The sequence below is a fragment of the Pseudarthrobacter sp. S6 genome, assembly GCF_050156575.1.
Taxonomy (GTDB): Bacteria; Actinomycetota; Actinomycetes; order Actinomycetales; family Micrococcaceae; genus Arthrobacter.
The window spans coordinates 3302057-3357321 of the sequence record NZ_CP189581.1; the positions used below are offsets into that span (position 1 = coordinate 3302057).

The 55265-nt window shown below is 65.3% G+C and carries 56 protein-coding genes, 2 tRNA genes and 3 pseudogenes (2 of these 61 running past the window's edge); 30 read left to right on the top strand and 31 right to left on the bottom strand.

The genetic code is table 11. The annotated features are described in order from the left end of the window. Positions 1-523: the 5' portion of an FABP family protein gene (locus ACQCS0_RS15760; RefSeq protein WP_354153291.1), read on the bottom strand. The gene continues 92 nt to the left of window position 1, outside the view; only the first 523 of its 615 coding nucleotides appear in the window; it begins with the start codon at positions 521-523; its stop codon lies off the left edge, out of view. 170 nt (positions 524-693) lie between these two features. Beyond that, entirely contained in the window at positions 694-1428 is a 735-nt protein-coding gene (locus tag ACQCS0_RS15765) for a permease (RefSeq protein ID WP_426940233.1), read from the bottom strand. A 383-nt stretch (positions 1429-1811) separates the two neighbouring features. On the opposite strand from ACQCS0_RS15765, the gene ACQCS0_RS15770 reads away from it, so the two are divergent. The 8 genes from ACQCS0_RS15770 to asd all read left to right on the top strand — a co-directional run bounded on the left by ACQCS0_RS15770 (position 1812) and on the right by asd (position 10098). Continuing rightward, positions 1812-2510: a winged helix-turn-helix transcriptional regulator gene (locus ACQCS0_RS15770; RefSeq protein WP_282329503.1), complete on the top strand. Its 699-nt coding sequence runs from the start codon at positions 1812-1814 to the stop codon at positions 2508-2510. Positions 2511-2744: 234 nt separating this feature from the next. Next, positions 2745-3716, top strand: a complete 972-nt coding sequence (mshD, locus tag ACQCS0_RS15775; RefSeq protein ID WP_354153290.1) for a mycothiol synthase — start codon at positions 2745-2747, stop codon at positions 3714-3716. A gap of 145 nt (positions 3717-3861) precedes the next feature. Beyond that, the gene (locus ACQCS0_RS15780; protein ID WP_354153289.1) at positions 3862-6111 is read left to right on the top strand and encodes an RNA degradosome polyphosphate kinase; all 2250 of its coding nucleotides are present in this window, start codon (positions 3862-3864) and stop codon (positions 6109-6111) included. Between the two features lie 10 nt (positions 6112-6121). After that, complete coding sequence (locus tag ACQCS0_RS15785) at positions 6122-7090, top strand: NUDIX hydrolase (RefSeq protein WP_354153288.1); 969 nt, start codon at positions 6122-6124, stop codon at positions 7088-7090. 166 nt (positions 7091-7256) lie between these two features. Further along, the gene (locus ACQCS0_RS15790) at positions 7257-8060 is read left to right on the top strand and encodes a thymidylate synthase (RefSeq protein ID WP_354153287.1); all 804 of its coding nucleotides are present in this window, start codon (positions 7257-7259) and stop codon (positions 8058-8060) included. Then, positions 8057-8641 carry a dihydrofolate reductase gene (locus tag ACQCS0_RS15795; RefSeq protein ID WP_354153286.1) on the top strand — a complete coding sequence of 195 codons (585 nt, stop codon included), beginning with the start codon at positions 8057-8059 and terminating at the stop codon, positions 8639-8641. Before ACQCS0_RS15790 ends, ACQCS0_RS15795 begins: the two co-directional genes overlap by 4 nt. A 1-nt stretch (position 8642) precedes the next feature. Then, positions 8643-8861: an NF038396 family protein gene (locus ACQCS0_RS15800; protein ID WP_354153285.1), complete on the top strand. Its 219-nt coding sequence runs from the start codon at positions 8643-8645 to the stop codon at positions 8859-8861. Positions 8862-8955: 94 nt separating this feature from the next. Continuing rightward, positions 8956-10098: an aspartate-semialdehyde dehydrogenase gene (gene asd, locus ACQCS0_RS15805; protein ID WP_354153284.1), complete on the top strand. Its 1143-nt coding sequence runs from the start codon at positions 8956-8958 to the stop codon at positions 10096-10098. Between the two features lie 92 nt (positions 10099-10190). Here the strand turns inward: asd and ACQCS0_RS15810 are convergent, their stop codons facing one another. After that, positions 10191-11288: a winged helix DNA-binding domain-containing protein gene (locus tag ACQCS0_RS15810; RefSeq protein ID WP_354153283.1), complete on the bottom strand. Its 1098-nt coding sequence runs from the start codon at positions 11286-11288 to the stop codon at positions 10191-10193. Between the two features lie 140 nt (positions 11289-11428). Here ACQCS0_RS15810 and ACQCS0_RS15815 point away from each other — a divergent pair, with 140 nt between their 5' ends. After that, on the top strand, positions 11429-11608 hold the full coding sequence (locus ACQCS0_RS15815; protein WP_354153282.1) for a hypothetical protein: 180 nt from the start codon (positions 11429-11431) through the stop codon (positions 11606-11608). Positions 11609-11610: 2 nt separating this feature from the next. On the opposite strand, the gene ACQCS0_RS15820 is transcribed toward ACQCS0_RS15815, so the two are convergent. The 3 genes from ACQCS0_RS15820 to ACQCS0_RS15830 all read right to left on the bottom strand — a co-directional run bounded on the left by ACQCS0_RS15820 (position 11611) and on the right by ACQCS0_RS15830 (position 13743). After that, on the bottom strand, positions 11611-12678 hold the full coding sequence (locus ACQCS0_RS15820; protein ID WP_354153281.1) for a UDP-N-acetylmuramate dehydrogenase: 1068 nt from the start codon (positions 12676-12678) through the stop codon (positions 11611-11613). Positions 12679-12841: 163 nt separating this feature from the next. After that, entirely contained in the window at positions 12842-13279 is a 438-nt protein-coding gene (locus tag ACQCS0_RS15825) for a MaoC family dehydratase (RefSeq protein WP_354153280.1), read from the bottom strand. Positions 13280-13281: 2 nt separating this feature from the next. Continuing rightward, positions 13282-13743 carry an FAS1-like dehydratase domain-containing protein gene (locus tag ACQCS0_RS15830; RefSeq protein WP_354153279.1) on the bottom strand — a complete coding sequence of 154 codons (462 nt, stop codon included), beginning with the start codon at positions 13741-13743 and terminating at the stop codon, positions 13282-13284. A gap of 146 nt (positions 13744-13889) precedes the next feature. Between ACQCS0_RS15830 and ACQCS0_RS15835 the strand changes: the two genes are divergently transcribed. Further along, positions 13890-14267 (top strand): metalloregulator ArsR/SmtB family transcription factor, encoded by a 378-nt coding sequence (locus ACQCS0_RS15835; RefSeq protein WP_354153768.1) that lies wholly within the window; start codon positions 13890-13892, stop codon positions 14265-14267. Continuing rightward, entirely contained in the window at positions 14264-15925 is a 1662-nt protein-coding gene (locus ACQCS0_RS15840; protein ID WP_354153278.1) for a SulP family inorganic anion transporter, read from the top strand. The genes ACQCS0_RS15835 and ACQCS0_RS15840 overlap by 4 nt, the downstream gene beginning before the upstream one ends. On the opposite strand, the gene ACQCS0_RS15845 is transcribed toward ACQCS0_RS15840, so the two are convergent. The 6 genes and pseudogenes from ACQCS0_RS15845 to ACQCS0_RS15870 all read right to left on the bottom strand — a co-directional run bounded on the left by ACQCS0_RS15845 (position 15915) and on the right by ACQCS0_RS15870 (position 19392). Then, positions 15915-16139: a DUF3188 domain-containing protein gene (locus tag ACQCS0_RS15845; RefSeq protein WP_160673224.1), complete on the bottom strand. Its 225-nt coding sequence runs from the start codon at positions 16137-16139 to the stop codon at positions 15915-15917. The genes ACQCS0_RS15840 and ACQCS0_RS15845 overlap by 11 nt on opposite strands. Before the next feature lie 163 nt (positions 16140-16302). Then, positions 16303-17166 (bottom strand): HpcH/HpaI aldolase/citrate lyase family protein, encoded by an 864-nt coding sequence (locus tag ACQCS0_RS15850; RefSeq protein WP_254746946.1) that lies wholly within the window; start codon positions 17164-17166, stop codon positions 16303-16305. A 90-nt stretch (positions 17167-17256) separates the two neighbouring features. Further along, positions 17257-17679: a low molecular weight phosphatase family protein gene (locus tag ACQCS0_RS15855; protein ID WP_354153277.1), complete on the bottom strand. Its 423-nt coding sequence runs from the start codon at positions 17677-17679 to the stop codon at positions 17257-17259. Then, positions 17676-18067 (bottom strand): annotated as a pseudogene (locus ACQCS0_RS15860) (flavoprotein); the annotation flags it as partial. The gene ACQCS0_RS15855 and the pseudogene ACQCS0_RS15860, both read right to left, overlap by 4 nt. Before the next feature lie 145 nt (positions 18068-18212). After that, positions 18213-18635 carry an arsenate reductase ArsC gene (locus ACQCS0_RS15865; RefSeq protein WP_354153276.1) on the bottom strand — a complete coding sequence of 141 codons (423 nt, stop codon included), beginning with the start codon at positions 18633-18635 and terminating at the stop codon, positions 18213-18215. Positions 18636-18717: 82 nt separating this feature from the next. Further along, entirely contained in the window at positions 18718-19392 is a 675-nt protein-coding gene (locus ACQCS0_RS15870) for a helix-turn-helix domain-containing protein (protein ID WP_426939844.1), read from the bottom strand. A gap of 46 nt (positions 19393-19438) precedes the next feature. Here ACQCS0_RS15870 and ACQCS0_RS15875 point away from each other — a divergent pair, with 46 nt between their 5' ends. The 6 genes and pseudogenes from ACQCS0_RS15875 to ACQCS0_RS15900 all read left to right on the top strand — a co-directional run. Next, entirely contained in the window at positions 19439-20179 is a 741-nt protein-coding gene (locus ACQCS0_RS15875) for an MIP/aquaporin family protein (protein ID WP_354153274.1), read from the top strand. A 103-nt stretch (positions 20180-20282) separates the two neighbouring features. Continuing rightward, positions 20283-20633, top strand: coding sequence for a metalloregulator ArsR/SmtB family transcription factor (locus ACQCS0_RS15880; RefSeq protein WP_354153273.1), 351 nt, complete (start codon positions 20283-20285; stop codon positions 20631-20633). Further along, the gene (locus tag ACQCS0_RS15885) at positions 20630-21181 is read left to right on the top strand and encodes an N-acetyltransferase family protein (protein ID WP_354153272.1); all 552 of its coding nucleotides are present in this window, start codon (positions 20630-20632) and stop codon (positions 21179-21181) included. Before ACQCS0_RS15880 ends, ACQCS0_RS15885 begins: the two co-directional genes overlap by 4 nt. Positions 21182-21188: 7 nt before the next feature. After that, positions 21189-21527, top strand: a complete 339-nt coding sequence (locus ACQCS0_RS15890) for a YnfA family protein (protein ID WP_354153271.1) — start codon at positions 21189-21191, stop codon at positions 21525-21527. A 56-nt stretch (positions 21528-21583) separates the two neighbouring features. Beyond that, complete coding sequence (locus ACQCS0_RS15895; protein ID WP_354153270.1) at positions 21584-21910, top strand: winged helix-turn-helix domain-containing protein; 327 nt, start codon at positions 21584-21586, stop codon at positions 21908-21910. A gap of 62 nt (positions 21911-21972) precedes the next feature. Beyond that, a pseudogene (locus ACQCS0_RS15900) lies at positions 21973-22623 on the top strand (cation diffusion facilitator family transporter); the annotation flags it as partial. A 453-nt stretch (positions 22624-23076) separates the two neighbouring features. Here the strand turns inward: ACQCS0_RS15900 and ACQCS0_RS15905 are convergent. The 3 genes and pseudogenes from ACQCS0_RS15905 to ACQCS0_RS15915 all read right to left on the bottom strand — a co-directional run. Further along, positions 23077-24018, bottom strand: a complete 942-nt coding sequence (locus tag ACQCS0_RS15905) for an aldo/keto reductase (protein WP_354153269.1) — start codon at positions 24016-24018, stop codon at positions 23077-23079. Further along, positions 24018-25730 carry a glycoside hydrolase family 13 protein gene (locus ACQCS0_RS15910; RefSeq protein ID WP_354153268.1) on the bottom strand — a complete coding sequence of 571 codons (1713 nt, stop codon included), beginning with the start codon at positions 25728-25730 and terminating at the stop codon, positions 24018-24020. The genes ACQCS0_RS15905 and ACQCS0_RS15910 overlap by 1 nt, the downstream gene beginning before the upstream one ends. A 53-nt stretch (positions 25731-25783) precedes the next feature. Beyond that, a pseudogene (locus ACQCS0_RS15915) lies at positions 25784-26071 on the bottom strand (ABC transporter permease subunit); the annotation flags it as partial. A 20-nt stretch (positions 26072-26091) separates the two neighbouring features. Here ACQCS0_RS15915 and ACQCS0_RS15920 point away from each other — a divergent pair. Then, complete coding sequence (locus tag ACQCS0_RS15920) at positions 26092-26226, top strand: hypothetical protein (protein WP_354153793.1); 135 nt, start codon at positions 26092-26094, stop codon at positions 26224-26226. Between the two features lie 184 nt (positions 26227-26410). On the opposite strand, the gene ACQCS0_RS15925 is transcribed toward ACQCS0_RS15920, so the two are convergent. Further along, entirely contained in the window at positions 26411-27067 is a 657-nt protein-coding gene (locus tag ACQCS0_RS15925; protein ID WP_354153267.1) for an NAD(P)H-binding protein, read from the bottom strand. Between the two features lie 74 nt (positions 27068-27141). Beyond that, positions 27142-27699 (bottom strand): dihydrofolate reductase family protein, encoded by a 558-nt coding sequence (locus ACQCS0_RS15930; RefSeq protein WP_354153266.1) that lies wholly within the window; start codon positions 27697-27699, stop codon positions 27142-27144. 128 nt (positions 27700-27827) lie between these two features. On the opposite strand from ACQCS0_RS15930, the gene ACQCS0_RS15935 reads away from it, so the two are divergent. Next, positions 27828-29213 (top strand): protein kinase domain-containing protein, encoded by a 1386-nt coding sequence (locus ACQCS0_RS15935; RefSeq protein ID WP_426939845.1) that lies wholly within the window; start codon positions 27828-27830, stop codon positions 29211-29213. 71 nt (positions 29214-29284) lie between these two features. Here ACQCS0_RS15935 and ACQCS0_RS15940 read toward each other — a convergent pair. From ACQCS0_RS15940 to ACQCS0_RS15955, 4 genes are all read right to left on the bottom strand, one after another. Further along, positions 29285-29358, bottom strand: a tRNA-Met gene (locus ACQCS0_RS15940). 62 nt (positions 29359-29420) lie between these two features. Next, positions 29421-29492 (bottom strand) — tRNA-Thr (locus tag ACQCS0_RS15945). 235 nt (positions 29493-29727) lie between these two features. Next, positions 29728-31899: a DEAD/DEAH box helicase gene (locus ACQCS0_RS15950; RefSeq protein WP_354153265.1), complete on the bottom strand. Its 2172-nt coding sequence runs from the start codon at positions 31897-31899 to the stop codon at positions 29728-29730. Positions 31900-32304: 405 nt separating this feature from the next. Continuing rightward, the gene (locus ACQCS0_RS15955; RefSeq protein WP_354153264.1) at positions 32305-32961 is read right to left on the bottom strand and encodes an MOSC domain-containing protein; all 657 of its coding nucleotides are present in this window, start codon (positions 32959-32961) and stop codon (positions 32305-32307) included. Between the two features lie 148 nt (positions 32962-33109). Here ACQCS0_RS15955 and ACQCS0_RS15960 point away from each other — a divergent pair, with 148 nt between their 5' ends. From ACQCS0_RS15960 to ACQCS0_RS15975, 4 genes are read left to right on the top strand one after another with little or no spacing between them, the layout of a single operon-like run. After that, complete coding sequence (locus ACQCS0_RS15960) at positions 33110-33724, top strand: Tat pathway signal protein (RefSeq protein ID WP_426939846.1); 615 nt, start codon at positions 33110-33112, stop codon at positions 33722-33724. 2 nt (positions 33725-33726) lie between these two features. Continuing rightward, positions 33727-34938, top strand: coding sequence for a glutathionylspermidine synthase family protein (locus ACQCS0_RS15965; RefSeq protein ID WP_354153262.1), 1212 nt, complete (start codon positions 33727-33729; stop codon positions 34936-34938). Between the two features lie 31 nt (positions 34939-34969). Further along, positions 34970-36484, top strand: coding sequence for an APC family permease (locus tag ACQCS0_RS15970; RefSeq protein ID WP_354153261.1), 1515 nt, complete (start codon positions 34970-34972; stop codon positions 36482-36484). Between the two features lie 9 nt (positions 36485-36493). Then, on the top strand, positions 36494-37702 hold the full coding sequence (locus tag ACQCS0_RS15975; protein WP_354153260.1) for an acyl-CoA dehydrogenase family protein: 1209 nt from the start codon (positions 36494-36496) through the stop codon (positions 37700-37702). A gap of 19 nt (positions 37703-37721) precedes the next feature. Here the strand turns inward: ACQCS0_RS15975 and ACQCS0_RS15980 are convergent, their stop codons facing one another. Beyond that, positions 37722-38333: a TetR/AcrR family transcriptional regulator gene (locus ACQCS0_RS15980; RefSeq protein WP_426938725.1), complete on the bottom strand. Its 612-nt coding sequence runs from the start codon at positions 38331-38333 to the stop codon at positions 37722-37724. A gap of 163 nt (positions 38334-38496) precedes the next feature. Here ACQCS0_RS15980 and ACQCS0_RS15985 point away from each other — a divergent pair, with 163 nt between their 5' ends. Beyond that, positions 38497-41658 (top strand): glycoside hydrolase family 2 TIM barrel-domain containing protein, encoded by a 3162-nt coding sequence (locus ACQCS0_RS15985; protein WP_426939847.1) that lies wholly within the window; start codon positions 38497-38499, stop codon positions 41656-41658. A 44-nt stretch (positions 41659-41702) separates the two neighbouring features. Here the strand turns inward: ACQCS0_RS15985 and ACQCS0_RS15990 are convergent, their stop codons facing one another. The 5 genes from ACQCS0_RS15990 to ACQCS0_RS16010 all read right to left on the bottom strand — a co-directional run bounded on the left by ACQCS0_RS15990 (position 41703) and on the right by ACQCS0_RS16010 (position 46356). Next, a complete protein-coding gene (locus ACQCS0_RS15990; protein WP_426939848.1) occupies positions 41703-43025 on the bottom strand; it encodes an MFS transporter in 1323 nt (440 codons plus the stop codon). Beyond that, a complete protein-coding gene (locus ACQCS0_RS15995; protein WP_354153258.1) occupies positions 43022-43510 on the bottom strand; it encodes a helix-turn-helix domain-containing protein in 489 nt (162 codons plus the stop codon). Before ACQCS0_RS15995 ends, ACQCS0_RS15990 begins: the two co-directional genes overlap by 4 nt. A 75-nt stretch (positions 43511-43585) precedes the next feature. After that, a complete protein-coding gene (locus tag ACQCS0_RS16000; RefSeq protein ID WP_354153257.1) occupies positions 43586-44746 on the bottom strand; it encodes a cystathionine gamma-synthase in 1161 nt (386 codons plus the stop codon). Between the two features lie 70 nt (positions 44747-44816). After that, positions 44817-46202 carry a cystathionine beta-synthase gene (locus ACQCS0_RS16005; RefSeq protein ID WP_282329544.1) on the bottom strand — a complete coding sequence of 462 codons (1386 nt, stop codon included), beginning with the start codon at positions 46200-46202 and terminating at the stop codon, positions 44817-44819. A gap of 43 nt (positions 46203-46245) precedes the next feature. After that, positions 46246-46356, bottom strand: a complete 111-nt coding sequence (locus ACQCS0_RS16010) for a VOC family protein (protein ID WP_426939587.1) — start codon at positions 46354-46356, stop codon at positions 46246-46248. Between the two features lie 309 nt (positions 46357-46665). Here ACQCS0_RS16010 and ACQCS0_RS16015 point away from each other — a divergent pair, with 309 nt between their 5' ends. Next, positions 46666-47637, top strand: coding sequence for a 3-methyladenine DNA glycosylase (locus ACQCS0_RS16015; protein ID WP_354222796.1), 972 nt, complete (start codon positions 46666-46668; stop codon positions 47635-47637). A 75-nt stretch (positions 47638-47712) separates the two neighbouring features. Here ACQCS0_RS16015 and ACQCS0_RS16020 read toward each other — a convergent pair whose 3' ends face one another. Both ACQCS0_RS16020 and ACQCS0_RS16025 read right to left on the bottom strand, forming a co-directional pair. Next, on the bottom strand, positions 47713-48633 hold the full coding sequence (locus tag ACQCS0_RS16020) for a hypothetical protein (RefSeq protein ID WP_354153255.1): 921 nt from the start codon (positions 48631-48633) through the stop codon (positions 47713-47715). A 142-nt stretch (positions 48634-48775) separates the two neighbouring features. Continuing rightward, entirely contained in the window at positions 48776-50452 is a 1677-nt protein-coding gene (locus tag ACQCS0_RS16025; RefSeq protein ID WP_354153254.1) for an AMP-binding protein, read from the bottom strand. Positions 50453-50567: 115 nt separating this feature from the next. On the opposite strand from ACQCS0_RS16025, the gene ACQCS0_RS16030 reads away from it, so the two are divergent. Beyond that, entirely contained in the window at positions 50568-50846 is a 279-nt protein-coding gene (locus ACQCS0_RS16030; protein WP_354153253.1) for an antibiotic biosynthesis monooxygenase, read from the top strand. Positions 50847-50936: 90 nt separating this feature from the next. Here ACQCS0_RS16030 and ACQCS0_RS16035 read toward each other — a convergent pair whose 3' ends face one another. Beyond that, positions 50937-51383, bottom strand: coding sequence for a thioredoxin family protein (locus ACQCS0_RS16035; protein WP_354153252.1), 447 nt, complete (start codon positions 51381-51383; stop codon positions 50937-50939). A gap of 161 nt (positions 51384-51544) precedes the next feature. Between ACQCS0_RS16035 and ACQCS0_RS16040 the strand changes: the two genes are divergently transcribed. Then, on the top strand, positions 51545-52498 hold the full coding sequence (locus tag ACQCS0_RS16040) for an ABC transporter ATP-binding protein (protein ID WP_354153251.1): 954 nt from the start codon (positions 51545-51547) through the stop codon (positions 52496-52498). Then, positions 52495-53295 (top strand): ABC transporter permease subunit, encoded by an 801-nt coding sequence (locus ACQCS0_RS16045; RefSeq protein ID WP_354153250.1) that lies wholly within the window; start codon positions 52495-52497, stop codon positions 53293-53295. The genes ACQCS0_RS16040 and ACQCS0_RS16045 overlap by 4 nt, the downstream gene beginning before the upstream one ends. 48 nt (positions 53296-53343) lie before the next feature. Here the strand turns inward: ACQCS0_RS16045 and ACQCS0_RS16050 are convergent, their stop codons facing one another. Then, positions 53344-53913, bottom strand: coding sequence for an acyl-CoA thioesterase (locus ACQCS0_RS16050; protein WP_354153249.1), 570 nt, complete (start codon positions 53911-53913; stop codon positions 53344-53346). A 250-nt stretch (positions 53914-54163) separates the two neighbouring features. Between ACQCS0_RS16050 and ACQCS0_RS16055 the strand changes: the two genes are divergently transcribed. Then, the gene (locus tag ACQCS0_RS16055) at positions 54164-54412 is read left to right on the top strand and encodes a hypothetical protein (protein ID WP_354153248.1); all 249 of its coding nucleotides are present in this window, start codon (positions 54164-54166) and stop codon (positions 54410-54412) included. 389 nt (positions 54413-54801) lie between these two features. Then, positions 54802-55265, top strand: the start of a protein-coding gene (locus ACQCS0_RS16060; protein WP_354222794.1) for a LysM domain-containing protein. The gene runs 517 nt beyond the window's last position; only the first 464 of its 981 coding nucleotides appear in the window; the start codon lies at positions 54802-54804; its stop codon lies off the right edge, out of view.

The following is a 55265-nucleotide window of genomic DNA, read 5'->3' on the forward strand; positions in this document are numbered from 1 at the left end:
GCAAATTGCCGTCCACGAGGCCGAAGATCCGGGTGGCCGCGCTGTAGTCCTTGGAATGGCTGCCGCGCATCACCATGTCGGTGCTGAGCTGGATCTGCGGGCCTTTGATCTGCCCGTAGTAGAGCTCAGAGATCCCGCCGGGATGTGAGATGGACACCGAGATATCGAACCCGTCGTCTTTATTGCGCAGCGCTTCGACTTCATCGGCGCTCTTGAGTGCGGGAACAATATCGGCCGGAATCAGGCCCGGTCCGCCGTCGGCATCAAGCTGTTTGCGCTCCAGCGCCCAAAAGCCGGTCTCAACCGTCAGCGGCCGCAGGCGTGTGCCGTCGTCGTCAGTTAACCAGCTCTCCGCGCGGTACTGCAGATACGGCAGACCGTTATGCGTGAAGGACACATGCTGGAGGAAGTGCTCCGAGTCCTCGTCCCCGCTCCCGAGCCGGCCGCTGCCTTCCCACTCACCAATGAGCCAGGAAAGCGGAACAAGTTCCGGTGTCAGGTCTGTAGGAATTTCTAACGGCACGGCAATTACCTCAGGAAAATGCTAGTTCGTTGAACGGGTTTACTTCTGGCCTTTAAAGAGGCGGTAAACCACAAAGCCGGCGAACCAGGCCATAGACAGGCTGGCGATGCCGAGCAGGACGAGGAAGAAGATTTCAAATGCAAGTACGGACATGATGCCATCCTAACCGGTTAGTAGATGAGGAGTTTGTCTATGAAGTAAGCCAGGGAGCCCACGGCCGAAACCGGTGCAAGCCCCATGCTAACCGCAGCCAAAAGATTCAGCGGACCGCCGCGGAGTGTTACCAGGCGGCGGAAGCTGACCAGCACGGCGCCCACCACAACGCCGAAGATCGCCGCGGGCACAACTGTAATGTCGGAGAAGACCAGGCCTGCCAGCGGCCCGGCAAGTCCTGCCATCACGATGCCGAGAGGGGCCACGATGCTGTCCGGCCATCGGATCAGGCCGGCCAGCAGTGCCACGCCGGCGCTGATGGCAGCCACCAGGAGCATCTCCCGCACGCCGTTGAAGCGCGCGCCGGCAATCCAGCCTGCACCCAGGCATGAGAGGAGCACACCGGCGCAGCAGCCAAGGGTGGATTCAAGCCGTTGGGCCTGGCCGGTGCCTCGGATGAGCTGCACGATGAACACAGCCATCATGCCCAGCGCCATGGTTGCAGGCGTCCAGTCCAGGAAGCCCGGCGCGGGGACGAAACCGGCAGCGAGCGCAGACCCGACGCCGGCCAGCGCAATGACGGCTGCCAGGGTCTTCTTCGCGGGGATGCGGAGGAAGTGAGGCCAGCCGATGCCGACCGCCATGGCGATCACTACGGCGACGCCGACAAGTGCCTCGCGGGAGACGTACACGCCGGCGATGATGGCCACCAGACCCGCCACTCCGACAACACCGATGACCCACGAGCCCAGTGATTTTGCCGGGGCCTGCACCTCAGCGGTCACCGGGGACCCCGCCGGCCGGATCGCGGCGGCTTCGACTCTGCACTCAATTCGTGGCATCCCATTCTGGCTGTGGACCCGGCGGCTCTGCCTACCGCGTCAGGGCGTTCTGCCCCACGGCTCAATCCTGCCTTATATGACCCGGATATGTCGCAAAACGGAAGTTTGCCAAGCCGGAATCCGTGCCGTCGCGCGGGCTGGTGGGTATACTCAAGGTTCAGCTACGCTTCCTGCAACGGATGCCTGCCGGATTGATCCTTAAGTCGGCGAATTTCGCTGCAGTACAGATAGTACCGGCCGGTGAAAACCCGGTTCAGTCGCCCGAAGATGCGCGGACGCCCCTTGGAGGAACAATGTCGCACATCCTGCTATTGACGAACAGCACCGGTTCATCGGTAAATATCCTGCCTGCCCTGGAATTGCTGAATCACCGTGTGCACATCCTCGCCGCGGAACCCACAGCCCTGCTGGAGACAGATCCCTGCGACGTCGTGCTCCTGGACGCCCGCAAGGACCTGGTGGGCGCCCGCTCCCTCACCCAGTTGCTGAAAGCCACCGGCCTGAGCGCACCCTTGGTCCTGATCCTGACCGAAGGCGGCATGGCCGCTGTTTCCTCGGCCTGGGCAGTAGATGACATCGTGCTCGATTCAGCTGGTCCCGCCGAAGTGGAAGCCCGCATCAGGCTCTCCATAGCGCGGGCTGTGCCGGACAAGGATGACGCCCCCACGGAGATCCGCGCGGCTGGTGTGGTCATCGACGAAGCGAGCTACACGGCGCGCGTCAACGGAGCGCCCCTGAACCTGACGTTCAAGGAATTCGAGCTACTCAAATACCTCGCCCAGCACCCCGGCCGCGTCTTCACCCGCCAGCAGCTGCTCACCGAGGTGTGGGGCTATGACTACTATGGCGGCACGCGCACCGTGGATGTCCACGTCCGTCGGCTGCGTGCCAAGCTTGGAGCCGACCACGAAAACCTGATCAGCACGGTCCGGAACGTCGGATACCGCCTGACCCTGGTGCGGCAGCAGGAAGACGAACTGACAGAAGCCTGACACCGTTCAACAGCACCTTCAGGCAGGAACAGCCCCGGACGAGTGGTCCGGGGCTGTTCCTGTATTTGTGAAGCTTTGTTGTGGAGGACATACGGGTCGAACGTATCGAGGCCACCCCACTGGCGGATCCCCCTCGTTCCCGCCGTAACAAGCGGGTGAGATAACGACTATACGTGCCTGCCCCGGGGCCATCAAATCGGAGCGCCTTCCGGCCGGGGCGTATAGCCTAGCCTCATGAGTCCTGCGCACCCGGAAAAATGGCCCGTCCTTGTTGTCCACGGCGGCGTGGAGGAACAACTGTTGAAGGACTGCGTGACGCTTCTGGCAGCTGCAGAGGAGTCTGACGGCAACCCCTCACTGTCTGAACAAACGGTGGTGACGCTCCGCGCCGGGGACTCTGCGGAGCAGTCCCTCCTGACCCTTGCGCTCTACGCGCCGGACGAAGATTCCGATCCTTCCTCCGGTCAGGACCTGGCCGGGTTTGCGGTCGTCGTCGCGGAAGCGGACGGCGGCGGCGTGCTGGAAATTGCCGTCCATCCGAGCTACCGCAACCAGGGCGTGGCGGACCGCCTTGTAGGCGCACTGAAGTCAGGGCGCGGCCTGGACGGCCTGAAGGCTTGGTCCCATGGCAACCACGAGGCGGCAGCGGACCTCGCCGCCCGCTACGGCTACGGTCCGGTCCGCGAACTCTGGAAGATGAGGCTGACTACCGCCACTGCGGAACTGCCCGACGCCGACCTCCCGGACGGCGTCACGCTCCGCGCCTTTGTGCCGGGCAAGGACGAGGACGGTTGGCTGGCTGCGAACCGGGCCGCCTTTGCCCACCACCCCGAGCAGGGCTCTATGTCCCGCGCGGACCTGGATGCCCGGCTGGCCGAGGACTGGTTTGATCCCGCCGGCTTCCTGCTGGCGGTGGACGCCGAGGACCGGCTGTTGGGATTCCACTGGACCAAGGTGCATCCGCGCCACGGCGCCCATCCGGCGATCGGCGAGGTCTATGCGGTGGGCGTCACACCGGCCGCACAGGGTATGGGCCTGGGCAAAGCGCTCACAGTGGCCGGTATCAGGCATCTGCAGGGCCTGGGACTTCACGCCGTGATGCTCTATACGGATGCCGACAACACTGCGGCCGTTTCCCTCTACCGGGGCTTGGGCTTCACACGCTGGGACATGGACGTGATGTACGGCCCGCTGACCTCCGATTAAGAGCCCGGGTGAGTTAGCCCACTCGTGTGACTAAGGGCTTCGGACGGGCCGAAATCTAGGCTCGTGGACGCTGATTGATTGTAAGGTTGGTAGAGAACCGTGCCGGCCGAGGGCCAGCATCAAGCGCCAGGCAAGAGGAGAGACCATGAAACCGGAACCCGCCGGAACAGTCACGTCCGAAGGCGCCTCAGTGCCGGTGCGCGCGCGCTTCGGCTCGTCTGAAGTCCCTGCCTCGCGTGCAACGCAGGACCGGATCGACATCCCCGAATTTGCGCCAAACCCTGTGCCCGAAGGGGACATCCGGCCGGACCGGTTCCTGGACCGCGAGCTCAGCTGGCTGGCATTCAACTCCCGCGTCCTGGAGCTCGCCGAAGATCCCGCGCTCCACCTCCTGGAACGTGTGGCTTTCCTGTCCATCTTCGCGTCCAACCTTGACGAGTTCTTTATGGTCCGCGTGGCAGGCCTGAAGCGGCGGATCGCCACCAACCTCGCGGTGCCCTCCCCTGCCGGACTTAGCCCGGTAGAGGTCCTGGAGAAGATCGGCGACGAAGCCCACCGCCTCCAGCAGCGCCATGCGCAGGTCTACGCCGAACAGATCCGCCCCGCCTTGGCCTACGAGCACATCCACCTGATGCACTGGGACGAACTGGACGACGCCGCCAAGCAGCAGCTCAGCGCGATGTTCGCCGAAAAGGTCTTCCCCATCCTGACGCCTCTGGCTGTGGACCCGGCGCACCCGTTCCCCTACATTTCGGGGCTGTCCCTGAACCTGGCCGTGGTGGTTCGCAACCCTGTGAGCGACAAGGAGCTCTTCGCCCGCCTCAAGGTTCCGGACCAGCTTCCCCGCCTGATCTCCATCGACGGTCCGCGGGCCGGAGCTGTCGCGGGACGCGTGGCGCGTTTCATCGCGCTTGAGGAAGTCATCGCCGTCCACCTGGACAAGCTCTTCGCCGGCATGGAAGTCCTGGAACACCACATCTTCCGCGTCACCCGCAATGAAGACCTTGAGGTGGAAGAGGACGACGCCGAGAACCTCCTGCAGGCGCTGGAAAAGGAACTTCTGCGCCGCCGGTTCGGCCCTCCGGTACGTCTTGAGGTCACCCACGACATCAACCCGAACATCCGGGCCCTGCTCATCCGTGAGCTTGGCGTGGAAGAGTCCGAGGTGTACTCGCTGCCGGCTCCTTTGGACCTCCGCGGGTTGTCCGTCATTGCCGGAATTGACCGTGCTGACCTTCATTACCCCAAGCACCTGCCGCACACGTCCCGGTTCCTGAACGAGTCCGAGACGTCCAAGGCCGCCAACGTTTTCTCGGCCATGCGCCGCCGCGACATCCTGCTCCACCACCCGTACGATTCCTTCTCCACCTCGGTGCAGGCGTTCCTGGAACAGGCGGCCGCGGACCCGAAGGTCCAGGCCATCAAGCAGACCCTGTACCGGACCTCGGGCGACTCCCCCATCGTTGACGCCCTGATCGACGCCGCCGAGGCCGGCAAACAGGTGCTGGCCCTCGTGGAGATCAAGGCCAGGTTCGATGAGCAGGCCAACATCTCCTGGGCCCGCAAGCTGGAACAGGCAGGCGTCCACGTGGTCTACGGCATCGTGGGCCTGAAAACCCACTGCAAGCTGTCGCTAGTGGTTCGCCAGGAAGTGGACGGGCTGCGCCGCTACTGCCACATCGGCACCGGCAACTACCACCCCCGCACGGCCCGCTACTACGAGGACCTTGGCCTGCTGACCGCCAATGACCAGGTGGGCGAGGACCTTTCCAAGCTGTTCAACCAGCTCTCCGGCTATGCGCCGAAGTCCACGTTCAAGCGGCTCCTGGTCGCTCCCCGCTCCGTCCGCTCGGGACTGATTGACCGCATCGAGACCGAGATCCGCAACGCCCGCGCCGGGCTGGCCGCCAGGGTGCAGATCAAGGTCAACTCCATGGTGGACGAAGCCATCATCGACTCCCTGTACCGCGCCTCCCAGGCCGGTGTGATGGTGGACGTCATTGTGCGCGGCATCTGCTCGCTGCGTCCCGGCGTCCCGGGCCTCAGCGACAACATCACCGTGCGCTCGGTGCTGGGCCGCTTCCTGGAACACTCCCGGGTGTTCGCCTTCGCCAACGGCGGCGATCCCGTGGTGTACATCGGCTCGGCCGACATGATGCACCGAAACCTGGACCGCAGGGTCGAGGCCCTGGTCCAGCTGGCCAATCCTGACGACATCCGCTATGTCCTCGACCTGCTGCAGCGCTACATGGACCCGGAAACAGCCAGCTGGCACCTGGATAACGAGGGCTTGTGGAACCGGCACCACATTGCCGACGACGGCAGCCCCCTCGACGACATCCAGTCCTGGCTGCTGGCCTCGCGCACCCGCCAGCGCAGCCTGAGCCGGCGGTAGGGCTACGGCGTTGGCGAGCGACATCCTCGTAGCAGACCAGACTGACCATCCCGACGAGGCAGTTGCCGTCGTCGCGGCCGGGGCGCTGCCTTGGCGGATCAACTCGGACGGTCTTGAAGTCCTGCTGATCCACCGTCCGCGGTATGACGATTGGTCCTGGCCCAAGGGCAAGATCGACCCCGGCGAGACCATTCCCGAATGCGCCGCACGTGAGGTGCAGGAGGAAATCGGGCTTGCCGCGCCCCTGGGCATCCCGCTCCCACCCATCCATTACCACGTGCCGTCCGGACTGAAGGTGGTCCACTACTGGGCGGTCCAGGTTAACGGTGCCCGGCTCGTTCCAGACGGCAAGGAGGTGGACCGCGTGGTGTGGTGCGCCCCCGAAACGGCCGCCGGGCTGCTGACCAACCCGTCCGACGTCGTTCCCCTGGAGTATCTGCAGGCTGCCCATAGCCGCGGCGACCTGAACACATGGCCGCTGATTGTAGTGCGGCATGCGAAGGCCAAACCGCGCTCGTCCTGGTCCAAAGCAGAGGGTGAACGGCCGCTGGCCGCGACGGGGATCAGGCAGGCCCAGGCCGTGGGCCGGCTGTTGCAGGCCTGGAAGCCGCCGCGCGTGGTGACCAGCCCTTGGCAGCGCTGCGTGTCAACCGTGGCGCCATACCTGAGGGCGACCGGGGCCAAGGTCAAGCTGGTGGAGGCGCTGACAGAACATAAGCACAACCGGACGCCCAAAAAAACCGCTGCCGTCATCGAGTCGCTCCTGGAAAAGGCACAGCCCGTCGCCGTCTGCACGCATCGACCTGCACTGCCCACAGTCCTGGGCCAGCTGGGCAAGCACATGCCGGGCCGTCTACGCACGCTCCTGCCGGACTCGGACCCTTATCTGTCCCCTGGCGAGATGGTGGTATGCCACGTGGCCGTCGGCAACAAGCACCGCATCGTGGCCGTGGAGCAATTGAAGCCCTTCGACGACTAAGGTTTGAGCGCCCGGCCGCCAGCGAACCGGTTCGTTCCGTCGCTGCTGCTGTTGCTGGCCACCACAACCGTTGGCGCCCGGCTGTATCCCGGCATGGCGGATCCGGTCCCTGTCTGGGCGATGTCATCGGCGGCCGCGGGCGGAGCGCCCCGGGTAGACTTTAGCCGTGAGCATCCCGACGCCTTATGAAGACCTCCTGCGTGACGTCCTGGCCCATGGCACGCACAAATCCGACCGCACGGGCACCGGAACCACCAGTGTTTTCGGCCGTCAACTGCGCTTTGACCTTGGCCGGAGCTTCCCGCTGATCACCACCAAACGCGTGCATTTCAAGTCCGTGGCGGTAGAGCTGTTGTGGTTCCTGCGCGGCGAATCGAACGCAAAGTGGATGCAGGATCAGGGCGTGAGCATCTGGAACGAGTGGGCTGACGCGGAAGGCGAACTGGGTCCCGTGTACGGCGTCCAGTGGCGCAGCTGGCCCACCCCTGACGGCGGCCATATTGACCAGATCGCCGAGCTTGTGGAGAACCTCAAAACCAACCCGGATTCACGCCGGCACATCGTGTCCGCGTGGAACGTCTCCGAGCTCAAGGATATGGCGCTGCCTCCGTGCCACGCGTTCTTCCAGTTCTATGTGGCTGACGGCAAACTGTCCTGCCAGCTCTACCAGCGCTCGGCGGACATGTTCCTGGGCGTGCCCTTCAACATCGCCTCCTATGCCTTGCTCACCTGCATGATGGCGCAGCAGGTGGGGCTGGAGCCCGGCGAGTTTGTATGGACCGGTGGTGACGTCCACATCTACGAGAACCACATGGACCAGGTCCTGAAACAGCTGGGCCGGGAACCGTATGAATACCCGCTGCTGTTGATCAACCGGAAGCCGGCCTCGATCTTCGATTACACGATCGAGGACTTCGAGGTGGTGGGTTACCAGCACCACCCCACGATCAAGGCCCCGATCGCCGTATGAGTACCGGAAACGCAGCAGACCCCCAGTCCTTCGCCCAGGAGCTTGCCGGCTCCGTGACCGGCGTCGGCCTCGTGTGGGCGCAGACGTCCGGCGGCGTGATCGGCAAAAACGGCGACATGCCCTGGCACCTGCCCGAAGACCTGAAGCACTTCAACCGCCTCACCATGGGGCATCCGGTGATCATGGGCCGCAAGACGTGGCTGTCCTTCCCGGACAAGTACCGTCCCCTGCCGGGCCGGACCAACATTGTGATCACGCGGCAGAAAAACTGGGGCGAAACGCCCGAGGCGGAGGGCGCCGTCGTGGTCCCCTCCCTGGATGATGCCCTCATGGAGTCTCAGTTCGTCGACGGCGGCGGGACCGTGTGGATCCTGGGCGGCGGCGAAGTCTTCCGCCAGTCCACCGAACTCGCCAACGTCGCGGTGGTCACCACCATCGATGTGGAGGCCGACGGCGACACGTTCGCTCCCGAGCTCGACGAAACCTGGGAGGCGGCGGCGTCCGTTCCGCCGGATGGGTGGCTGACAGCAGCCAACGGAACACGCTACAGGTTTACCAAATGGATTAGGACGCAGGGCTGAGATGTTGAAAAAACCGGAAACACTGTTTGTCCTGGGCTACATGCTGCTGCCGCTGCTGGCGCTGCTGTCTGCGATCGTTGGCCTGACCATGATCCTGGGCGGCAACAAGATCGCCGGGGCCATCATCCTGGTGGTGGTGACGCAGGTCTTCGCCTTCGGCGCCTTCTACGCGTTGCGGCTCCGCAAAGCCGCGGTGCTGGCGGAAAATAACCGCGGCTGACATCAGTTTCCTGCCGCACGCTGCCGCACGCCGTCCCCACGGGGTATGACGTAACCGACTGCGCCTGACCCGTTCCGGCGTCTAAACTGTACGAATGACTACAGCAGCTACCCCCTCCGTCGGCCTGGTCGGATGGCGCGGCATGGTCGGCTCCGTCCTGATGCAGCGTATGCAGGACGAAGGCGACTTCGCCAACATCAACCCGGTGTTCTTCTCCACGTCAAACTCGGGAGCTGCCGCCCCGTCGATTGCCGGTGCTGCCGCCGGCGCGGCCGGCAAGCTTGGGGACGCGTTCGACGTCGAAACGCTGGCCAAGCTGCCCATCATTGTCACCGCCCAGGGCGGGGACTACACCAAGCGCGTGCACACCGAGCTGCGCAGCCGCGGCTGGGACGGCCTCTGGATCGACGCCGCCTCCACGCTGCGCATGAACGACGACTCGATCATCGTGCTGGACCCGATCAACCGCGACGTCATCGACAAGGGCCTGGTCAACGGCACCAAGGACTTCATCGGCGGCAACTGCACGGTTTCCTGCATGCTGATGGGCCTCGGCGGGCTGTTCAAGAACGGCCTCGTCGAATGGGGCACCTCCATGACCTACCAGGCGGCCTCCGGCGGCGGCGCCCGGCACATGCGCGAGCTGCTCAGCCAGTTCGGCACGCTCAACGCCGAGGTCAGCTCCGAACTGGACGACCCGGCGTCGGCCATTCTGGAAATTGACCGCAAGGTCCTGGCCCACCAGCGCACCGACATCGACGCCACCCAGTTCGGCGTGCCGCTGGCCGGTTCCCTCATCCCGTGGATCGATGCGGACCTGGGCAACGGACAGTCCAAGGAAGAGTGGAAGGCCGGGGCTGAAACCAACAAGATCCTGGGCACCTCGGACGAAAACCGGATCATCATGGACGGCCTGTGCATCCGGATCGGCGCCATGCGGTCGCACTCGCAGGCGCTGACGCTCAAGCTCCGCGAGGACCTGTCCGTAGCCGAGATCGAGAAGCTTCTCGCGGAAGACAACGAGTGGGCCAAGGTCATCCCGAACACCAAGGAAGACTCCATGGCAGGCCTGACCCCCGTGGCCGCGTCCGGCACACTGGACATCCCCGTGGGCCGCATCCGCAAGATGGAAATGGGCCCGGAATACATCAGCGCCTTCACCGTTGGTGACCAACTGCTCTGGGGCGCCGCCGAGCCGCTGCGCCGCATGCTCAACATCGCCACCGGGAACCTGTAGGTCCGCCTCACTCTAAGCAGCAACGCGGGGTCACTTAAGGCCCATTCCATACCGTCGGATGGGCCTTAAGTGACCCCGCGTTGCTATCAGTGTCAGGTGTTGAGGAACGCGCGGTATAGTTCGGCCGCCTTCTCGAGAGCCGCCTGAGCGGCGGGTCCCAGTAGTCGCGTCTCGTCAAAGAGTTCAGGCACGACGGCGGCGCTCCGGGTCCTGCCGGCGCGCGCCCACGTGCCGATCACTTCTCCCCCTGCCACGACTGTCTTCTTGAATACTCCGTTGCCGCCCGGGACGATCTTGTTGGCGTGCTCCGGCGCCAAGACGAGGCTGCGGTCCTGGTAGCCCAGCACAAACTCGTCGAAGCCCGCAAGCAGGAGGACAGACCGCTGTCCGGGCACACCGTCGTCGAGCATTGACGCAGTCTCCGATGACATCCAATAGCTCGCACCCCCGAATTCCAGCTCCGCCAGCTGCCCGCGGACGAGTTCAAACGCCGCCCGCGCGTCGGTCAGGGGAATCTGCGTCCACCATGCGAAGTCGCGGACGCTGGCAGGGCCGTGGCTGCGGAAGTAACGCAGCATGAACTCGGCAATCGCTTCCTGGTGTTCAAGGTCCCGAGACACCGGGATCCAGTCATCGAACGCCACCAGAAGCTGCTGGTTCCCGGCCAATGGTCCTTGGACCAACCATCCGTGCCGACACAACGTCCCCAGGATATGGATCCCGCGCTGACCGGTGGTGGGCTGCCCGGCTGCCTCAAACACGTCAAAGGCTTCGGTCCGGCTCACGGGACCGCCGGCCGCGATCCGCTCCAGGGCCACGTCGCGGCATTTCTCGATGTCCGCCCACGTGATGTCCAGTTCCCGGTGCCGGCTGGCAAGGATGCGGCTGAGACGCTCTGTGGTCAGGCCCAGCATCCAGCGCAGATCCTCGGGAGCTACAAAGTGCAGCGTGCCGCGCATCGGCCAGGACCGGACCACGCTGCCACTGTCCAGGGCTGCCCGGACGTCCGTCAACCCTGCACCCGGAACGCGGAGGCCGATGGCCCAGAGCGCGGCCTGCAGGTCCTGCGCCTGCGTGGCCGTCATCCAGCGGACCGCATCCTCAACAGAGCCACGTCCGGAGCCAATCAGTCCTTGAGAGGCAAGGCGCAACCTGCCCATCACCTTGGGGCTCACGCGGTTCACGGCCATGCCCTCATCGTAGGGCCTTGCCCGATAGGGTGTAACCATGACTTTGGGGAGTTTGTGGCACTTGTTCGCGCGCGGAACACAGCTATGGCTGCTGGCAGGGAGCATTTCGGTCCTGGCCGGCGTGGCCATCGATCGGTTTGGTGGCCTGCGTCCTCGCTGCCGCCAGCAACGCGGGGCTTCCGGGACTCGTGGTCTGGCTTTTTATGGGGCCATATTTGGCGCTGACCGGCTGGGCCGCCGCCCTGCTGGGCATGGCCACGAACGTCCGGCTGATGGGCGCCGTTGACGGGCTCCTGGCTCCGGTCACCCAGGCAGGCTGACGCTAGAGCGCCAGGCCAATGAGCAGCGGTTCCGGGTGAAGTTCAATGCCAAAGCGTTCGACGACGCCGGCGCGCACCTCGCGCGCGATGGCCAGCATGTCCGTGGCGCTGGCGGTGCCGCGGTTGGTGATGGCCAGCGTATGTTTCGTGGACAATGACGCCCGGCCGCCGGAGGCGCTGACCCCTTCCAGGCCATAGCCCTTGCCGAACCCTGCCTGGTCGATCAGCCACGCGGCGGACAGCTTCACCAGCCCGTCCGCCCCGGCGGGGTACTGCGGCGCGGACTCCGGCAGCGTTGCCGCCACGTCCACGGGGACTATCGGGTTGGTGAAGAACGAACCGGTGGAATAAGTGTCCCGGTCGGCCGGGTTGAGCACCATGCCCTTGGAGGCCCGCAACCGCAGGACTTCCCGGCGGACATCGTTGGAGTAAGCCCGTTTACCTGCCTCCACACCGAGTGAGCGGGCCAGTTCGGCGTAGCGGATGGGCGCGCTCATCCGGCCCAGCGGGAGCTGGAATTCCACGGTCAGCACCACGTAGCGGGGTGAGCCCTCGACAGTGGTCTGCTTCAGAATGGAATCGCGGTAGCCGAACTTCAACTCGGAGTTTGTGAAGGTCTGGACCGAGTTCCGGCTCCGGTCCCAGGTGCGTACCGCCGCGATGGTTTGGGAGACGTCCGATCCGTAGGCACCGACGTTCTGCACCGGCGTGGCGCCCGTGGCGCCCGGGATACCGGACAGCGCTTCAAGGCCGGACCAGGCATGCAGCACGGCGTGTTCCACCAGGGCATCCCAATTGTGGCCGGCCTGGACCACCACTGCCACGCCGCCGCAGGAATCCTCGGCGTTGACGGTGAACCCCTGCGAGGCGATCCTGATCACGGTGCCGGGGAAACCGTCGTCGGAAATCAGGAGGTTGGAGCCGCCGCCGATGATGAGTACCTGCTCCCCCGCAGCGTCCGCCGTGCGGACGGCGTCGATGATCACCGCCTCGGTTGTGGCCTCAATGTACTTGCCGGCGGGTCCTCCGACGGCGGCGGTGGTCAGCTCGGAGAGCAAAGTGGAAGTCACCAGACCACACTATAGGGAAAGCCACCCGAACGACCCTAGCGTCATGCACAGCAACAGCAAACCAACAGTGCCGGGGGCAGATCCGCTGCCGGCATAGGCCACCACCACGGCATTGCGCCAGGCAGTGACCTCGGCAGCGGCGGTTGTGTTGGCGGTCAAAGGATCATGAAAGCCTGACGACGGCCTGGGCCTTCATCAGCACTTTCTGGCCGGCAGCAACCACGGTGAGGTCAATGCGGGCGGTGCCCGCCTCGGCGTCGAGCTTTCCGATGGCGCCGCTGACCTCAATGGTGGCCCCGGCCTCCGAGGTTCCGGTGGTGTCCGTGACCAGGACCGGCTTGGTGAAGCGGGTCTGGAAGTCGACGACGGCGGCGGGGTCGCCGGCCCAGTCGGTCACCAGCTGCACGGCGGCACCCATGGTGAACATGCCGTGGGCAATAACGCCGGGCAGTTCCACGCCGGTGGCGAAGGCTTCGTTCCAGTGGATGGGGTTGAAGTCGCCGGAGGCGCCGGCGTACTTGACCAGGTCGGTGCGGGTGACCTCGACGGTGCGGCTGCCGATGTCCTGGCCGGCGCTGAGTTCGTGGATGCTGGGGCTCATGGTTACTGTCCCTCTCCACGGACGAGGATGGATGACGTGGTAGTGGCGACTGACTCGCGCGAATCGTCTGCTGCGAGGGCGAAAATCTCCTGGCGGGTGGTGATCATGGCGCCGCCGCCCATGGCACGGACACCGTCAACGTGCAGTTCGGCAACCAGGCGGTCTCCGGCAACGATGGGGCGGTGGTGGATGAAACGCTGGTCGGCGTGGACCACTCGGGAGAAGTCGATGCCGGCATCCGGATCCTCGATCAGCTGGGCATCGGCGCGCTGGGCGATGATGATGGCAAACGTGGGCGGTGCCACCAGGTCTTTGTGCCCCAGGGCCTTGGCGGCCTCGACGTCGAAGTGGGCTGGGTGCGCGGCCTTGACCGCGCGGGCGAACTCGCGGATCTTCTCGCGGCCGACGTCGTAAACCTCTGCGGCAGGGTAGCTGCGGCCCTGCAGGTCCGGATTGATAGTCATGGAATCAAGCCTAGCGGCACGCGTCCGGGCGCCCGCGCTGATGACATGGGGAAGGACAGGAATAACACTACGGTATGATGAATACATCAATTCATCAATTCATGGCCGTACCTCCGCTCGGCCGTGACGAGAAAGCACAGGCAGCGATGATTTCGGCAGCGCAATCCCCCTTATACGAGATCAAGGCAAACCTGTTCAAGGCCCTCGCCCACCCGGCGCGGATCCGAGTGCTCGAACTGCTGTCCGCGGCGCCGGACAACTCGGGCACCGTCAGCTACCTGCTGGCCGAGACGGGCCTCGAGGCATCCCACCTTTCCCAGCATCTCGCCACCCTGCGCCGGCACGGGGTGGTGACCTCGGTCCGTTCCGCAAACACCGTGACCTACCGGTTGGCCCACCCGAAGATCGCCGAATTGCTGGCCATCGCACGGACCTTCCTCCTCGACAGCCTGACCGATTCCAACGAACAGCTCAAACTCGCGCAGGGACTGCCCAGCGAGCATCTGAAGGGTTCAAATTCATGAGTGCTGCCCTGGCGCATCTCAGCCGGTTCCTGCCGTCCCGCCGCGACTATGACGGGCTGCGTTCGTCCTGGAAAACGGATCTGCTGGCCGGCATCACCGTGGGGATTGTGGCCTTGCCGCTGGCTTTGGCCTTCGGAGTGAGTTCAGGCGTCGGCGCCGAAGCCGGACTCATCACCGCCGTCGTGGCCGGCCTGGTCGCTGCGGTCATGGGCGGCTCGCACGTCCAGGTCTCCGGCCCCACCGGCGCGATGGTCGTGGTGCTGGCCCCGGTGGTCGCCACGCACGGCGTCGGCAGCATCGCATTGGTCTCCCTGATCGCAGGGCTGCTGGTGGCCATCCTGGGCATCAGCGGGCTGGGCCGGGCGGTGGCCTTCATCCCGTGGCCGGTAGTGGAGGGCTTCACGCTCGGCATCGCCGCGATCATCTTCCTCCAGCAGGTCCCCATGGCCACCGGCACCGCGGGGATACCGGGCCACAACACCCTGCTGGCCGCCGTCGAGAGCGCCTCCCAGGCCACCTTGCCCGCAGTTCTTCAGACGCTCGGCGTCGTGGTGGGTGTGGCTGCCGTGATGCTCCTGCTCCCGAAGCTGAACAAAGCCCTGCCCGCGAGCCTGGTCGCGGTGCTGCTGGCCACCGTGGCGGCCGAGCTGCTGCAGCTGGACATTCCACGGATCGGCGCCCTGCCGCACTCCCTGTCCGCACCATCGATGCCGTCCCTTGATCCGGCAGCGCTGGGCGGGCTGCTGATGCCCGCGGTGTCCATTGCGATACTTGCCGCTATCGAGTCCCTGCTGTCCGCACGGGTGGCGGCCGGCCTGGCTGGCCCTGGCGGGAGGCCCTCCGGGGCGTACAGTCCGGACCGGGAACTCATGGGGCAAGGGCTGGCCTCAGTTGCAGCGGGGTTCTTCGGCGGCATGCCGGCCACAGGCGCCATCGCCCGGACCGCGGTCAATGTACGCTCCGGAGCCAAGACCCGGCTCGCTGCGATTGTTCACGCGCTCGTGCTGCTGGCCATCATCTACCTGGCAGCCGGCCTGGTAGGAAAGATCCCGCTGGCGGTCCTGGCCGGAATCCTGATGGTCACGGCAACCCGCATGGTGTCACGGCACACGGTCACTGCCATCATGCGCTCCACCCGAGCCGACGCCTTCGTGTTCATCCTGACGGCGTTTATTACCGTGGCCTTCGACCTGATCGTGGCCATCGAGATCGGGCTTGTCGCCGCGGCCCTCTTTACGCTGCGGAAGTTCGCCACGCTCAGCAGCGTAAAGCGTGAAGAGATTCCGGGACCGCACGAGGAGGGGGACGAGCACATCGCGCTATTCAGGCTGGACGGGGCCATGTTCTTCGGCGCCGCGGAACGCGTCCTGCAGGAAATTAGCCAGGTCCGGGACATCCAGGTGGCAATAATCCGACTGTCACAGGTCCGGATGCTCGACGCCACCGGAGCCCACATGCTGGTGGAGGTCATCTCGGCGCTGGAGCTGCGCGGCGTGACAGTCCTGCTGAAAGGTGTTCAGCCCCAACACCTCGAGCTCGTGACCAACGTCGGCGTCATACGCTCACTGAGGCATCACAAGCACCTGTTCACGTCCCTGCCCGAGGCTGTGGAGCACGCCCGCAGCCACGTACTCCGGAACGCTGCCGCTAACGCTTGAGGTTCTTCCGGATGGTCTGGCCCCGCACCACAATCCCGACGATGTGCAGGACCAGGCCCAGGCCGATAACCGCAAGGGACGCCATGGCGAGGTCACGGTTGTTGGTGGTGTTGCCCACCAGGTTCAGGATGATCCCGACGCCGATGAGGCCCATGGCGCCGAATACCAGGACTTTGTACGAGGTGGGCGCTGACTCCCAGAATTCTTTGAGCACCGTGACAGTCTACCGAGCAGGTTCAGAACAGCGATTCCTGCACGGCCGGGCTGCCGCCGTCGTGCCCGACCGACTGCGCCGGGGCGCCATCCAAAAAGACCCCGTGAACCAGATAGCGGGTAACGGTCACGGGGTCTCCTGTGCTTTGGGTGTACGGGTGGGGCTACAGCGCCGGCTGCACGCCGAACGCTACCGCGAGCTTCATGATCTTCTCGGCGCGGCCCAGACGGGGCAGGTCCGAGCCGTCGCGGATGACGCGGCCGTTGGCTTCGAAGTCGGACATAAAGTCCGTGGCCCAGGCGACGTCCGACGGCGTGGGGCTGATGACCTCGTTGATGACGTTGGTCTGATCGATGGCCAGGCACAGCTTGCCGGTCATCCCCATCATCACGGTGATGCCGGTCTGCTCTCGCAGAATGGGGTGGTTGGTGCCGACGGTGGGGCCGTCGATGGGGCCCGGCAGGTTGCCGACGCGGCTGGCAACCACCAGTTTCGCGCGCGGGTAAGCCATGGCCTCCGGGGTGGCCGCCATGCCGGTGTCGCGGCGGAAGTCGCCGGAGCCGAAGGCGAGGCGGAAAGCACCCTGGGCCTTGGCGATGTTGTTGGCTTCCTCGATGCCGAGCGCCGATTCCACGAGCGGGATGACGGGCGTCTTGCCGTCCATCCGGTGGAAGCTTTCGGTCACCTGGTCAGCTGATTCGGTCTTGGCGAGCATCACGCCGAGCAGGCCGGGCGTACCGCGCAGCCCTGCCAGGTCATCGGCCCAGAACGGGCTGGTGGCATCGTTGATGCGGACCCAGGCCTGGCCGCCGCCGCTGAGCCAGTCAATCACGTGTCCGCGTGCCTCGTCCTTTTGCGACGGGTCCACGGCGTCCTCGATGTCCAGGATAATCGAGTCAGCGCGCGAAACAGCCGACTGGTCAAACAGGTCGGTTTTCATGGCGTTGACCAGAAGCCACGAACGGGCGATTTCTGCTGGGATATTGCGCTTGGGGCGTAAGGTCTCGGTGGCGGTGGGTGACGTCATGCTACTACCGTATCTGCCCGGGCACCGCCAGCGCTAAGCCATGGCGCCGGACGTGCCGAACAATACAGATGCGACCGGGATACGGCAGGCTCAGTTGCCCGTGAGTTCCGCATAGAGCTTTCGGACGCGGGTGTTGATATCGTCGCGGACAATCCGCATGCGTTCGGTGCCTTCGATGCCCCGGGTGGAAGGTTCGTCGGTTTCCCAGGTTTCGAAGCGGGTGCCTTCGCGGGCTTCGAGCTTGGCTTCGGTGCCCAGCACGATAACGACGTCGACGGCGTCAAGCACCTCGTCAGTGACGGCCTTGGGGTGCTCCCCCGTGATGTCGATGCCGAGCTCGTTTAGGGATTCCACGGCCTCACTGTTCAGGCAGCTGCCCGGCCTGGTGCCTGCCGAGTAAACGGTGACGTCGTTCCCGGCGAGATCGCGCATGAGGCCGGCCGCCAGTTGGGATTTGCCGCCGTTCTTGCTGCAAACGAACAGGATGCGGGGAGAGTTGGCGCCTTCGGTCATGAGTTGGTGTCTTCTTTCTGTTCTGCGGAGAGGCCGTGGACCAGCCCGGTAGGGAAACCTGTCGAGGCCGCGGGGACGTCGCAGCTGGTGCCGCCATCGGAGGAGCACACCCCGGTTTCGGGCAACTCCAGGTGAACAGTGCCCGCCGCGGCCTGGTCGCCGGCGAGAGCCGTGGCGACAGACCTGACCTGTTCGTAGCCCGTAGCCAGCAGAAACGTCGGGCACGGCCATAGGACTTCATGCCGACGATGTAGAAGTTTGCCTCCGGGTGGGCGAGCAGCCTGGCACCGTGCGGCTGGACCGTGCCGCAGGAGTGGAATTCGGGTTCGATCAGCGGCCCCAGCCGGGCGGGTGCTTCGACGGCGGGGTCAAGGTTCAGCCGGAGTTCGCCGCACCTCTGGAGCCGGAAGGATATCTCCGGCGTCGCGGCCAGCGGGGCAAGGTAGTGATCAATCAGCTCACCGCCACAAGGCAGTGCCGTCAGGCGGGGGGCCTCCCAACCGGTGGGTTCCAGCAAACGCTCTGCCGCGGCGTCAGCTGTTCGCCGGGATCAGTGACTCGATGAGTTCTTCTATGCGGGTCTTGATCTCGTCGCGGATGGGGCGGACGGATTCGACGCCCTGGCCGGCCGGATCCTCCAGGACCCAGTCTTCGTAGCGTTTGCCCGGGAAGTAAGGGCACTCGTCGCCGCAGCCCATGGTGATCACGACGTCGGACTCCTTGACGGCCTCTGTGGTGAGGACCTTGGGGATCTCGGCAGACATGTCGATGCCGAGCTCCGCCATGGCCTCGACGGCGGCCGGGTTGACCTTGCCGGCGGGCTGGGAACCGGCGGAGCGGACCTCGATCCCGCCGTTGGAGAGTGTGGCGAGGAAGGCGGCGGCCATCTGGGACCGGCCGGCGTTGTGGACGCAGACGAACAGAACGGAGGGCTTTTTGACGGTTTCGATGCTCACGTGGTTCTCCTTGGATCCAAACATTGATACTTGTCGATACAGTGAGTGTCGGATTAGATATTGACGCTTGTCAATATCTCGTTTAGGCGGCACGCAGTCGGGGCGCCAGGTCTCGGACGCGGTGTGAAATGTCGGTAAAGGCATTGTCAAAGGCCTCCCTGGTGTTCAGTCGCAGGGGATCCGAAATTGACCAATGGATACCGCGAAGACCGGAGAGCTCCTCATGGGCGTTATCGCACACGGTCACAATGAAGTCGTCGTCGCGCCCAACATCCTCCAGCCGGCGCGGGGAAACGTGGGCCAGGGCCACGCCGTGCCGGCGGGCGACATCGATGGCCCCCGGGGAAATACTGCCCGCCGGATGCGTTCCGGCCGAGATGCAGGGAATTCCGCTGACCTGCTTCCAGAGCGCGGCGGCCAGTTGCGACCGGGCACTGTTCCGCGTGCACAAGAAAAGCACGCGGCTGGCCCCGCGCCCGGCCCCCGGAGCGAGCCCTTCGAGCGCACCGGCGGCGAGCCGGAAGTAGCTGCGCCGCCTGTCTGCTTCTGAGCGGTGACGGGTCGCCAGGCCCGCCCCCTCCAACGCGCGCAGGTGGTGGGAGAGCAGATTCGATGGCATCCCGAGCTCGGCCTGCAGTTCCGTCGGGGAAAGATCACCCAGTGTCAGCAGGTCCACGATGCGCAGCCGTGCGGGATCCGCGAGGGCGGCATGCTTGGCGACCCGCGCCTGAAAGGCTTCAGCTGGCTCAGTATTCATTGGTTCAATTTTGACTGAGATAATATCGTGGGTCAAGCTAGTTGGCATGACTTCCAATCAGCCGCCACTGTGGCGCCGCGCCGTCGCCGAACTGCTGGGCACCGGCCTGCTCGTCACCATCGTTGTCGGTTCCGGGATCGCGGCGCAGCAGCTATCCCCCGGTGACGTGGGCCTACAGCTACTGCAGAACAGCACCGCCACATTCCTGGGATTGACTGTATTGATCCTCATCCTCGGCCCCGTCAGCGGCGCTCATTTCAACCCCGCGGTCTCGCTCGTCGACTGGGTCCTGGGGCGGCGCCGCGGTACCGGGTTGACACTGCCGGAGCTCGGCACCTACGCGATTGCACAAACCGTGGGTGCCGTCGGCGGCAGCGCGCTCGCGAACGCCATGTTTGAGGTGGGAACCTCCATCTCGATGAAGGACCGTGCCACCACCGGGCACCTGTTGGGTGAAGTCGTCGCCACCGCAGGACTCGTCCTGCTGATTTTCGCCCTGGCCGCGACCAACCGGGGAGCCCTTGCGGCTCCGGCGGTAGGTGCCTATATCGGCGCCGCCTACTGGTTCACGTCCTCGACGTCGTTCGCCAACCCGGCCGTGACGGTCGGCCGCATCTTCAGCGACACCTTCGCCGGCATCGCGCCGGGCTCCGTCCCCGGCTTCGTGGTGGCGCAGCTGCTCGGGGCAGCCGTAGGTCTGGGGCTGCTGCTCTTCCTGTTCCCCTCCGCCGCGAACTATGCGGACGACGTCGTCCTTCCGCGCTCGTCGGAAAAGGCCAGCTCCTAGTACGTCACCGGCCGGCCGGGCCGGGTGCCCCCGGCAGCCGAGCCGCGACGGAACCGCAATGCCCATATATTGATGACAGTCAATATTGAGGCATAATGGGTACATGAACTTGGCGCCCCTCCTCGACCAGGCCACGGATGACGACTGCCGCACTCCGGCAGGGCCGACAGCGCTGGGGGCCGAGGAAGCGCAGCAGAAAGCCCTGGTCTTCAAGGCACTGGCCGATCCGAACCGGCTGCGGCTGCTCTCCATCGTCAGGGCCGATGCTTCCGGCGAAACCTGCGTGTGCGACCTGACGGCACCGCTGGACCTGGGCCAGCCCACGGTCTCCCACCACCTGAAAATCCTGGTGGAGGCAGGGCTGCTGCACCGCGAAAAACGCGGCACCTGGGCCTACTACTCCCTCGTCCCCGGCGCCCTCGACGCCGCCGCCGGCATCCTGGCCAACTTATGACCTCCACGGTGACCCTGCGGAACATGGAGCCGCCCGACTGGCCGTCAGTCCGGCGGATTTACCAGGAAGGTATCGACACCGGCCAGGCAACCTTCGAAACGCAAGCCCCTGACTGGGACTCGTTCGACCGGTCCAGGCTGCCCGGCCACCGCCACGTCGCAGCATCCACCTACGGTCAAGTCCTGGGCTGGGCCGCGGCATCGCCCACTTCCTCCCGACCGGCCTACGCAGGAGTAGTGGAACACTCCATCTACGTGACCGCGGAAGCCTGCGGCTTTGGTCTCGGCAAAGCCCTCCTGAACGCTCTCATCAACTCCACGGAGAGCGCTGGAATCTGGACGATCCAGGCCACCGTGTTTCCCGAGAATGGACCCAGCCTCCGCCTCCACCAGACCGCAGGTTTGGCGCGTCCCGGGCAGTGTGTCATACGGATCGCCCCTAGTCCGTGCCGAGCCAACTCAGCCGCTTCAAGGTCCAGGTCACCCAAGCTGCGGGAAACTTTCAACACAGCCGCACCGGCAGGACGCTCGGCAATCGCCCTGCAATGATGAATCCGTGACTATCGCAAAAACAGTTCTGTTGTTCATCCTCGCCGCCGCGGCCGAAATTGGTGGGGCCTGGCTCGTTTGGCAGTCTGTCCGCGAGGGCAAGGACTGGTGGTGGGCGGGCCTGGGAGTGCTCGCCCTCGGGATCTACGGCTTCGCCGCGACCCTGCAGCCGGACGCCCACTTCGGCCGGATACTCGCCGCCTACGGAGGAGTGTTCGTGGCCGGATCACTGATCTGGGGCATGATCTTCGATGGGTTCCGGCCTGACCGGTGGGATGTCACCGGCTCCGTGATCTGCCTGCTCGGGGTGGTCGTAATCATGTTCGCACCACGCAACGCTGTCTGAAAATCCGCCTTGAATACATATATCCGTGAATACATTCCTGGCTGTACTATTGACTGATGGAAACCCTTGTACGTGCCCCGGTTCTGGCCCGGTTCGGCTACGCGGTCTCCGACCCTACCCGGGCGCGGATTCTGCTCGCCTTGGCGGATGTGCCCGGATACCCGTCCGACCTGGCCGATTCACTGGGCGTCTCGCGGCAGAGCATGTCCAATCATCTGACATGCCTGCGGGGCTGCGGCCTGGTGGTGGCCGTCCCGGACGGCCGGCGGACCCGGTATGAGCTTGCTGATGCACGGCTGGGCCACGCGATCATGGATCTGTTGGGCGTAGTGCTGTCCGTGGATCCTGCCTGCTGCGCACCCGACGGGACGTGCCTGGCGTGACCACGGGAATTCAAAGTGGGCCGACCGCTGACCGCCGTGTTGTCCTGAGCCGCCGCATCCGCATGTTCGCGGCCGCGACGATCACCTACAACGTCGTTGAGGCCGTGGTCGCATTGTGGGCGGGCAACTTGGCCGGTTCCTCGGCCCTCGTCGGATTCGGGCTTGATTCGTTGATCGAGGTCGCTTCCGCGGTCGCCCTGTCCTGGCAGTTTTCCGCGCGGGACCCGGAACGGCGCGAGCACATCACCCTGCGGCTCATCGCGATATCCTTCTTCGCCCTCGCACTGTTCGTCGCCGCGGACTCGGTCAGGACCCTGTCCGGAGGCGACCAGGCACAACATTCCAGCCCCGGTATTCTGATCGCTGCCCTGTCCCTGGCCATCATGCCCGTCCTGTCCTGGCTCCAACGCCGAGCGGGCCGAGAACTTGGCTCCCGAACCGCGGTCGCAGATTCAAAACAGACCCTGCTATGCACATATCTGTCCGCCGTTCTGCTGGTGGGCCTGGTTCTCAACAGCGCACTGGGATGGTGGTGGGCAGACGCCGGCGCGGCACTGATCATCGCCGGGATCGCCACTCGCGAAGGCCTCAACGCCTGGAAAGGGGACGTTTGCTGCGCCGTCCCTGAGCCGGGAACCGGACCGGCCGATTTGCTCGATCCGGCATCCCGGAAGTCGGATGTTGCGCAAAGCCATGCTTCCGGCTGCTGCGCCGTAGCCGAATCGAGTACCGGCAGTAAAGTGAGAATAGAACTCCTGCACATCGATGACTGCCCGAATGTGGCAAAAGCACTCGAGCAGGTGGAAGCCGCCCTGGTAGCCTTGGGTCGCCAGGACATCCGCGTCCATATGCGGCGCATCAAGACTTCGGCAGATACGGCCGGGACAGGCTTTGCCGGTTCTCCAACGATCACGGCAGACGGGGCTGACATCTTTCCCGCCGGGGCGCCGGCCGGCGATCTAGCCTGCAGGATCTACCTCACGCCAGACGGTCTTGCCGGCGTTCCGACCATCGATCAGGTGATGGAAGCCCTGACGAACCACGGCCTCTGACACTTACCATCAGCGTTCCGTCTTGCCGTGACCAACTCATAAGGCTTCCCCCGTGATCGAGCCTGACGAGCTAGTGTCAAAACTCTGGATCTCGACAGGCTCGATCACCGGGGCTCAGGGGAGGGTGCTGCCCCGTGCCGCAACCCATAGCCCGTACCAGTCGGCCCGGGTCATGGCCTCCGCAACGCGGGCGGCGTCCGCGCAGGCCGCGATTCTCGCCGTATTAACGGTGCCGATCACGGGCGCGATGCCAGCCGGATGCTTCATCAGCCATCCCAGAAGGACAGCCTCCCCCGTGGTGCCGTACTGACCGGCAAGCTCCGCAACCATCGCGGCCGCGGCAGTCTCGGCCGCCGTCGGGTTTTCCGGAGCTGCCCCGGTGTACAGGCCCTGCGCCAGCGCACCGTAAGCCTGCACGGTGACGCCGTTGCTGCTGCAGTATTCCAGAGTCCCGTGCGGGAAGCTGTAATCCACCGATTCCGGATGGTTCACCAGCACCTGGCTCTCCAGCCAGGCCCGCTTCAGCAGGCTCATCTCCAGCTGGTTGGCCACCACCGGCACCTCCAGCCGTTCCTGCAGCGCATCGATCTGCGCGCCGGACATGTTGGACACCCCCAACGCCCGCACCTTGCCGTCAGCCAGCAATTGCCCGACGGCGGCCGCCACCTCCGCCAGGTCCGTCAGGGGATCCGGGCGGTGCAGCAGGAGGACGTCCACGTAGTCCGTCTGCAGTCTCTTCAGGCTGCCGTCCACCCGTTCCAGGATGGATTCCCGGCTGAGGTCATAGTGCGTGGCCAGCCCGCGTTCGTTGAGGCGGATCCCGGACTTGGTCTGCAGCCGGATCCGGTCGCGCAGCCCGGGCGTTGCCGCCAGCACCTCGCCGAACACCGCTTCAGACTTGCCGCTGCGGTAGATGTCCGCGTGGTCGAACAGCGTAATGCCGGCATCCAGTGCGGCCTCGACGGCGGCAGCGGCTTGGTCCACATGTTCGGTTCCGTGCGGTTCGTCGGTCCAGCGGCCGCCCAGGCCCATGCAGCCGTAGATGAGTTCCTGCATCAGCGCAGCCAGGCGGTGCTGTTGGCGCCCAGTTTGCCGTCTTCCATCGCTGAGCTGCTCACCAGCAGCGCTCCTCCCGGCAGTTCGACGGCGGTGTCCCCGAAGTTGGTAACGGACTGCCAGCCGCCGGGGCGTCGGAAATGCAGGACATCCGGGGAACCGGTCTCCACCCATTCCAGCTCCTCCCCGGCTTGGAGATTCCGGCGCAGCTTCAGGCCCGTGCGGTACAGCTCCAGGGTGGAGTTTTCGGCCCCGTCCTGCGCCTCCACCGCGTACTTGCTGAACCAATCCGGCTGCGGCAGGTGCGCGCCGCCGTCGCCAAAGCCGAAGGAGGTCCCCTCAACCGTCCACGGCAGCGGCACGCGGCAGCCGTCACGGCCCACCTCAACACCCTTGTTCCGGAAGAAGGCGGGGTCCTGGCGTTCAGCGTCGGGAATCTCTGCCACTTCCTGCAGTCCCAGTTCCTCGCCCTGGTACAGGTAGGCGGAACCGGGAACCGCGAGCATCAGCAGGGTGGCGGCGCGGGCACGGCGCTCGCCGAGCTCCACGTCCAATTCCTCCTTGGGGCCGCCGGCCAGCAGCCAGTCCTTCCCGTCCTGGCCCTTGGCGTGCTTCCTGCGTGCGGACGTCTTGGGCAGGCCGTAGCGTGTGGCATGCCGGACGACGTCGTGGTTGGAGAAAACCCAGGTGGAGGAAGCGCCGGTCGCGGCGGCTTCGGCGAGGTTGCGGGTGATGATTTCGCGGAAATCCTCGGCGTTGAAGTCAGCCTGGAGCAGGTCGAAGTTGAAGGCCTGGCCGAGGCCCTCCGGGCTGGCGTAGCGGGCACGGCGGGTGGCATGCACCCAGGCTTCGGCGACGGCGGTGCGTGGCGGGTTGTATTCGTTGAAGACTTCGCGCCATTCGACGTAGATGTCGTGCACGTCGTCCCGGTCCCAGAACGGGTGCGAACCGTCGTCGAACCCGTCGGTACCGGTGTTGGCCTCGGTCAGCTCCAGCTTGGAGAGGAGCGGCTCGGTGAGGTCCTTGGTAAGGGCATGGGCAACGTCCACGCGGAATCCGTCCACGCCGCGGTCGGACCAGAAACGCAGGGTCTTCAGGAAGTCATCGCGGACCTCGCGGCTGGCCCAGTTCAGGTCCGGCTGCTCCTTGGCGAAGATGTGCATGTACCACTGCCCGGGGGTTCCGTCGGGCTCGATGATGCGTTCCCAGGCGGGTCCGCCGAAGACGGAGTCCCAGTCCGACGGCGGAAATTCGCCGTTGGGTCCTTTACCGTCACGGAAGATGTAGCGCTCGCGCGCGGCGGAACCCTTCGGCGAGGCGAGTGCCTCCTTGAACCAGTTGTGCCGGTTCGAGGAGTGGTTGGGGACAATGTCGGCGATCAGCTTGATGCCGGCGGCGTGCAGCGCTTTGGCCATCTCGTCGAAGTCCGCCAGCGTGCCCAGTTTGGGGTCCACGTCGCGGTAATCGTCAACATCGTATCCACCATCGGCGAGGGCTGACGGGTAGAACGGGCTGAGCCATACGGCGTCGATGCCCAGTTCCCGCAGGTAGGGGACCTTGGCCGTGATGCCCTTGATGTCACCCATGCCGTCCCCGTTTGAATCGGAGAAACTGCGGGGATAGATCTGGTAAACCGCGGCCTGGCGCCACCAGTTGGGATCGGCCAGACGGTCGGAATCGGACAGGGTTGCCAGCATGGCAGTGGTGGACAAAGGATGATCCTTTTCTCTTGTTTGGGTTGTTCTTGCTGGGTGAATAAGTCTGGCTATTTAACGGCCCCGCGCATGACTCCGGACAGTACCCAACGTTGGGCCAGGATGTAAACCACCAGTGTGGGCGCCATGGCCATCAGGTAGGACGCGAACGCGAGGCTGTAGTCCGTGTTGAATTCGCCCTGGAACAGCATTTGGACCACGGGGAGGGTCTGCAGCGACGGGTCGGCGATCATCATCTGCGGCAGCAGAAAGTCGTTCCACGAGCCCAGGAAAGCGAAGATGCCCACCGTGGCGTTCATGGGGGCCAGCAGCGGGAAGATGATCTTGCGGAACACCTGCCGCGGCGGACGGCGATGCCGTGGCGCTGAAGATTCCCCCGCGCGTGGCGGTCTCGCCGTTGGGGGACTCGATCGTGACCGTGGGAGCCGTCCGGTGCGCCCTCGACCACGTGGAGAAGAACACCCTGGACTTGGAGCTCGCGGTTCCGGCGTAAGTTATTCCGGCATGATCATGGTCCGCAGGTCCAGCCGCCGCAACACCCTGTCCGCCACTTCGGGGTCCATGTCAGTTTCATTGCGCGCCAGCACCACTTCCTGCCGCGAACGGCACCACGAGGGTTACCCCGCTGCGCGCCGCCATCGAGGCCACCAGCCTGGTGATAATGGCAGTCCCCTCGGCTACGGCTGCGGCTCAAGCGCCGCCGCGATAGGCAGGGTGCCGTCGCGGAATTCGATGGTCTTTCCCGCCGTTCCGGGCAGGTCCAGCACGGCGGCTGCCACACTTGCCGCATTGCTGCGGGAGGTTGCCCCGTTGCCTTCCCTGCTGGGATCCACCTCGATAAGCCCCGTCCCCGGCTGATCCGTCAGCGTCCCGGGGCCCAGGATGGTCCAGGCCAGTGTGGTGCCACGCAGGTAGTCATCCGCCGCTGCTTTGGCGTCTGCGTAGGCAAAGAAGCTGTTCTCTGCCGGGACTCCATGGTCCGGTCCCGCGCCGAGGTAGGACACCATGATGTACCGCCCGACGCCGGCTTCCGCCGCCGCGTCCATGGACCGGATGGCTGCGTCACGGTCCACCGCATAAGTGCGGTCCGGACTTCCTCCCCCGGCCCCGGCGGACCAGACCACGGCGTCATGGTCCCTGAGGGCGTCGGCGATTGCCGCCGTCGTCGAATTTTCAACATCCAGTACTGACGGCGTAGCTCCGGTTGCAGCGACGTCGACCGCATGGTCCGGGTTGCGGATGATCGATGTGACGCTGTGACCTTCGGTTGTAAGAAGCGCGGACAGGTGGAGGGCCACTTTGCCGTGGCCGCCGATGATAACGATGCGGGTCATGCCCCCATTCTGCCCCTCGCGGCGGCGGGCAGGCGCATTTGCCGGCGGTATGTGGACAGCAGTCCTGGCCGCCGTCAGGAGAGCGTGCGGTAACGGAGGTAGACCACGCCGTTTCCAATGGTGTGCTCTTCGAGGAGTTCAAGCCGCAGGCCCAGCCCGTCCGGCAGGAATCGCCGGCCTCCTCCCACTGCCACCGGGTTAAGGAACAAACGGCATTCCTCCACCAGTCCTGCCCGGAGCGCGGCGGCCGCCAAGGTGGGGCCGGCGATGCTGATGTTCCCGTCAGTGACGTTCTTCAGGTCCCGGACGGCCTCGGGAGCAAAAATCCGCTCAATCCCGGTTTTGGCCGTGGATGCGGCGGTGAGGGTGGTGGAATAGACAACTTTCTCTGCCCTCTGCCACATCCGCGCATAGTCCCGGATATAGGCCGGGAGATCGGGAGTATCCATGGTTTCCCACACCGACATGACCTGGTACATACGGCGGCCGTAGAGGTAGGTTTCTACGTCGCGTTCGACATCGTTGACGAAGGTATGCACCTCCTCGTCCGGCTCACTCCAGTTGAAGTTGCCGTCCCGGTCCGCCACATAGCCGTCCAGGGACGCGATGCCTGAGTAGAAAAGCTGGCCCATACGGCCCATTGTGCCGCCGCCCGCCCGCCGTTGGATAGATACCGCCGGGAACGCGGTATCAGACCCTGCGGATTGGCAGGCTAGTGGATGCTTTAGCGCCGGGCAACCCAAGAAAGTAAGGTTGCTGAGTGATCACTCCGGACAGCAGCCGCTCAGACATGTTCCTCGGCGGCCGTTACCGCGTCCTGGAGCGGATAGGCTCCGGCGCGATGGCCACCGTGTATCGGGCCGTGGATGAATTCCTTGGGCGTGACGTAGCTGTCAAAATCATCAGGAAACCAGCCCGCAGCACCAGCGGCGCAGGCGCGGACGACGATGAGGTGAAGATCCTGGCCCGCATGCATCATCACGGCCTGGTCACCCTTTTGGACGCCGGCGTAGACCGCTCCGTCCCTGGCCGGCCCAGGGTCTACCTGGTGATGGAACTGATCGATGGACCGGATCTGAAGCAGCGGCTTGGCAGCGGCCCTCTTGGCGCGCGCCACACCGCACAAATAGGGCGTGACCTCGCGGACGCTTTAGCCTATATCCATCGCAATGATGTCATCCACCGGGACGTCAAACCAGGCAATATCATGATCTTTGACTACCATAATGACGCCGCGAGAATGCGGGCGAAATTGACCGATTTCGGAATCGCGCGCATTTCAGAAACACCCAAAGATGCGGACGGTGCGTTTTTGGGGACCGCGGCCTACCTCAGCCCGGAACAGGCACGCGCTGAACCTGTTACTCCGGCCAGCGATGTTTATTCCCTCGGCCTGGTCCTGCTGGAGTGCCTGGCCGGAAAGGCAGCCTACCCCGGGGACCCACTGCAGAGCGCCGTCGCCCGGCTGTTCCAGGACCCTCCCATTCCTGCCGACATGGATCAGGACTGGAAGACACTGCTTGCCGCCATGACCGCGGCCGACCCGTTGGACCGACCCGCAGCCCGCGAAGTGTCCATGTCACTCGCTGAGCGGGTCTCAGCGGGCCGGGGCAAACGCAAGGTGGACCCCTCCATCATTCCCGACGACGAAGCCGACCGCATGGCCGCGGTGCACCGATACCGGGTCCTGGACACCCCGCCGGACGGCACCTTCGACAGAATCACCGCACTGGCAGCAAGGCTTTTCAACGTCCCGATAGCAATCGTAAGTATCGTCGATCATGATCGCATCTGGTTCAAGTCCCACCACGGGACCACGGTCGCGCAAGTCAACCGGGACCCGGGCCTTTGCGCGTCAGCCATCATGCAGGGCGAGGTCTGGGTCGTGGAGAACGCACCCGAAGACCCACGGACACTCTCCAATCCCCTAGTCGCCGGAGATTTCGGCCTCGGTTTCTACGCCGGCGCACCGCTGAGGACCCGCGAGGGCTATAACCTAGGAACCCTGTGCATCCTCGACATCGCCCCGCGGACGATGACGCCGGCAGAAACGGCCACTCTGCAGGATCTGGCAGCGTTGGTCATGAATGATCTGGAACTGCGCCTCGCAGGCCGAAAATCAGCTCAAACCGTGCTGTCGCGTTAACCCCGGGCAGTGCGAACTATTATAGTCGCCAAAAACCCCCGGAATCTCAAGGAATCCGGGGGTTTTCTATGTAGCGGTGGGGAGGCTCGATCTCCCGACCTCACGATTATGAGTCGTGCGCTCTAACCAACTGAGCTACACCGCCACGAATGAGAAAAACCTGCGCCAAGCCGGTCAAAAACCGCCTTGACACAGGCCCTCATCCAGAGCCCCCCACCGGAATCGATCCGGTGACCTCGTTCTTACCAAGAACGCGCTCTACCACTGAGCTAGGGGGGCAACGAGTAAATACTCTACCGGAAGATTTGGCCACCAACAAATCGGCTCCAGAACGGTGCGAAAGGGGCCAAAAATGCCGGAAATACGGGACTCCTGGGGCCTTCGGGCGGACCATGCACGGGCCCGGAGACGGATCCCTGAGGACATGTGACCAAGCGAACATAAGCGGCAAGGTTAAAGCAGAACGGGCCGGCAGACAGCCAGCCCGTTCTCAGTTCACTTTAGAAAGCAGTGGTTACCACTTGTTGCGGGGCTTGAAGCCGCCTTCGGTGCGCGGCTTGCGTGCCGCGTCTGTGCCCACGCTGCGCTCGTTGCGGTCGCTGAAGGAGCGGCCGCCACGGTCAGCGGAGCTACGCTCGCCGTCGGTCTTGCGGAATTCCTTCTTGAACCCGCCGTTGCCCTTGAAGTTGCCGCCACGGTCGCCACCGCCGGCGCCGCCGCCGGAGTAACCGCCGCGGTCGCCGCCGCCACGGTTGCCCTGGTAACCGCCGCGGTCGCCGCCACGGTTGCCCTGGTAGCCGCCACGTTCGCCGTCGCCGGAGGGCTTGCGGCCGTTGTCCAGCTCGAGGTGGATCAGCTCGCCGCCGATCCGGGTGCGGGACAGCGCCTTCAGCTGGTCGGCGCTAAGGTCTGCCGGGAGCTCCACGAGGGAGTGGTCGGCGCGAATGTCGATGCCGCCGATGTTGGCCGAGGAGATGCCGCCTTCGTTGGCAATGGCGCCCACGATGGAGCCCGGCATAACGCGCTGGCGGCGTCCGACGGCGATCCGGTAGGTGGCATTGCCTTCGGTGAGCGTACGGGTGGGGCCACGTGAGCCGAAGCCGTCCTTGGAGCGCTCGCGCTTCTGGAAATCGGGAGCTGCGGCCAGTTCCTTGACGAGCAGAGGCTGACCGCCCTGGGCCATCACGGCCAGCGCAGCAGCGATCTCCGAGGCCGGCACGTTGTGCTCTTCCTCGTAGGAGGAGATGAGGTCGCGGAACGCGGCAACGTCCTCGGACTCGAGGGTCTCCGTGATGCGCTCGGCGAACTTGCCCAGGCGCAGCGTGTTGACGGTCTCGGCCGTGGGCAGGTGCATCTGCTCTACCGGCTGGCGGGTTGCCTTCTCGATGGAACGCAGCAGGTACTTCTCCCGCGGCGTCATGAACAGGATGGCGTCGCCGGAACGGCCTGCACGGCCGGTGCGGCCGATGCGGTGGACGTAGGACTCGGTGTCGTGCGGGATGTCGTAGTTGACCACGTGGCTGATGCGCTCAACGTCAAGGCCACGGGCGGCGACGTCGGTGGCCACCAGGATATCGATGCGGCCTTCCTTCAGCGCCTCGACAGTGCGTTCGCGCTGCTGCTGCGGGATGTCGCCGTTGATGGCGGCAGCCTGGAAGCCGCGGGCCTTCAGCTTGTCAGCCAGGTCCTCGGTAGCCATCTTGGTGCGCACGAAGGCGATAACGCCGTCGAACTCTTCAACCTCGAGGATGCGCGTCAGGGCGTCAAGCTTGTGCGGGCCCATAACCTGCAGGTACCGCTGGCGGGTGTTGGCGCCGGTGGTGGTCTTGGACTTGACCGAGATCTCGGCCGGGTTGTTCAGGTACTGCTTGGACATCCGGCGGATCTGGCTCGGCATCGTGGCCGAGAACAGTGCAACCTGGCGGTCCGACGGAGTCTGCTGGAAGATCTGTTCCACGTCTTCAGCGAAGCCCATGCGCAGCATTTCGTCAGCCTCGTCCAGCACCAGGTACTGGAGCTCGGACAGGTCCAGGGAGCCCTTGGAGATGTGGTCGATCACACGGCCCGGAGTACCGACAACAACCTGGGCACCGCGGCGCAGGCCGGCGAGCTGGGGGCCGTAAGCGGAGCCGCCGTAGACGGGGAGGACGGTGAAGTCATCGATGTGCTTGGCGTATGAGGTGAAGGCCTCGGCGACCTGAAGCGCGAGCTCGCGGGTCGGAGCCAGGACCAGGGCCTGGGTCTTGCGGGACGGGCCGTTAAGGTCGTGGAGCTCGGCCAGACGGGACAGGGCCGGTACTGCGAATGCTGCAGTCTTACCGGTGCCGGTCTGGGCGAGGCCCACAACGTCGCGGCCTTCAAGCAGCAGAGGGATGGTTGCTGCCTGGATGGGGGAAGGCTTTTCGTAGCCGACATCCTGCAGCGCAGCGAGGACGCGGGCATCGATACCGAGATCGGCGAACTTGACGCCCTCTTCTTCGGCTTCCTCAGCCTTGGCGGGTGCTGCTTCGGTCTTAGCTTCTTCAGCCTTGGCTACGGGAGCTTCTTCAACCTTGGCGGGAGCGGCGGGGGCTTCGGCTTCAGTGACGGCGGGCTCTGCTGCGGGGGCAACGGCCTCGGTGAATTCGACGGCGACGGTTTCGACAGTTACTGCTTCAACGGTGGCGTCATTTTGATTTTCGGGCATAGGGAAATTTCCTCATCCATAGGGGGCCAGGCGGCACAACCCGAGGTGAGCGGAGCCGCAGTACGTGTGCCGTGGGTGCCGGGCATACATTGACCGGCCGGTCACTTAGAAGTCCGGCGCTTTCGCAATCCCGTGGCAGGACTTCCCGCTGCATCTCTTGGCTGCTATCTCAGCAGTCTGTACAGCGTTTTCTTTAGCCGGCTCTCCCTATGAAAATGCCCGCATCACAATAGCGGGCCCCAACACTTGCCAGTCCTGCCTCAAAAATTGGGCAGGAATAAGGGATTTCCGGAGTGGGGGATGTTTCAAGTGTAAGGTACAGATCCGCTTTGCGGCTAATTGAACGTACGACGACGGCGGTGAGCTTGCGCACATGGCTCCCCTGCCAGCCACTCAGCTGGGCCGTTACCCGCGTGAACGCCGCAGCAAGGCTTCGAATTTCTGGTCGAATTCGGGCTGCTGCAGGCGGATCTCGCGGTCGGCGTCGGCGTCCCGGAGGAGTTCCATGGACTCCAGGTCAGGCTCGCTGAACCATTTGCCCACCGTAATGCCGTGGTTGGGCACAAAGAAGCGGTGGATGTGGTCCCCGGCCTGGATGCTGCCGGTGCGGATCACCCTGAGGTAGGCGCCCACGCGCCCGGCCTCCGTGAAGCGTTTGACGAAGCGGGGTTCGTCAAAGCGCTGTTGGAAGGTGGCACAGGGCGTGCGCGGAGAAGTGACTTCCAGTTCCACGTCCAGTCCGATCTTCCAGCGCTCCCCGATGACGGCGCCGGTGGTGTCGATGCCGGCCACGCGAAGGTTTTCGCCGAAGATCCCGGGCGGGAGGTCCCGCTGGAGCTCGCCGGCCCAATAGTCCGCGTCGTCCTGGGAGTAGGCGTAGATGGCCTGGTCCTCCCCGCCGTGGTTGATCCGGTCCGCCTGGACATCGCCGTGCAGGCCCAGCCGATGGACACGGACCGGGCCCTCCACCGGGCGCTTGTCGATAGCCGTCACCCCCACGCTCCCCTCAGTGGCGAGAAGTTGGTGGACGCGGCAGATGGCCAGCACGGATGCGGTTTCCATGGCTCCAGTGTAGGTTCCCGGGCCCGCATTGGGACTGGGCGGCAGGGTGGGGACTTCTGCCCCCGGTTTCCGCTCGCAGCCAGCCAGGGCAGCGGCTAGGCTGAACTCAGGATTGAGCTTCCGGCGCACAGTTGCGCCCACATTCAGCATGGACTACCAGGGGGACGTCATGGACCCGGAAAAGGGCCAAGGCAACGGTCCGGACAGAGACCAGCCCAAAGACCAGGTCGCCGGTCAAGGCAAGGATCACGGCGTGCCGAAGCCGCCGCCCTGGCAGGTTCCCAAGCCGGAACTGCGCCCTGAACTCCTGAACGAACCTATTCCTACGGTTGATCCCTTCGCCCGTGACCGCGAGCGCCAGGCCCATGAAGCCGCCGCGCAAAAAAAGCGTTCCCAGCGGCGGACCGTCGTGGTGGGGTTGGGAGTCACGGCCCTCCTTGCCGGCACCATCACCGCTGTTGTGGCCAGCAACCAGGATGAGGCCGACTACGCCCAGGTCTGCTTCAACGACGAAACCGGCGAGCGCGTGGAAGATACTCAGTGCAACAGCTCCGCCGGCCGCAGTGGCGCACTCTATGCATGGTACTTCTACTCCCGCGGCGCCAGCGTTCCCGGGGTAGGCCAAAACCGGTCCTCGTACCCGAGTTACACCAGCACCATCCCCAGCGGCGCCAAGGCTTCCACCGGGTACAGCACTAAGGGCGGAACAGTCAGCAGGGGCGGCTTTGGCAGCAGCTCCAAGGGCGGAAGCACGGGGGGCTAGGCGTGAAGCGGTTGTTATCGGAGCCCAGGCCTGACTGGAAGCAGAAGATCGAAGAGCAGGGCCTGGTCTTCTCCACCACCACCATGCCCGACGGTAAGAAGATTGAATATTGGAACGAGGCTGCCTACTACGAATTCACCATGGACGAGGTGGAGACGCTGGAGGTCACAGCCGAGGACATGCACAGAATGTGCCTGGAGGCGGCCAGGTTCCTGGCCACCGGCGCCATGGGGAACATCGGCATCGGCCCGCAGGCACTGGAGCTCGCGGCTGAGTCTTTGCAGGCCGCTGACTTGGATGTCTACGGCCGCTTCGACTTTATCTATGACGGCCAGGGCGGACCGGCCAAGATGCTGGAGTACAACGCCGACACCCCCACGGGCCTGATCGAGGCCGCGGTGGCGCAATGGTTCTGGCTGCAGGACGTATTCCCCGACAAGGACCAGTGGAACGGCATTCACGAAGCCCTGATCCGGCAGTGGAAGAAAATGCAGTACCGCACCGGCATGAGCACGCTGCACATTGCCCATTCGGAGGCTGAGGAGTCCGGCGAGGACTGGATGACGGCCGGATACATGCGGGACGTGGCCAGCCAGGCGGGCTGGACCACCATCGGCATCAACATGTCCGATATCGGCTGGGATCCCAACCTGAACCGCTTTGTGGACCTGGACAACTTCATGATCAGCACCATGTTCAAGCTGTACCCGTGGGAGCTGATGATGAAAGAACCGTTCGGGCACCGGCTGCTGCAGCGAGCGCACAATCCCCGCTGGGTGGAGCCTGCATGGAAGATGCTGCTCTCCAACAAGGCCTTGCTGGCCGCGCTGTGGCATCTGTACCCGGACCACCCCAACCTGTTGCCCGCCTACCTGAACGAACCCGGACCCCTGAAAGAATGGGTGGCCAAGCCGCTGCACGGGCGCGAAGGCGACAACATCAAAATCCACGCTCCGGGCATCAGCTTGGAGCAGCCCGGCGGGTACGGCCGTGAGGGCTGGTGCTACCAGCAGTTCCACGCGCTGCCCGACTTCGCCGGCAACCACCCCGTCCTTGGCCTCTGGGTGGTGGACGGCGAGTCCGTGGGCTGCGGGATCCGCGAATCGAAGGGCCCCATCACCGATTATTTCTGCCGTTTTGTGCCCAACACCATTGACGCCCCGGCGCCGCTTTCAGCGCAGGCGCACTCCAGCAAAGCAGGTATCGCACTATGAGCCCCTTGACCTTCCCGAGCCCGGTGACCGTATGAGTGCGGAGACGACGACGGCGGGCGGCGGTTCCGGCGGTGCCGTCCCCGCCAAGGGGCTCCACGCGGGAATCCTGGACCTCGGCGACTCGGTCATGCTGGGCCTCGCGTCCACGGCGCCCGTGTATTCGCTGGCCGCCACGCTGGGCCTGATCGTCGCCGTGAACGGAACCTACACTCCCCTGATCCTGGTCCTCGGGTTCATCCCTGTCCTGTTCATCGCCTACGGGTTCCGTGAGCTGAACAGCGCCATGCCGGACTGCGGCACCACGTTCACCTGGTCCCGCCGGGCGTTCGGTCCTTGGGCGGGCTGGCTGGGCGGCTGGGGAGTTGGCCTGGCCGGCATCGTGGTCCTGGCCAACCTGGCGCAAGTGGCAGGCCAGTACCTGTGGCTGCTGATCGGCGACGGCTCACTGGCCGAAAACAAGGTGGTGGTCACGGCCACCGGTGTGCTGTTCATCGTCTTTATGACCCTGGTGAACTACCGGGGCATCCGGCTGGGCGAGCACGTCCAGCGGGTCCTGACCTACGTGCAGTACGTATCGCTCGGCATCTTCGCCCTGGCCATCATTATCCGGATCGCGGGCGGTGCGCCCGAGGGCCAGGCCTTCGACGTCGAGTGGTTCAACCCAGCCGGAGCCTTCGCCGATGCGGGCGCCGTGGTGCACGGGGCGCTCCTTGCCCTGTTCATCTATTGGGGCTGGGATACCTGCCTGGCGGTGAACGAGGAGACCGAAAACCCGTCAGTCACTCCCGGCCGCGGCGCCGTCATTTCAGCTTTTGTCCTGGTGGCCATCTACGTCTCGGTAGCCCTCCTGGTGATGATGTACGCCACCGTGGGTACCGAGGGCATTGGCCTGGGCAACGAAGCGAACCAGGCCGACGTCTTCCTGGCCATGAAGGACGTTGTTTTGGGTCCGTGGGGCTGGCTGATTGTGGTGGCAGTGCTGGCCTCGGTCCTGTCGTCCACGCAGACCACCATCCTGCCAACGGCCCGCGGCACCCTGTCGATGGGTGTGCACGGCGCGCTGCCGCCGAAGTTCGGCGAAGTCCACACCCGAAACCAGACCCCCGGATTCTCCACCCAGGTCATGGGCGCAGCAGCCGTGGTGTATTACGTGGCCATGAGCTTTCTCAGCGAAAACCTGCTTTCCGATTCCATCGGCGCCATCAGCCTGTTCATCGCGTTCTACTATGCACTGACCGGCTTCGCGTGCTTCTGGTATTTCCGCGGCACGCTGCGGGAATCGGCCCGCAACCTCTGGTTCCGGGGCATCTTTCCGCTGCTCGGTGCACTGATTCTCACCGCGGCCTTTTTCATTTCCGCCGTCCAGATGTGGGATCCGGCCTACGGTGACACCCAGATCTTCGGCGTCGGCGGGGCGTTTATCAGCGGCGTGGTCCTCCTGGCACTGGGTGTGGTCCTTGCCGTTGTCTGCCGGTTCCTGCCGTCAACGCGGGAGTATTTCACCGGGGAGCCCACGGCCGCTGCTGCCGCACCGACGTCGGCCTAAGATACTCAGATGAGCGACGCTGATGTCACTGCCGAAGTAACTGCCGCACCGGACCCGTCGGACATTCTGGCCCTTGACGCGCTGCTGAGCGCGGACGAGCGAGCACTCAGGCAGCGGATCCGCGACTTCACCGACCAGCGGATCAAACCAAACATCGCCCGCTGGTATGATGACGCCGTCTTTCCGCTGGAGCTGGCTCCCGAGCTCGGCGAGCTGGGCGTGCTGGGGATGCACCTGGAAGGCTATGGCTGCCCGGGCCGGTCCGCCGTCGAATACGGCCTGGCCGCGATGGAACTCGAGGCCGGCGATTCCGGGATCCGGACCTTCGTCTCGGTGCAGGGATCCCTGGCCATGACAGCCATCCACAAATGGGGTTCGGAGGACCAGAAGCAGGAGTGGCTCCCCCGGATGGCTGCCGGCGAAGTGATCGGCTGCTTCGCCTTGACCGAACCCACGGCGGGCTCGGATCCGTCCTCGATGACCACTTTTGCCCGCCGGGACGGTAACGGGGACAACGCCGGCTGGGTCCTGGACGGCGCCAAACGCTGGATCGGGCTGGCGTCCGTGGCCGGGGTGATGGTGGTGTGGGCCAAAACCGACGACGGCGTCCGCGGCTTCCTGGTGCCGGCCGGCACGCCGGGCGTAACCACCACCCCCATCGCGCAGAAACTCTCCATGCGCGCTTCCATCCAGTGCGATGTGGCGTTCGACGGCGTCCGGCTGGCACCCGAGGCCATGCTGTCGGGCGCGCTGGGCCTTCGCGGACCGTTCACGTGCCTGAACGAGGCCCGCTACGGGATCGTCTGGGGTTCCATGGGCGCCGCGCGTGATTCCTACGAGGCCGCCCTGGCGTATTCGCAGGACCGGCTGCAGTTCGGCAAGCCGCTGGCCGGGTACCAGCTGACGCAGGAAAAGCTGGTGAATATGCTGCTGGAGATCCAGAAAGGCACCATGCTGGCCTACTACCTGGGGCGCCTCAAAGACGAAAGGAAGCTGCGGCCCGAGCAGATCTCGCTGGGCAAGCTGAACAACGTGCGCGAGGCCATAAAGATCGCCCGGGAAGCCCGTTCCATCCTCGGCGGCAACGGCATCACGCTGGACTATTCGCCGCTGCGGCATGCTGCCAACCTGGAGTCAGTCCGCACGTACGAGGGAACCGACGAGGTCCACATGCTCGTCCTTGGTCAACACATCACCGGCCTCGGCGCGTTCCGGTAAACATGCCTGCCCCGCGTGGCTAATCGGGCAGGATGACCAGCTCAAGGTAGCCGCGCAGGCACTTTGCCATATCGACGCTGTTGGGCGACAGCAGCCACTGTGTCTGGATGCCGTCCCACAGGGCAATCAAGGATGCCGCGGCGACTTCCGGTTCCACACCGGGGCGCAGCCGCCCTTCCTCTGCGAGCTGCGTGAACCGACGGGCGTAGCTCCCCCGCAGCCGGTCAAATCGTTCGGTGAAAAATTCGCGCCCCGGATGGCCGTCCGTGACTGATTCCGCGCACAGCACGGTGTACAACTCAATGACGCCCGGGACTTCTTCGTTGAATCGGGCCTGGCGGATCACGGCGTCAACGAGCCCTTCCCCGGGATCGGGCGGCGTTGTGCCATCTCCGGTATTCGAGTCGCGCCAGTTGAGCACGGCAAGCAGCAGATCGCTTTTCGACGGGAAGTAGTGCAGGAGGCTCGTCTGGCTCATTCCGAGGTGGTCTGCAACATCCTGCAAGGAGCCCCCGCGGTACCCGTGGGCCGCAAAGACTGCGTGCGCGGCAACAAGTATGGCTTGCCGGCGTTCCGTCGACTTCGCATATGGTCCCCGCCGGGACGGCCGCCCCGCCTCGTTTGTGGTCATGGCATGCCAGTGTACAGGCGGAAAATATCCGATCGAAACAAAATTCGAGTGCTCGCTCGAATTTTGTGTTAGCCTGTCTCGTATCGACTCCCGATGTGCCGGCCATCACAGTCCCCGGCATGCGCTTCCGGCGCGGCGGGCTTACAGAAGGAACAGACCAGTAATGTCCCAGTCCACAGCGTCCGGCCGCACCGCCGATGTTTCCTACATAACTGACCGCGGACCGGGTTCGGGCCGTCGGACGGCCGCCCGCTCCTGGCTGCACACCACTGCGCCCACCCAGTCGCTCAACGGCAATTGGCGCTTCCGGCGCCTGCCTGGTGCACCCGGAACCCCCGGGGGCCGCGGCGTCCTGCCCGCCGGCGAGGCTCTCGACGGCATCGCCGAGGAGACATTCGATGACTCGTCGTGGGACGAGATCGCTGTCCCGGCCCACTGGGTGCTGGAAGGCGACGGCCGCTACGGGCGGCCCATTTACACCAACGTCCAGTTCCCCTTTCCAACCGATGCACCCAACGTCCCCGACGAGAATCCCACCGGCGACTACCGGCGCACCTTCGAACTGCCGGCGGCATGGACCGAAGCCGAGCGGATCTTGCTGCGGTTCGACGGCGTCGAATCGCGGTACAAGGCGTGGATTAACGGGATTCAGATCGGCGTCGGCGTCGGGAGCCGGCTGGCTCAGGAATTCGATGTAACCGATGCGGTACGCCCGGGATCCAACGTGCTCGCCGTGCGGGTGCACCAGTGGTCGGCGTCGAGCTATGTCGAAGACCAGGACCAGTGGTGGCTGCCTGGCATCTTCCGCGATGTGACGCTCCAGGCACGGCCGGCGGGCGGGATCGAGGACGTCTGGCTGCGCACCTCGTTCAGCGGCTCCGGTCATTCCGGCGCCGGCACCATTGACCCTGAAATCATGGCAAAGGGCGACGCCTTTCCGGTGACGCTGTCCGTTCCGGAGCTGGACGTCAACGTCACGTGGAACTCTGCTGCGGACGTTGCCCCGGTGGCGATCAACGCCGTCGAACCGTGGTCTGCCGAGATCCCGCGGCTGTACGACGCAACGGTGGGCAGCGCTGCCGAAACGCTCTCCCTACGCCTCGGTTTCCGCACGGTTGAAATTGTGGGGGACCGCTTTCTCGTGAACGGCCGGCGTGTGGTGTTCCACGGCATGAACCGGCATGAGACCCATCCAGACCGGGGCCGCGTCTTCGACGAAGAGTTTGCCCGCGCCGATCTGGCCCTTATGAAGCAGTTCAACGTCAATGCGATCCGCACCAGCCACTATCCCCCGCATCCCCGGTTGCTGGACCTGGCTGATGAAATGGGCTTCTGGGTGATTCTTGAGTGCGACCTCGAAACGCACGGATTCCATACTCAGCAGTGGGCCGGGAATCCCAGCGACGATCCCGCCTGGCGCGAAGCCTACGTGGACCGAATCGAGCGCACCATCGAGCGCGACAAGAACCACCCCTCCATCGTTATGTGGTCGCTCGGCAACGAGGCAGGCACAGGCGCCAACCTCGCCGCCATGGCCGCGTGGGCCCACGCCCGCGACACCGGACGCCCCGTGCACTATGAGGGTGATTACAGCGGCGCCTACACGGACGTCTATTCGCGGATGTACTCCTCTGTGCCCGAGACTGAAGCGATCGGACGGGACGGCTCGGGCTCGCTGCTGCTCGGCTGTTCCGCCGCCGAGTCGGCACGCCAGCGGACCAAACCCTTCATCCTGTGCGAGTACGTTCATGCGATGGGCAACGGCCCCGGCGCCATCGACCAATATGAGGACCTCGTTGACCGCTACCCACGGCTGCACGGTGGCTTCGTTTGGGAATGGCGTGACCACGGCATCCGCACACGCACGGCAGACGGAACGGAATTCTTCGCCTATGGCGGCGATTTCAACGAGGTCATCCACGATGGCAACTTCGTGATGGACGGAATGGTTCTCTCCGATTCGACACCGAGCCCGGGACTTTTCGAATACAAGCAGATCGTGGCGCCGATCCGATTGGGCTTCGGCACCGAGGTGGCCGTTGGAACAGCGTCCGACGGCGGTGCACGGCGGTTCTGCACGGTCGCCAACCTGCGGCACTCGGCGGACTCGTCCGACGTCGTGTTCCAGTGGCGGACGGAAGTGGATGGGGTCCGCAGCGACTCAGGCGAACTGCCAGTGGCCGGCACCTCCGGCCAGGCTCTTGCGGCAGGCGACTCAGTGACCCTGGAGTTGCCGGGGTTTGCTGTCACAGGGAGCGGCGAGCATTGGCTCACCGTTGAAGCCGTACTCCGCAAGGACACCGGCTGGGCTCCGGCCGGGCACGTGATTTCGGCCGCCCAGCTGGATCTCTCGGCGCCTGCGCCGTCCGTTCAGGTCCCGCGCCCCATGGCTTCCGCCGGCAGGACAGGCAGCCTGGCGGCCGGGTCTGCGGGTGCCGGTTCCGCTGGGGCCGGAACGGTAACCCTCGGACCCGCGGTCTTCGAGGAGGGCCGGCTTGTGTCGCTTGGCGGTTTGTCGGTGGCCGGTCCCCGCCTGGAGCTCTGGCGTGCACCGACGGACAACGACGGCGGAGCGGGCCACGGCAGTTACGATCTCGCCGACCCGTGGCTGAACAACGGAATTGGCGTGCCGGCCCCGCCGTCGGCCGAGGTGTGGCGGACAGCAGGCTTGGACCGCCTGACTGCCCGGGTGGAAAAGGTCGCGGCGAACGACGAATCAGTAGTGGTCCGGACGCGGTACGCACCCGCGGACAGCGCCGACTCCGTAACGGTCGAAGAGCACTGGCAGCTCGCGGATGGCGAGCTGTGGCTGCGCCTGGACATCGTTCCCAGTGCCGGCTGGAACATGATCTGGCCGCGCATCGGGGTCAGTTTCGATTTGCCCGACTCCGTGGACGGCGCCTCCTGGTTCGGCGCCGGACCGCGGGAATCGTATCCGGACAGCATGCACGCGGCACTGATCGGGCGGTATTCGGCAGCAATCGACGACCTCAGAGTCCCGTACGCGAAGCCGCAGGAAAGCGGGCACCGCAGTGCCGTGCGTTCACTCGAGCTGAACAACGCGGGCGCGCCCTGGCTGAAAATCGAGACAGTGCCGGATTCCCGCGGGCGCCGGCCCGGCTTCACCCTGGCCCGTCACACCGCACAGGAGGTCAGCGCCGCCGCCCATCCCCACGAGTTGCCCCGGAGTGAGCACAGCTACCTTTACCTGGACGCTGCCCAGCACGGTTTGGGTTCACGGGCCTGCGGCCCGGACGTCTGGCCGGACTTCGCGCTTCGTCCGGAGGCCCGCACGCTGACGCTGCGGATCGGGACAGCCGGGTAGCGGCCCGGCAGCCGCGCGATCAGCCGCGCGATCAGCCGGCCAGCTCAAACAGCCACGGCCACCGGCTCCTTCTGGCCGGCGTCCTTGCGGATGGTCGCGCTGATCACGGCGGCGATAGTGCACATGGCCGCCGCGCCGAACCAGGCGTAGGTGTACTGGCCGGTGGCGTCCCGGATGACGCCGGCGCCAAGGGCAGCGGCGGCCGCACCCAGCTGGTGGGCCGCGAACACCCAGCCGAACACCACGCTGCCGTCCGCGCCGAACGTTTTCCGGCAGATTGCCGCGGTGGGCGGCACGGTGGCCACCCAGTCCAGGCCGTAGATCACCACAAAAACGATCATGCTCGGCTGGATGCTGGCGCTCAGGAGCAGCGGCAGCCCCAGCAGGCCGATCCCCCGGAACTGGTAGTAGACGGCCAGCAGGATCTTGGGGTTGTAGCGGTCGGTCAGCCAGCCGGAAGCGATGGTGCCCACGATGTCAAAGATCCCGACGACGGCGAGCAGCCCGGCCGCGGTGGTTTCGGGCATGCCGTGGTCGTGGGCGGAGGGGATGAAGTGGGTGCCGATCAGCCCGTTCGTGGTGGCGCCGCAGATCGCAAAACCTGCCACCAGCGCCCAGAACGTCCGTACTTTGCTGGCCCGCTTGAGCACCTGGAGGGCGCGCACCGCGGCGTTGCTGCTCCGCCCGCTGTCCACGGCATCCGCTACGGCATCCGCTTCCGCAGCCATTCCCTCCTCAGGGGCCGTTTCACCGTAAGGCAAGGCGCCGACGTCGGCCGGTGAGTTCTTGAGGAACTTCAGCACCAGCGGAACCACAGCCAGCGCGCCGGCGGCGATCAGCAGCGATGCCTGCCGCCAGCCCGGATCCTGGGCCAGCATGGCGATGAACGGCAGGAAGACCAGCTGGCCCGCGGCGCTGCCGGCGGTCAGGATGCCGATCACCAGGCCCCGGCTCTTGGAGAACCAGGTGTTGGCGATGGTGGCCGCGAAGACGAGGGCCATGGAGCCTGTGCCCAACCCGATCAGCAGTCCCCAGGTCAGGAGGATCTGCCAGGACTGGTTGACCAGCACCGTGAGCGCGCTGCCGGCGCCGATCAGCACCAGGGCGTTGGCGGTGACGGCCCGGATCCCGAACTTTTCCATCAGGGCCGCGGCGAACGGGGCGGTCAGGCCAAACAGCACCAGGTTGATGCTGACGGCTGCGGACAGAACGGTAGTGGACCAGCCGAACTCCTGCTGCAGGGGCACCATCAGCACACCGGGGGCGGCACGGAATCCGGCGGCTCCCACAAGGGCCAGGAAGGCGACGGCCGCGACGGTCCAGGCGGGGTGCAGTCGCCGGCGGCGGGTTGTTTCGGTGGCGCTCATGCGGCGGTGGCCAGTTGCACCGGCGCGTCCGTCCGGGTGAGGCTGTGCCAGCTGGTGTTGGCGGCTGTCAGCCGCTCCCCGCAGCCGGTGCAGGTGTCCGCGGAGCCGGTCCGCTGGCCGCAGCCGGAATGGATCACAAACATGTGGGCCTGGTCCGAGGGTGCCGGGAGGTGCTTTTCCGCCCACATGACCACGGCGTTCAGGACGGGGAGGGCATCCTCACCCTTCGGGGTCAGGACGTATTCCTGGCGGGCGCGGCCGCCGTCGTCGTACGCCTTCTTCTCGAGCAGCCCCGACTCCACCAGACCCGCCAGGCGCCTGGTGAGCACCGAGTCCGCGACGGCGAGCCGGGACTTCATGGCGTCGAAACGCCCGTTGCCGAAAAAGACCTCGCGGAGCACAAGCATGCTCCAGGGGTCACCCAAAATGTCGAGACCTCGTGCCATGCTGCAGTTGCGCTGGGACCAGTCGGAGCGGAGTACCATAAAGGCACCCTAGCTAACTTTCTTGAAGAAAGCCAGGGTGCCCGTGGTTGGAAAGGTGCTACTTGAGGCGCGGTGCTACTTGAGGAACGTGAAGGCCCGCTCAAGGTCGGCGATGAGGTCCTCCACGTCCTCGATGCCGCAGGAGAGCCGGATCAGGTTAACCGGAACCGCGAGCTCAGTGCCCTTGACCGATGCGTGGGTCATCTCCGAGGGGTAGTTCATCAGTGATTCGATGCCGCCCAGGGATTCTGCCAGCGTGAACACCTGCGTGTTTTCCGCGACCGTGCGGGCCGCCGCCTCGCCGCCCTTGAACTGGACGGACACCATACCGCCGAACTTCTTCATCTGCTTCTTGGCCAGCTCATGGCCGGGGTGGGAGGGCAGGCCCGGATACAGGACGGCCTCCACCTCGGGGCGCTGCAGCAGCCATTCGGCCACGGCCTGGCCGTTGTCGCTGTGCCGGTCCATGCGCACGCCGAGCGTCTTCAGGCCACGGGTGGTGAGGAACGCGTCCATCGGGCCGGACACCGCACCCACAGCGAACTGCACAAAGCCGATCTTCTCCGCGAGCTCCGCGTCGTTGACCACAATGGCGCCGCCCACCACATCGGAGTGCCCGCCGATGTACTTGGTGGTGGAGTGGACCACGACGTCGGCACCCAGGGCGAGCGGGGTCTGAAGGTAGGGCGACGCGAAGGTATTGTCCACCACGAGGAGGGCACCGGCGTCGTGCGCTATCGCGGCGAGCGCCTCAATATCGGTGATCTTCATCAGCGGGTTGGAAGGGGTCTCCACCCAGACGAAGCGGGTCTTGCTCGCGGCCACGGCTTCGCGTACCGCGTCCAGGTCCGCCATGTCCACGGGCGTGTTTCCGATCCCCCAGTCCCCGAGCACGCGGTTGATCAGCCGGTAGGTGCCGCCGTAGGCGTCGTTGCCGAGCACAATATGGTCGCCAGGCCGGGTCAGCGCCCGGATCAGGGAGTCCTCCGCCGCGAGGCCGGAGCTGAAGGAGTACGCATGGCTTCCGCCTTCGAGCGCCGCGAGCTGCTCCTGCAGGGCGTCGCGCGTGGGGTTGGTGCCGCGGCCGTATTCGTAGCCGTCGCGGAGCCCGCCGATTCCGTCCTGGGCGTACGTGGAGCTGAAGTGCACCGGCGGGACCACGGCGCCGGTGCGGGGCTCGAAGGCCTGGCCGGCGTGGACGGCGCGCGTGTTGAAACCCTGGTTTTCTGCAGACATTTGAAGGTCCTTTCATGCGGTGATCGAGCCTGTCGAGATCCTGGTTTCGACAGGCTCAACTACCGGAGGATTAGTTGCTGAGGTAGGCGAGGAGGTCGTGGCGGGTGAGGATTCCCACGGGGGCACCGACGAACGTCACCATCACGGTGTCCACGTCGGAGAGCAGCTCGCGGGCTGCGGAGATGGTTTCCAGCGAGCCGATGACCGGCAGACGGGGCCCCATGTGCTCAGAGATCTTGTCCGTCAGCTTGGCTTCGCCGCGGAACAGCTTGGAGGTCAGGCTGCGCTCATCCACTGCGCCGAGGACCTCGCCCATGACCACCGGCGGTTCCTGCGAGAGGACCGGGATGTGGCTGACGCCGAACTCGTTCATGATATTGATGACATCACGGACGGTCTCGTTGGGGTGGATGTGGACCAGGTCCGGCAGCTCGCCGTTCTTGGTCTTGATGACCTCACCCACGGAGGCTTCTTCGCCGCCGGAGAGGAACCCGTAGGAACGCATCCACTGGTCGTTGAAGATCTTGGCCAGGTAGCCGCGGCCGGAGTCCGGGAGGATGACCACCACCACGGCGCTATCGGGGAGGTCGCGGGCGGTCTCCAGTGCTGCCACCACGGCCATGCCGGACGAGCCGCCCACCAGCAGCCCTTCCTCGCGGGCCAGCCGCCGGGTCATGGCGAAGGAATCGGCGTCGGTGACGGCAATGACGTCGTCCGGCACGGATTTATCGTAGTTGGCCGGCCACATGTCCTCACCCACTCCCTCCACGAAGTACGGGCGCCCAGTGCCGCCGGAGTAGACCGAACCTGCGGGGTCCGCCCCGATGATCCTGACCCGGCCGCCGTCGGCCTCCGGACGCTCCGCCGAGATCTCCTTGAGGAAACGGCCGGTGCCGGTGATGGTGCCGCCGGTGCCGGCGCCGATCACGCAGTGCGTCACCGTGCCGTCCGTGTCCTGCCAGATCTCCGGTCCTGTGGACTCGTAGTGGCTGCCGGGCGCGGCCGGGTTGGAGAACTGGTCAGGCTTGTAGGCACCCGGAATTTCCGTGACGAGCCGGTCCGAGACGCTGTAATAACTCTGCGGGCTGTCCGGGGCCACGGACGTGGGGGTGACCACTACCTCGGCGCCATACGCCTGAAGCACGGCGCGCTTGTCCTCGCCGACCTTGTCCGGCACCACGAAGATGCATTTGTAGCCCTTTTGCTGGGCAACGAGCGCCAGACCAACACCGGTGTTGCCCGACGTCGGCTCAACGATGGTCCCGCCAGGCAGGAGCTTGCCGGTCCGTTCGGCCTCTTCGATCATTTTCACCGCGATGCGGTCCTTGATGGAGCCGCCAGGATTGATGTATTCCAGCTTGACCAGGACAGTGGCTTTGAGGCCTTCCGTTACGTGGTTGAGCTTGATGAGCGGCGTGTTTCCGATGAGGTCCAGGACGGACTGCGCGTACTTCATAGGTACAAAGTTACCGCCTGCCGCCGTTGGTCCTGCCCGGGGCTCAGCTCCCCGCCGAGGAATCCGTCTGCCAGAGGCCCATGATGTTGCCTTCGGTGTCCTTGAAATAGGCGTACCAGCCCATGCCGGGAACGGCGTCCTTGGCCTGGGGCACCGTTGATGGCCCCCGGCGCGCTCGGCATGCCTGTCTGTTCGTCCGACGGCGCAGTGATGGCGCTGGTGTAGTCCATCCCCTGCATGGGGATCAGGGTCCAGCCGAACGCGCTCTGGTAGTAAGGTGTTGGCGCGTACTTTGTCACCGGCGGGGCTCTCGAAATGCACAACTCCAGCCGCTGCGTTTTCCTCTGAATGCGGGGAAAGTCGCGGACGCCCTGCGCCACACGATGGAGTCTAGTCCTGGCGTCTTCGGACTGTAAGGGCCTCCGGAAGCCACGTTGTCAGCCCACCGTGGGACCATGAATACATGACCATCCTTGACGCTCCGGCCCGGCTTGCAGCCGCCGCGGATGCGTCCCTGCGGTGGCATCCGGACGGCCCGTACAGCCTGCACCAGACGCTGGGAACTCTCCTGCGGGGTACCGGTGATCTGTCGTTTTCGTTCGGGCCTAACGGGATATGGACAGCGTTTACGACGCCGGACGGCCCGGTCACGCTGCGCCTCACCGCTGCTGCGGACGGGGCTGTTGATGCCCAGGCCTGGGGTCCCGGCTCCGCCGCCGGACTCGCCGGAGTGCCCCGGCTTTTGGGCGCCGGGGACGACTGGTCGGCGTTTGACGAACCGGACTTCCACGCCACGCTCCCAAGGATGGTCCGGGACGCCCGACGCCGGAACCTGGCTGTCCATCTCCCTTCGACCGGGCGGGTGGTTGATTGCCTCGTGCCCACTATCCTCGAGCAGAAGGTCACCGTTATTGAGGCCCGCCGCGGCTACCGGTACCTGATGTACCGGTTCGGCTCGCCGGCTCCGGCGGCCGGAAGCGCGGCGCCGGAAGGGCTCCGCCTCCAGCCCACCCCTGAGCAGTGGCTGCGCATCCCCTCGTGGGAATGGCACCAGGCCGGCGTAGGACCCCAGCGTTCGGCGACCGTCATGCGGGCCCTGCGATCCGCCGTCGCGCTTGAACGGCTGGCTGCCCTGCCGTCCGCGGAGGCGGCAGCAAAGCTGCAGGTGATCCCCGGCATCGGGGTGTGGACCGCTGCCGAAGTGGTGCAGCGTACGCACGGCTGCCCGAACTCCATCGCGGTGGGTGACTACCACCTCGCCGCCTATGTGGGTGCCGCGCTCACCGGCCGCCGGACGGACGACGCCGGCATGCTGGCCTTGCTTGAGCCGTGGACCGGGCACCGGCAGCGGGTGGTCCGGATGATCGGGCTGAGCGGCTTCCGCAAACCGACGTTCGGGCCACGGATGACCATCCAGGACCACCGCCGGCACTGACCACCGAAAGCAACGCGGGGTCACTTAGCGCCCATGTTGGCGTCCCGCATGGGCGTTAAGTGACCCCGCGCTGGACTAGAGGGAGCGGAGTTTGGCCTTCTTGATCCTGGCGATGAGGCTGGTGAATCCTTCGGCGAGGTCCTCCGCGTTGGCCTTGAAATAGGACCAACCGGCGTTGGTGAAGCCTTCGTCCCGGCGGTTGTCCCGCGACTGCTGATCGCGCGTGAGATGAGGCGCGCCGTCGTACTGCACTGCGGTCCTGAAGCGCCGGTAGCCCAGGTCCGCGGACGGCGACCACGGGTCATCCGGATCCAGGCGGAGCTGCAATTCCGGCTCAGGAAGTCGGGCGTCCAGCATGGCCAGGCGTAGGAATGTCTCCGGAAACGAGTCCGCGCCGACTCTCATCTCGTCCAGGGCAAGCCGGGCCTTCTCCACCCCCTTCATGTTTGGATGCTGCCGGATGAGCAATCGCAGTCCTTCCTTGAAGGCGTATGGTTCGGTCCTTCCTTCAAGACCGGGCCGAGGCATGCGGATCAGCTGGTCTCCCATGGCGATCACAAATGCCAGCGGTACGTGATGCGCCAGATCAAGCCAGGTCCGGGGCGGGACGGAGACTGGGATTCCGTCGATTTCCATGACCTCGCCGGGCAGCGCATGCACGCGGTGGCCGGCCACTCCGGCACGGCGGACCCGAGGAAGTCCGTGGGGTTTGCTGAGGTGGATCGTTTCCTCCTTACCCAGCCAGGGCGGCAGGCCGAGCCCGGTCAGTATTGCCGCGCTCTCGTGGGAAACCCAGGCTCCGGGCGTTGCCGCGGCAAGGACCCGGAACCGTTCGGCAAGGACAAACTCACGGCCGGCAGGCAGGTAAATCAGCCGTCCGCCGTCGAGCACGTCCCTGGCGCGAAGACGCTTGGGCGCGACCCCCAGCATCCGGGACTCATAGATGGTGAACGGCTGGGTGTTGAGCGTCTGCGGCAAGGGCGTGATGCGGACCATGTGCACCATTCTGTCCGCACCGTTGAGGGGATATTGAGTTATCCACAGGCCAAGCTTCATCCACCCCAACGCGGGGTCACTTACGGCCCATCCGGGATGCCAACATGGGCCCTACGTGACCCTGCGTTGCTATGGGTGTGGGTCAGAGGCCCAGCCGGACGACGGCTTCCTCGCGCATCTCCACTTTGCGGATCTTCCCGGAAACGGTCATGGGGAAGCTTTCGCGGACGTCCACATAGCGCGGGATCTTGTAGTGTGCCAACTTCCCGCGGCAGAATTCGGCGACGGCGGCCGCGTCCAGCGGTTCAGCGCCGGGCGTGAGGATGATGCAGGCCATCAGTTCCTCCCCGTACCTGGCATCGGGCACCCCGATCACCTGCACGTCCTGGATGGATGGGTGGCTGTACAGGAACTCCTCGATCTCGCGCGGGTAGATGTTTTCGCCGCCGCGGATCACGAGGTCCTTGATCCGGCCCTCGATCACCACGTAGCCCTCGTCGTCCATCCGGGCGAGGTCGCCGGTGTGCATCCAGCGGTCAGCGTCGATGGCTTCCGCGGTTTTGTCCGGCTGGGCCCAGTACCCGGCCATCACGGCGTAGCCCCGGGTGCACAGCTCGCCGATCTCGCCGCGCTCCAGCACCTCGCCGGTGCCCGGGTCGATGATCTGGCTTTCCAGCCTCGGCATGGTGCGGCCCACAGTCTCGGTGCGATGCTGCAGAGTGTCACCCTTTCGGGTCATGGTGGACACCGGGGATGTCTCGGTCATGCCGTAGCAAATGGCCACGTCTACCATGTGCATCTCCGAGATCACCCGGTTCATCACGTCGATGGGGCACACCGATCCTGCCATGACACCAGTCCGAAGCGTGGCCAGGTCATAGGAGGCAAAGTCCGGCAGTGCCAGTTCGGCGATGAACATGGTGGGCACGCCGTACAGCGATGTCCCACCGAAATCCTGGACGGCTTCCAGCGCCGCCGCCGGCGTGAAGCCGCGGCCGGGGATGATGGTGGCCGCACCGTGGCTGAGGGCCGCCAGGTTCCCGATCACCATCCCGAAGCAGTGGTAGAACGGCACCGGAATCACCACCCGGTCGTGCTCGGTGTAGCCCAGCAGTTCACCGATGGAGTAGCCGTTGTTCAGGATGTTGTGGTGCGTCAGCGTGGCGCCCTTGGGGAAGCCAGTGGTCCCGGAGGTGTACTGCAGGTTGATGGGATCGTGCGGGTCCAGGTCCGCCATCCGCGCCTTCAGGCCGGAATGGCCGACGGCGTCAGCCCGCTTCAGCAGCTCGGCGTACGTCAGCTCCCCGTCACTTTGGGTGTCGCCGGCGTCGAGCCCGTCCATGCCGTAATCCGGCAGGAACACCAGTTCCCGCAGGTCCGGGCAGCCGGCGAGCGCCTGGCGCGCCATCCCCACGTAGTCGCTGTTCCGGTCCGACGGCGCCGTCACCAGCATCCGCATGCCGTTCTGCTTCACCACAAACTCCAACTCGTGGCTCCGGTAGGCCGGGTTCACGTTGACCAGGATGGCGCCGGCCTTGGCCGTGGCGTACTGCAGCAGCGTCCACTCGGCGCAGTTCGGGCTCCAGATGCCAACCCGGTCCCCCTTGGCCACCCCCGAAGCGAGGAGCGCACGCGCAAGGCGATCGACGTCGTCGTTCATTTTGGTGTAGCTCCAGCGGCGGGCATCGGCGCCCGGCACCGGCGCGGCCTCGATCAGCGCGTCGTGGAAGGGGAACCGGGCCACCACCCGCTCGAAGTTCCGGCCGATGGTTTCCTCGAGAAGCGGGACGTCAGTGTCCCCGGCTGTGTAAGCGCGCATGCTGGCACGCTACCGCCTGGCCCCCGGCAATGAAAGCGCATGAGAAGCGCAACAGGAGAGTGTCCGCGCGTAAACAGGGCAGGCCTGCATGCCGAGTCCCGGTATTGTGAAATCCATGAGTGCACCCATCGACCTGCAGGCAACGTTCATCCCCAACGACGGCGAGTTCTTCCGTGTGAAGCTCGCCCTGGAAATCGCCATCGACGAGGTGGTCAACGAAGCCGGCTGCATCCGCTACGAGCTGACCGAAGCCTCCGAAGAGAAGCTGGTCCTGACGGAACAGTGGGAATCCGAGGAACTGCTCGCGAAGCACTCCAAGGGCACCGCCGTCCAAGACCTGAACGAATCCCTGAGCGCGCTACTGGCCGAGCCCGTGCAGCTGGAACGCCTGTAACCTTCCGCAAACCACAACGCGGGGTCACTTCGCGCCCATCTAACCAAGGTTTATGGGCGCGAAGTGACCCCGCGTTGCAGTTAAGGGCGCTTAGATATCCGGGATCTGTGTGCCGTCCTGGGGGCCGGACGTCTTTCCGGCGGTGGCCGGGTTGCTTTCCGCGGCGGCTGCGGCGTCTGCCTGCGAGCGCGCCACATGGGCGTGGACTTCATCCATGTCAAGGGCCTTGACCGCGTCAACAACCTGCTCCAGCTGCTGGGCGTTGAGGGCGCCCGGCTGGGAGAAGACCAGGACCTTTTCGCGGAACGCCATCAGAGTGGGAATGGACGTGATGCCGGCCTCGGCGGCGAGCTGCTGCTGGGCCTCGGTGTCCACCTTCGTGAACAGGACGTCGGAGTGCTTCTCCGAAGCAGCGCTGTACGTGGGCCCGAACTGCTTGCAGGGACCGCACCATTCAGCCCAGAAGTCCACCAGGACAATGTCGTTGCCTTCGATGGTCGATGCGAACTGTTCACCTGTGATATCTACGGTAGCCATGCCTTCAACGGTACGCGAGGCGCAGGCCGATGTCCCGGCCGGGCGTCCCCTGTTCGCTCCCCGCGTCATCGGGAATACCCGCCGCGGGGCCGTATACACCGGGCATTGCGAGGCTTACCCTTGGGGTCATCAGCCGCTGACTGCCGCATCCAGGAGGGTTCATGGCCCAGGCTATCTCCGCCCAGTCCCTGACGAAGAAATTCGGCCGGCGCGAGGTGCTCCACGGGGTGGATTTCGCGGTCGAGGCAGGCTCCGTGTTCGGCGTGATCGGCCCCAACGGCGCCGGCAAGACCACCACCATGCGCTGCCTACTGGACATCATCCGTCCCACCTCGGGGCAGGTCCGGGTCCTGGGCAAGGACCCCCGGGCGGGTGGTCCGGAACTCCGCCGGCGGATCGGCTACCTTCCGGGTGAGCTGTTCCTCGAGGGCCGCCTCACGGGCCGGACACTCCTGGCCCACTACCAGGCCATCAGCGGTCCGGTGCCCCCGGGCAGGATCGAAGACCTGGCCGAACGGCTTGGGCTCGACCTGGACCGCCACACGCGCAAGCTGTCCAAAGGCAACAAACAGAAGCTGGGCCTGGTCCAGGCGTTTATGCACGACCCCGAGCTCCTGGTCCTCGATGAGCCCACCAGCGGCCTGGATCCGCTGGTCCAGCAGGAATTCCATGCCATGGTCCGCGAGGCGCAGCACAACGGCCAGACCATCTTCCTCAGCTCCCACGTCCTCAGCGAGGTCCAGCAGACCGCAGACACGGTGGCCATACTCCGGGACGGCCGGATCATCGCCGTCGAGTCCGTGAGCGGGCTTCGGGAAGGTGCGGTGCGCCGGGTCCGGTTCACCGCGATCGGAATAACAGCGCACGACGCCAGCGCGCTGCTGGCTGGGGTACCCGGCGTCGGGCACGTTGAGGTGCTGGCGACCGACGGCAGCATCACCCTTTCGGCGACCGTGGAGGGGGCCATCCAGCCGCTGGTCAGGGCCCTGGGAACGCTGGAGCTGACGGACCTGGTGCTGGCGGAACCGGATCTTGAGGAGTCAGTGCTGAAGATGTATTCAAGTCCCGCGGACGCGAACCCCGACGACACCGAGCAGCGGGAGGCCGTGCGATGAGCACTACGCTGCCGCTGTTCCGCCGGGCCTTCTTGGATTCCTGGCGCTCCACCACGGCATGGGCCGCCGCCCTGGCCGGCGCCACGTTCCTCTACCTGCCGCTGTACCCGTCCATCGGCGGGAGTACGGAGATGCAGGGCATGATCGATTCCCTCCCGGCCGAGATGACCAAGGCGCTGAACTACGACCAGATCGCCACCGGTCCCGGGTACACCCAGGCCACGCTGTTCGGCCTGCTCGGCTTCCTGCTGATGACCATCGCTTCTGTCGGGTGGGGTGCCGCCGCGGTGGGCGGCGACGAAGAGTCCGGGCAGCTGGAGCTGACCCTCGCCCACGGGGTGACCCGCGTCCAGGTGGTCCTGGAACGCGCACTCTCCCTCTTCCTGCGTGTGGTGCTGCTCGCGGCCCTGGTCTTTGTCATGGTCCGGCTGCTCAATGATTCGGCCCACCTGGCCATACGGCCCGAGAACCTCTTCGGCGCAGCAGTGCTGTTTGCAGGGCTGGCACTGCTGAGCGGAACGACCGCGCTATGCGCCGGCGCTATGTCCGGAAGGCGGACGTACGGACTGGCCGCGGGCGCCGCCGTCGGAGTCCTTGGATACACCTTCAACGCCGTCGGCCGGCAGAGCGAGGACGTTGAGTGGCTGCTGAATCTGAGCCCATACCACTGGGCTTACGGAAATTCACCGGTGGTCAACGGCGCGGACTGGGCTGCGGCAGGGTGGATCTGGGGAATTTCGGCGGCGCTGGTGGCCGTGGCCGCGTTCGCTGTGGACAGGCGCGACGTCGGCACGTAGCTTTCCGGGTGACCGGCGGTCAGGGTGGCCAGCGGCCGGGGTCTGCGGTCAGGGCCGAGGTTCCCGGTTGAGGCTTTCCCAAAGATGCGGCGCCGGCGTCCGGCTGCCGGGCAGTGCGTTGGTCTCGCGCCATTCGTGGATCCATTCGGGCAGCACCAGACCTGCCGGAGGCTGCCCGAACTCGCGTAGGATCTCCTCCTGGCTCACGGGCCCGCCCTTGCTGACCAGGCGGGTGGCGATGTAGGCACGCGCGTAAATCTCGCCGTCGGAAACCATGCGCTGCTCAAAGTAGATGGCCTTGGCATCCAGGCCGATGATCCTTGTTTCGATTGTGTACCGCTGCCACAGCTGCAGCGACTTCCGGAAGGCGATGGTCTCCCCCGCCGCCACCGGGGTCCAGCTGCGCCGGCGCATCGTCTTCCACACGCCGCTGCGGACCATCAGGTCGAACCGGCCCAGGTCCATGAGGGAAAAGTACATGCCGTTGTTAACGTGCATGGCGATATCGATGTCGGTGGGCAGGACGCGCAGCGGCAGGGACGATGTGTCCCAGATGGTCAGCGCAGAACGGCGGGCGGCGGTGAACAGCATCAGGAGCGTTCGCAAAAGCAGGTGCATGCCTCCATGTTACCCGGCAGTAACTTACTGGCAAGTCCAAAGAAGCTGGGCAACCACGTACGATGTGGCGCATGACGCAACAACGCTACCGGGACCTCCCCGAGTGGCCGCTGATGGGAACGGCACTCGTTTTCAGGGCGGCCTAGGCGTGGCAGGTGATTGGCCGCGTTGAAGGCCGCAGTGCGGAATGGCTCGAGACCGTTATGTTGCTGACGTGGGGTATCTTTGCCCTGGATTACGCCGCGAACCTGTGGCTGGCCAGAGAGCAACGCCGATCGGCAGGATGGTTGCCGCGGCCGTCATGATGAGTGGCATCGCCGTGCTGGGTGTGGTAACGGCATCCATCGCTTCCTGGCTGGTCCAGCGCGTCGAGGAGTCCACTGAAGCTGCCGCGGAGTCCATAGAAGAACCCCTGCGGGCAGAACTGGCTGGCCTGGTCACGGAGATCGCTGCGCTGCGGCGCGAGGTGGCCGAGCTCACGGACCGCCCAACGTTGTAGAAATTTCCAGCGGGCCGGGGAGCCGGACACCGGGTAGCCGCCGCCAGGACTGCGAGTAGGCGCCGCCTCGGGGCCACGTACACGACGCAAAAATTCAGGTATTGCCTACTGGTGCAGCGCCCGAAGCAGCTTCCTAGACTCGAAACTCGTAGGGCTGAACAAGTTGCCGGCGCATCCTCCGAGCTGGGGTGGATGATGCCGCTTCATAGCGGAACATCCGTATCTTCTGGGTATGCGGGGGTTCCCATCATGCGCTTCAGTGCGCGGTTCCGTTCAAAGACCGGGACCGCGCAGCGCATCACACCTCGATCCGTCCCGCATATGTAGTTTGCGGCGGCCTTGCCGCCTCAGTTGCGGGCCCGACCTGCGACGGGCCACCCATGTATCAGTTGAGTCCAAAAATTCCCGAACCACCCCGCCGAAATTTCGAAACCGACGAGCCGCGGGTCGAACTCATACCGGGCCGCCGGCCCATCAGCAACAAGCTGTGGGCAGGCATGGCAAGCGCCGCCGTCATTTCCGCCTTCGGCGTCGGCGCCCTGGCCGGCCCCGCCCCCATGGCAGAGTTGTCGGTGCCACCGGGGGCCACTACGACGGCGGCGTCACCAGTTGTGCGCGTTGCCCGGCCTTTGGCGGCGGTGCCATTGGACGCGCCGTATGTTGGGTACGTTGACTTTGATGGTGCGGCAGCCGGCACCGCGCAGCCGGAGATCGCAGCTGCGGCGCCCGCGCCCCCGGCCGAGGCTCCCCCACCACCAGCTCCCGAACCTGCTCCGGCACCCGCGGGCGATACCAACCTCTACACGGTGGTTCCCGGCGACACCGTGGGTGGGATCGCGGCCAGGTACGGCGT

Excerpts from the sequence above, each read along its gene's own strand:
- ACQCS0_RS15930 (WP_354153266.1), bottom strand. The coding sequence starts at position 27,699 with ATGGGCCAGCTTTTCTACTCAGGCATCGCGTCCCTGGACGGCTATGTG.
- ACQCS0_RS15795 (WP_354153286.1), top strand. The coding sequence starts at position 8,057 with ATGAGTACCGGAAACGCAGCAGACCCCCAGTCCTTCGCCCAGGAGCTT.
- ACQCS0_RS15995 (WP_354153258.1), bottom strand. The coding sequence starts at position 43,510 with ATGGTACTCCGCTCCGACTGGTCCCAGCGCAACTGCAGCATGGCACGA.
- ACQCS0_RS15960 (WP_426939846.1), top strand. The coding sequence starts at position 33,110 with ATGGACTACCAGGGGGACGTCATGGACCCGGAAAAGGGCCAAGGCAAC.
- ACQCS0_RS15985 (WP_426939847.1), top strand. The coding sequence starts at position 38,497 with ATGTCCCAGTCCACAGCGTCCGGCCGCACCGCCGATGTTTCCTACATA.
- ACQCS0_RS15780 (WP_354153289.1), top strand. The coding sequence starts at position 3,862 with ATGAAACCGGAACCCGCCGGAACAGTCACGTCCGAAGGCGCCTCAGTG.
- ACQCS0_RS15810 (WP_354153283.1), bottom strand. The coding sequence starts at position 11,288 with ATGGCCGTGAACCGCGTGAGCCCCAAGGTGATGGGCAGGTTGCGCCTT.
- ACQCS0_RS16005 (WP_282329544.1), bottom strand. The coding sequence starts at position 46,202 with ATGAAGTACGCGCAGTCCGTCCTGGACCTCATCGGAAACACGCCGCTC.
- ACQCS0_RS16050 (WP_354153249.1), bottom strand. The coding sequence starts at position 53,913 with ATGCACCTGCTTTTGCGAACGCTCCTGATGCTGTTCACCGCCGCCCGC.
- ACQCS0_RS16045 (WP_354153250.1), top strand. The coding sequence starts at position 52,495 with ATGAGCACTACGCTGCCGCTGTTCCGCCGGGCCTTCTTGGATTCCTGG.
- ACQCS0_RS15840 (WP_354153278.1), top strand. The coding sequence starts at position 14,264 with ATGAGTGCTGCCCTGGCGCATCTCAGCCGGTTCCTGCCGTCCCGCCGC.
- ACQCS0_RS16035 (WP_354153252.1), bottom strand. The coding sequence starts at position 51,383 with ATGGCTACCGTAGATATCACAGGTGAACAGTTCGCATCGACCATCGAA.
- ACQCS0_RS15925 (WP_354153267.1), bottom strand. The coding sequence starts at position 27,067 with ATGACCCGCATCGTTATCATCGGCGGCCACGGCAAAGTGGCCCTCCAC.
- ACQCS0_RS16000 (WP_354153257.1), bottom strand. The coding sequence starts at position 44,746 with ATGTCTGCAGAAAACCAGGGTTTCAACACGCGCGCCGTCCACGCCGGC.
- ACQCS0_RS16020 (WP_354153255.1), bottom strand. The coding sequence starts at position 48,633 with ATGGTCCGCATCACGCCCTTGCCGCAGACGCTCAACACCCAGCCGTTC.
- ACQCS0_RS16030 (WP_354153253.1), top strand. The coding sequence starts at position 50,568 with ATGAGTGCACCCATCGACCTGCAGGCAACGTTCATCCCCAACGACGGC.
- ACQCS0_RS15980 (WP_426938725.1), bottom strand. The coding sequence starts at position 38,333 with ATGACCACAAACGAGGCGGGGCGGCCGTCCCGGCGGGGACCATATGCG.
- ACQCS0_RS15850 (WP_254746946.1), bottom strand. The coding sequence starts at position 17,166 with ATGACGTCACCCACCGCCACCGAGACCTTACGCCCCAAGCGCAATATC.
- ACQCS0_RS15855 (WP_354153277.1), bottom strand. The coding sequence starts at position 17,679 with ATGACCGAAGGCGCCAACTCTCCCCGCATCCTGTTCGTTTGCAGCAAG.
- ACQCS0_RS15830 (WP_354153279.1), bottom strand. The coding sequence starts at position 13,743 with ATGACTATCAATCCGGACCTGCAGGGCCGCAGCTACCCTGCCGCAGAG.
- ACQCS0_RS15770 (WP_282329503.1), top strand. The coding sequence starts at position 1,812 with ATGTCGCACATCCTGCTATTGACGAACAGCACCGGTTCATCGGTAAAT.
- asd (WP_354153284.1), top strand. The coding sequence starts at position 8,956 with ATGACTACAGCAGCTACCCCCTCCGTCGGCCTGGTCGGATGGCGCGGC.
- ACQCS0_RS15970 (WP_354153261.1), top strand. The coding sequence starts at position 34,970 with ATGAGTGCGGAGACGACGACGGCGGGCGGCGGTTCCGGCGGTGCCGTC.
- ACQCS0_RS15955 (WP_354153264.1), bottom strand. The coding sequence starts at position 32,961 with ATGGAAACCGCATCCGTGCTGGCCATCTGCCGCGTCCACCAACTTCTC.
- ACQCS0_RS15950 (WP_354153265.1), bottom strand. The coding sequence starts at position 31,899 with ATGCCCGAAAATCAAAATGACGCCACCGTTGAAGCAGTAACTGTCGAA.
- ACQCS0_RS15895 (WP_354153270.1), top strand. The coding sequence starts at position 21,584 with ATGGAAACCCTTGTACGTGCCCCGGTTCTGGCCCGGTTCGGCTACGCG.
- mshD (WP_354153290.1), top strand. The coding sequence starts at position 2,745 with ATGAGTCCTGCGCACCCGGAAAAATGGCCCGTCCTTGTTGTCCACGGC.
- ACQCS0_RS15880 (WP_354153273.1), top strand. The coding sequence starts at position 20,283 with ATGAACTTGGCGCCCCTCCTCGACCAGGCCACGGATGACGACTGCCGC.
- ACQCS0_RS15835 (WP_354153768.1), top strand. The coding sequence starts at position 13,890 with ATGATTTCGGCAGCGCAATCCCCCTTATACGAGATCAAGGCAAACCTG.
- ACQCS0_RS15870 (WP_426939844.1), bottom strand. The coding sequence starts at position 19,392 with ATGAATACTGAGCCAGCTGAAGCCTTTCAGGCGCGGGTCGCCAAGCAT.
- ACQCS0_RS15875 (WP_354153274.1), top strand. The coding sequence starts at position 19,439 with ATGACTTCCAATCAGCCGCCACTGTGGCGCCGCGCCGTCGCCGAACTG.
- ACQCS0_RS15905 (WP_354153269.1), bottom strand. The coding sequence starts at position 24,018 with ATGCAGGAACTCATCTACGGCTGCATGGGCCTGGGCGGCCGCTGGACC.
- ACQCS0_RS16025 (WP_354153254.1), bottom strand. The coding sequence starts at position 50,452 with ATGCGCGCTTACACAGCCGGGGACACTGACGTCCCGCTTCTCGAGGAA.
- ACQCS0_RS15800 (WP_354153285.1), top strand. The coding sequence starts at position 8,643 with ATGTTGAAAAAACCGGAAACACTGTTTGTCCTGGGCTACATGCTGCTG.
- ACQCS0_RS15825 (WP_354153280.1), bottom strand. The coding sequence starts at position 13,279 with ATGAGCCCCAGCATCCACGAACTCAGCGCCGGCCAGGACATCGGCAGC.
- ACQCS0_RS16015 (WP_354222796.1), top strand. The coding sequence starts at position 46,666 with ATGACCATCCTTGACGCTCCGGCCCGGCTTGCAGCCGCCGCGGATGCG.
- ACQCS0_RS15885 (WP_354153272.1), top strand. The coding sequence starts at position 20,630 with ATGACCTCCACGGTGACCCTGCGGAACATGGAGCCGCCCGACTGGCCG.
- ACQCS0_RS16040 (WP_354153251.1), top strand. The coding sequence starts at position 51,545 with ATGGCCCAGGCTATCTCCGCCCAGTCCCTGACGAAGAAATTCGGCCGG.
- ACQCS0_RS15975 (WP_354153260.1), top strand. The coding sequence starts at position 36,494 with ATGAGCGACGCTGATGTCACTGCCGAAGTAACTGCCGCACCGGACCCG.
- ACQCS0_RS15990 (WP_426939848.1), bottom strand. The coding sequence starts at position 43,025 with ATGAGCGCCACCGAAACAACCCGCCGCCGGCGACTGCACCCCGCCTGG.